General features: G+C 60.5%; 60 protein-coding genes, 2 tRNA genes and 1 pseudogene (2 of these 63 only partly in view). 33 read left to right on the plus strand and 30 right to left on the minus strand.

All coding sequences use genetic code 11. The features are described from left to right. From FPT15_RS16285 to FPT15_RS16300, 4 genes are all read right to left on the minus strand, one after another. Window positions 1–129, minus strand: the 5' end (the start) of a protein-coding gene (locus FPT15_RS16285) for a FecR domain-containing protein (protein WP_145162819.1). Its footprint begins 840 nt before the window's first position; only the first 129 of its 969 coding nucleotides appear in the window; it begins with the start codon at window positions 127–129; the stop codon falls past the left edge of the window. Beyond that, window positions 126–665, minus strand: coding sequence for an RNA polymerase sigma factor (locus tag FPT15_RS16290; RefSeq protein WP_106577053.1), 540 nt, complete (start codon window positions 663–665; stop codon window positions 126–128). Before FPT15_RS16290 ends, FPT15_RS16285 begins: the two co-directional genes overlap by 4 nt. Window positions 666–802: 137 nt before the next feature. Then, on the minus strand, window positions 803–1675 hold the full coding sequence (locus FPT15_RS16295; RefSeq protein WP_145162821.1) for a dihydrodipicolinate synthase family protein: 873 nt from the start codon (window positions 1673–1675) through the stop codon (window positions 803–805). A 27-nt stretch (window positions 1676–1702) separates the two neighbouring features. Continuing rightward, complete coding sequence (locus tag FPT15_RS16300; protein ID WP_145162823.1) at window positions 1703–2485, minus strand: aldolase; 783 nt, start codon at window positions 2483–2485, stop codon at window positions 1703–1705. A 160-nt stretch (window positions 2486–2645) separates the two neighbouring features. On the opposite strand from FPT15_RS16300, the gene FPT15_RS16305 reads away from it, so the two are divergent. Continuing rightward, window positions 2646–3173: a helix-turn-helix domain-containing protein gene (locus FPT15_RS16305; RefSeq protein WP_145162825.1), complete on the plus strand. Its 528-nt coding sequence runs from the start codon at window positions 2646–2648 to the stop codon at window positions 3171–3173. Between the two features lie 60 nt (window positions 3174–3233). Here FPT15_RS16305 and FPT15_RS16310 read toward each other — a convergent pair whose 3' ends face one another. Then, the gene (locus FPT15_RS16310; RefSeq protein ID WP_145162827.1) at window positions 3234–4250 is read right to left on the minus strand and encodes a DUF4917 family protein; all 1017 of its coding nucleotides are present in this window, start codon (window positions 4248–4250) and stop codon (window positions 3234–3236) included. Between the two features lie 123 nt (window positions 4251–4373). Between FPT15_RS16310 and yiaY the strand changes: the two genes are divergently transcribed. The 6 genes from yiaY to FPT15_RS16340 all read left to right on the plus strand — a co-directional run bounded on the left by yiaY (window position 4374) and on the right by FPT15_RS16340 (window position 10941). Further along, window positions 4374–5522 carry an L-threonine dehydrogenase gene (gene yiaY / locus FPT15_RS16315; RefSeq protein WP_145162829.1) on the plus strand — a complete coding sequence of 383 codons (1149 nt, stop codon included), beginning with the start codon at window positions 4374–4376 and terminating at the stop codon, window positions 5520–5522. A gap of 92 nt (window positions 5523–5614) precedes the next feature. Beyond that, a complete protein-coding gene (locus tag FPT15_RS16320; protein WP_145162831.1) occupies window positions 5615–6289 on the plus strand; it encodes an NAD(P)H-binding protein in 675 nt (224 codons plus the stop codon). Continuing rightward, window positions 6289–7200: a LysR family transcriptional regulator gene (locus tag FPT15_RS16325; protein WP_145162833.1), complete on the plus strand. Its 912-nt coding sequence runs from the start codon at window positions 6289–6291 to the stop codon at window positions 7198–7200. Before FPT15_RS16320 ends, FPT15_RS16325 begins: the two co-directional genes overlap by 1 nt. 218 nt (window positions 7201–7418) lie before the next feature. Continuing rightward, on the plus strand, window positions 7419–8612 hold the full coding sequence (locus FPT15_RS16330; RefSeq protein WP_145162835.1) for a CaiB/BaiF CoA-transferase family protein: 1194 nt from the start codon (window positions 7419–7421) through the stop codon (window positions 8610–8612). Beyond that, complete coding sequence (locus tag FPT15_RS16335) at window positions 8609–9550, plus strand: hydroxymethylglutaryl-CoA lyase (RefSeq protein WP_145162837.1); 942 nt, start codon at window positions 8609–8611, stop codon at window positions 9548–9550. Before FPT15_RS16330 ends, FPT15_RS16335 begins: the two co-directional genes overlap by 4 nt. A gap of 59 nt (window positions 9551–9609) precedes the next feature. Then, on the plus strand, window positions 9610–10941 hold the full coding sequence (locus FPT15_RS16340) for an MFS transporter (protein WP_145162839.1): 1332 nt from the start codon (window positions 9610–9612) through the stop codon (window positions 10939–10941). On the opposite strand, the gene FPT15_RS16345 is transcribed toward FPT15_RS16340, so the two are convergent. Then, complete coding sequence (locus tag FPT15_RS16345; RefSeq protein WP_145162841.1) at window positions 10942–11430, minus strand: DMT family transporter; 489 nt, start codon at window positions 11428–11430, stop codon at window positions 10942–10944. A gap of 68 nt (window positions 11431–11498) precedes the next feature. Here FPT15_RS16345 and FPT15_RS16350 point away from each other — a divergent pair, with 68 nt between their 5' ends. From FPT15_RS16350 to FPT15_RS16365, 4 genes are all read left to right on the plus strand, one after another. Then, complete coding sequence (locus FPT15_RS16350) at window positions 11499–12413, plus strand: LysR family transcriptional regulator (protein WP_145162843.1); 915 nt, start codon at window positions 11499–11501, stop codon at window positions 12411–12413. Window positions 12414–12440: 27 nt separating this feature from the next. Beyond that, the gene (fos, locus tag FPT15_RS16355) at window positions 12441–12851 is read left to right on the plus strand and encodes a fosfomycin resistance glutathione transferase (RefSeq protein WP_145162845.1); all 411 of its coding nucleotides are present in this window, start codon (window positions 12441–12443) and stop codon (window positions 12849–12851) included. A gap of 53 nt (window positions 12852–12904) precedes the next feature. Continuing rightward, window positions 12905–13546, plus strand: coding sequence for a LysE family translocator (locus tag FPT15_RS16360; protein ID WP_145162847.1), 642 nt, complete (start codon window positions 12905–12907; stop codon window positions 13544–13546). Window positions 13547–13665: 119 nt separating this feature from the next. After that, on the plus strand, window positions 13666–14193 hold the full coding sequence (locus FPT15_RS16365) for a DUF4142 domain-containing protein (RefSeq protein ID WP_106577041.1): 528 nt from the start codon (window positions 13666–13668) through the stop codon (window positions 14191–14193). 57 nt (window positions 14194–14250) lie between these two features. On the opposite strand, the gene FPT15_RS16370 is transcribed toward FPT15_RS16365, so the two are convergent. From FPT15_RS16370 to FPT15_RS16380, 3 genes are all read right to left on the minus strand, one after another. Further along, complete coding sequence (locus FPT15_RS16370; protein WP_145162849.1) at window positions 14251–14676, minus strand: low affinity iron permease family protein; 426 nt, start codon at window positions 14674–14676, stop codon at window positions 14251–14253. Window positions 14677–14794: 118 nt separating this feature from the next. Further along, entirely contained in the window at window positions 14795–15295 is a 501-nt protein-coding gene (locus FPT15_RS16375) for a methylated-DNA--[protein]-cysteine S-methyltransferase (RefSeq protein ID WP_145162851.1), read from the minus strand. A gap of 248 nt (window positions 15296–15543) precedes the next feature. Then, on the minus strand, window positions 15544–16437 hold the full coding sequence (locus tag FPT15_RS16380; RefSeq protein ID WP_145162853.1) for a LysR family transcriptional regulator: 894 nt from the start codon (window positions 16435–16437) through the stop codon (window positions 15544–15546). A gap of 95 nt (window positions 16438–16532) precedes the next feature. Between FPT15_RS16380 and FPT15_RS16385 the strand changes: the two genes are divergently transcribed. Next, window positions 16533–17696: an MFS transporter gene (locus tag FPT15_RS16385; RefSeq protein WP_145162855.1), complete on the plus strand. Its 1164-nt coding sequence runs from the start codon at window positions 16533–16535 to the stop codon at window positions 17694–17696. After that, window positions 17693–18886, plus strand: a complete 1194-nt coding sequence (locus FPT15_RS16390) for an MFS transporter (protein ID WP_145162857.1) — start codon at window positions 17693–17695, stop codon at window positions 18884–18886. The genes FPT15_RS16385 and FPT15_RS16390 overlap by 4 nt, the downstream gene beginning before the upstream one ends. On the opposite strand, the gene FPT15_RS16395 is transcribed toward FPT15_RS16390, so the two are convergent. The 7 genes from FPT15_RS16395 to FPT15_RS16425 all read right to left on the minus strand — a co-directional run bounded on the left by FPT15_RS16395 (window position 18883) and on the right by FPT15_RS16425 (window position 24006). Beyond that, a complete protein-coding gene (locus FPT15_RS16395) occupies window positions 18883–19188 on the minus strand; it encodes a DUF6482 family protein (protein WP_145162859.1) in 306 nt (101 codons plus the stop codon). The genes FPT15_RS16390 and FPT15_RS16395 overlap by 4 nt on opposite strands. 24 nt (window positions 19189–19212) lie before the next feature. Beyond that, complete coding sequence (locus tag FPT15_RS16400) at window positions 19213–19737, minus strand: DUF3833 domain-containing protein (RefSeq protein ID WP_145162860.1); 525 nt, start codon at window positions 19735–19737, stop codon at window positions 19213–19215. Between the two features lie 195 nt (window positions 19738–19932). Further along, window positions 19933–20006: transfer RNA gene (locus tag FPT15_RS16405), tRNA-Gly, on the minus strand. A gap of 199 nt (window positions 20007–20205) precedes the next feature. Continuing rightward, window positions 20206–21090, minus strand: a complete 885-nt coding sequence (locus FPT15_RS16410; RefSeq protein ID WP_145162862.1) for an alpha/beta fold hydrolase — start codon at window positions 21088–21090, stop codon at window positions 20206–20208. A 304-nt stretch (window positions 21091–21394) separates the two neighbouring features. Continuing rightward, window positions 21395–22087 (minus strand): pseudouridine synthase, encoded by a 693-nt coding sequence (locus FPT15_RS16415; protein ID WP_145162864.1) that lies wholly within the window; start codon window positions 22085–22087, stop codon window positions 21395–21397. After that, a complete protein-coding gene (locus FPT15_RS16420) occupies window positions 22087–22299 on the minus strand; it encodes a cysteine-rich CWC family protein (protein WP_145162866.1) in 213 nt (70 codons plus the stop codon). The genes FPT15_RS16415 and FPT15_RS16420 overlap by 1 nt, the downstream gene beginning before the upstream one ends. Window positions 22300–22383: 84 nt before the next feature. Next, complete coding sequence (locus FPT15_RS16425; protein ID WP_145162868.1) at window positions 22384–24006, minus strand: methyl-accepting chemotaxis protein; 1623 nt, start codon at window positions 24004–24006, stop codon at window positions 22384–22386. Between the two features lie 262 nt (window positions 24007–24268). Between FPT15_RS16425 and FPT15_RS16430 the strand changes: the two genes are divergently transcribed. Together FPT15_RS16430 and FPT15_RS16435 are read left to right on the plus strand one after the other, a co-directional pair. After that, a complete protein-coding gene (locus FPT15_RS16430) occupies window positions 24269–24604 on the plus strand; it encodes a hypothetical protein (RefSeq protein WP_145162870.1) in 336 nt (111 codons plus the stop codon). A 148-nt stretch (window positions 24605–24752) separates the two neighbouring features. After that, complete coding sequence (locus FPT15_RS16435; protein ID WP_256676469.1) at window positions 24753–25193, plus strand: DUF3757 domain-containing protein; 441 nt, start codon at window positions 24753–24755, stop codon at window positions 25191–25193. A gap of 7 nt (window positions 25194–25200) precedes the next feature. Here FPT15_RS16435 and FPT15_RS16440 read toward each other — a convergent pair whose 3' ends face one another. Then, window positions 25201–26313 (minus strand): enoyl-CoA hydratase/isomerase family protein, encoded by a 1113-nt coding sequence (locus FPT15_RS16440; protein WP_145162872.1) that lies wholly within the window; start codon window positions 26311–26313, stop codon window positions 25201–25203. A 136-nt stretch (window positions 26314–26449) separates the two neighbouring features. Between FPT15_RS16440 and ung the strand changes: the two genes are divergently transcribed. After that, window positions 26450–27142 (plus strand): uracil-DNA glycosylase, encoded by a 693-nt coding sequence (gene ung / locus FPT15_RS16445; RefSeq protein ID WP_145162874.1) that lies wholly within the window; start codon window positions 26450–26452, stop codon window positions 27140–27142. A 35-nt stretch (window positions 27143–27177) separates the two neighbouring features. Here the strand turns inward: ung and FPT15_RS16450 are convergent, their stop codons facing one another. Genes FPT15_RS16450 through FPT15_RS16470 form a run of 5 tightly spaced genes read right to left on the minus strand, consistent with a single transcriptional unit; the run spans window position 27178 to window position 32552 of the window. Then, window positions 27178–28215, minus strand: a complete 1038-nt coding sequence (locus FPT15_RS16450) for an AbrB family transcriptional regulator (RefSeq protein ID WP_145162876.1) — start codon at window positions 28213–28215, stop codon at window positions 27178–27180. Beyond that, on the minus strand, window positions 28208–29722 hold the full coding sequence (locus FPT15_RS16455) for a tripartite tricarboxylate transporter permease (protein ID WP_106577026.1): 1515 nt from the start codon (window positions 29720–29722) through the stop codon (window positions 28208–28210). The genes FPT15_RS16450 and FPT15_RS16455 overlap by 8 nt, the downstream gene beginning before the upstream one ends. 1 nt (window position 29723) lies before the next feature. Then, on the minus strand, window positions 29724–30182 hold the full coding sequence (locus FPT15_RS16460) for a tripartite tricarboxylate transporter TctB family protein (RefSeq protein WP_145162878.1): 459 nt from the start codon (window positions 30180–30182) through the stop codon (window positions 29724–29726). A 60-nt stretch (window positions 30183–30242) separates the two neighbouring features. Next, entirely contained in the window at window positions 30243–31226 is a 984-nt protein-coding gene (locus FPT15_RS16465) for a tripartite tricarboxylate transporter substrate binding protein (RefSeq protein WP_145162879.1), read from the minus strand. A 33-nt stretch (window positions 31227–31259) separates the two neighbouring features. Continuing rightward, window positions 31260–32552, minus strand: a complete 1293-nt coding sequence (locus tag FPT15_RS16470; protein WP_145162881.1) for an OprD family porin — start codon at window positions 32550–32552, stop codon at window positions 31260–31262. A gap of 235 nt (window positions 32553–32787) precedes the next feature. On the opposite strand from FPT15_RS16470, the gene FPT15_RS16475 reads away from it, so the two are divergent. Together FPT15_RS16475 and FPT15_RS16480 are read left to right on the plus strand one after the other, a co-directional pair. Next, window positions 32788–33459, plus strand: a complete 672-nt coding sequence (locus FPT15_RS16475; RefSeq protein ID WP_083359659.1) for a response regulator — start codon at window positions 32788–32790, stop codon at window positions 33457–33459. After that, window positions 33452–34837 (plus strand): sensor histidine kinase, encoded by a 1386-nt coding sequence (locus tag FPT15_RS16480; RefSeq protein ID WP_145162883.1) that lies wholly within the window; start codon window positions 33452–33454, stop codon window positions 34835–34837. The genes FPT15_RS16475 and FPT15_RS16480 overlap by 8 nt, the downstream gene beginning before the upstream one ends. Here FPT15_RS16480 and FPT15_RS16485 read toward each other — a convergent pair whose 3' ends face one another. Together FPT15_RS16485 and FPT15_RS16490 are read right to left on the minus strand one after the other, a co-directional pair. Next, on the minus strand, window positions 34838–35659 hold the full coding sequence (locus tag FPT15_RS16485; protein WP_145162885.1) for an HDOD domain-containing protein: 822 nt from the start codon (window positions 35657–35659) through the stop codon (window positions 34838–34840). It lies immediately after the preceding gene. A 36-nt stretch (window positions 35660–35695) separates the two neighbouring features. Further along, complete coding sequence (locus FPT15_RS16490) at window positions 35696–36637, minus strand: folate-binding protein YgfZ (protein WP_145162887.1); 942 nt, start codon at window positions 36635–36637, stop codon at window positions 35696–35698. Between the two features lie 140 nt (window positions 36638–36777). On the opposite strand from FPT15_RS16490, the gene FPT15_RS16495 reads away from it, so the two are divergent. Together FPT15_RS16495 and FPT15_RS16500 are read left to right on the plus strand one after the other, a co-directional pair. Further along, complete coding sequence (locus FPT15_RS16495) at window positions 36778–37032, plus strand: succinate dehydrogenase assembly factor 2 (protein ID WP_014717362.1); 255 nt, start codon at window positions 36778–36780, stop codon at window positions 37030–37032. Further along, the gene (locus FPT15_RS16500; RefSeq protein ID WP_145162889.1) at window positions 37016–37462 is read left to right on the plus strand and encodes a protein YgfX; all 447 of its coding nucleotides are present in this window, start codon (window positions 37016–37018) and stop codon (window positions 37460–37462) included. Before FPT15_RS16495 ends, FPT15_RS16500 begins: the two co-directional genes overlap by 17 nt. Here FPT15_RS16500 and nadB read toward each other — a convergent pair. Next, a complete protein-coding gene (gene nadB, locus FPT15_RS16505; protein WP_145162891.1) occupies window positions 37431–39047 on the minus strand; it encodes an L-aspartate oxidase in 1617 nt (538 codons plus the stop codon). The two genes, FPT15_RS16500 and nadB, sit on opposite strands and share 32 nt — an antisense overlap. A gap of 463 nt (window positions 39048–39510) precedes the next feature. Between nadB and rpoE the strand changes: the two genes are divergently transcribed. From rpoE to FPT15_RS16525, 4 genes are all read left to right on the plus strand, one after another. Continuing rightward, window positions 39511–40092, plus strand: a complete 582-nt coding sequence (rpoE, locus tag FPT15_RS16510; protein WP_003172477.1) for an RNA polymerase sigma factor RpoE — start codon at window positions 39511–39513, stop codon at window positions 40090–40092. A 32-nt stretch (window positions 40093–40124) separates the two neighbouring features. Then, the gene (locus FPT15_RS16515) at window positions 40125–40712 is read left to right on the plus strand and encodes a sigma-E factor negative regulatory protein (protein WP_003172479.1); all 588 of its coding nucleotides are present in this window, start codon (window positions 40125–40127) and stop codon (window positions 40710–40712) included. Window positions 40713–40728: 16 nt separating this feature from the next. Continuing rightward, a complete protein-coding gene (locus FPT15_RS16520) occupies window positions 40729–41691 on the plus strand; it encodes a MucB/RseB C-terminal domain-containing protein (protein ID WP_145162893.1) in 963 nt (320 codons plus the stop codon). A gap of 234 nt (window positions 41692–41925) precedes the next feature. Then, complete coding sequence (locus tag FPT15_RS16525; RefSeq protein ID WP_145162895.1) at window positions 41926–43365, plus strand: DegQ family serine endoprotease; 1440 nt, start codon at window positions 41926–41928, stop codon at window positions 43363–43365. Between the two features lie 55 nt (window positions 43366–43420). Here the strand turns inward: FPT15_RS16525 and FPT15_RS16530 are convergent, their stop codons facing one another. Beyond that, the gene (locus FPT15_RS16530) at window positions 43421–44854 is read right to left on the minus strand and encodes a M48 family metalloprotease (RefSeq protein ID WP_145162897.1); all 1434 of its coding nucleotides are present in this window, start codon (window positions 44852–44854) and stop codon (window positions 43421–43423) included. Between the two features lie 95 nt (window positions 44855–44949). On the opposite strand from FPT15_RS16530, the gene FPT15_RS16535 reads away from it, so the two are divergent. Both FPT15_RS16535 and FPT15_RS16540 read left to right on the plus strand, forming a co-directional pair. After that, complete coding sequence (locus tag FPT15_RS16535) at window positions 44950–45189, plus strand: sulfurtransferase TusA family protein (RefSeq protein WP_010212198.1); 240 nt, start codon at window positions 44950–44952, stop codon at window positions 45187–45189. Window positions 45190–45220: 31 nt separating this feature from the next. Continuing rightward, on the plus strand, window positions 45221–46291 hold the full coding sequence (locus FPT15_RS16540) for an AI-2E family transporter (RefSeq protein WP_145162899.1): 1071 nt from the start codon (window positions 45221–45223) through the stop codon (window positions 46289–46291). Between the two features lie 36 nt (window positions 46292–46327). Here the strand turns inward: FPT15_RS16540 and FPT15_RS16545 are convergent, their stop codons facing one another. Continuing rightward, on the minus strand, window positions 46328–46801 hold the full coding sequence (locus tag FPT15_RS16545; RefSeq protein ID WP_145162901.1) for a peroxiredoxin: 474 nt from the start codon (window positions 46799–46801) through the stop codon (window positions 46328–46330). Between the two features lie 14 nt (window positions 46802–46815). After that, window positions 46816–47376 (minus strand): glycine cleavage system protein R, encoded by a 561-nt coding sequence (locus FPT15_RS16550; RefSeq protein ID WP_003172487.1) that lies wholly within the window; start codon window positions 47374–47376, stop codon window positions 46816–46818. 273 nt (window positions 47377–47649) lie between these two features. On the opposite strand from FPT15_RS16550, the gene dapA reads away from it, so the two are divergent. From dapA to FPT15_RS16575, 5 genes are all read left to right on the plus strand, one after another. Continuing rightward, complete coding sequence (gene dapA, locus FPT15_RS16555) at window positions 47650–48528, plus strand: 4-hydroxy-tetrahydrodipicolinate synthase (protein WP_106577012.1); 879 nt, start codon at window positions 47650–47652, stop codon at window positions 48526–48528. Window positions 48529–48545: 17 nt separating this feature from the next. Beyond that, window positions 48546–49661 carry an outer membrane protein assembly factor BamC gene (bamC, locus tag FPT15_RS16560; protein WP_106577011.1) on the plus strand — a complete coding sequence of 372 codons (1116 nt, stop codon included), beginning with the start codon at window positions 48546–48548 and terminating at the stop codon, window positions 49659–49661. 4 nt (window positions 49662–49665) lie between these two features. Then, window positions 49666–50424: an MBL fold metallo-hydrolase gene (locus FPT15_RS16565; RefSeq protein ID WP_119738968.1), complete on the plus strand. Its 759-nt coding sequence runs from the start codon at window positions 49666–49668 to the stop codon at window positions 50422–50424. 27 nt (window positions 50425–50451) lie between these two features. Further along, complete coding sequence (gene purC / locus FPT15_RS16570; RefSeq protein ID WP_016971341.1) at window positions 50452–51165, plus strand: phosphoribosylaminoimidazolesuccinocarboxamide synthase; 714 nt, start codon at window positions 50452–50454, stop codon at window positions 51163–51165. Window positions 51166–51248: 83 nt separating this feature from the next. After that, window positions 51249–51338, plus strand: a tRNA-Ser gene (locus FPT15_RS16575). A gap of 74 nt (window positions 51339–51412) precedes the next feature. On the opposite strand, the pseudogene FPT15_RS30055 reads toward FPT15_RS16575, so the two are convergent. After that, window positions 51413–51653: pseudogene (locus FPT15_RS30055) on the minus strand (type II toxin-antitoxin system RelE/ParE family toxin); the annotation flags it as partial. A gap of 266 nt (window positions 51654–51919) precedes the next feature. On the opposite strand from FPT15_RS30055, the gene FPT15_RS16585 reads away from it, so the two are divergent. Beyond that, window positions 51920–52405, plus strand: coding sequence for an Hcp family type VI secretion system effector (locus FPT15_RS16585; RefSeq protein ID WP_106577007.1), 486 nt, complete (start codon window positions 51920–51922; stop codon window positions 52403–52405). Next, a complete protein-coding gene (locus FPT15_RS16590) occupies window positions 52402–53133 on the plus strand; it encodes a DUF4225 domain-containing protein (protein WP_372241478.1) in 732 nt (243 codons plus the stop codon). Before FPT15_RS16585 ends, FPT15_RS16590 begins: the two co-directional genes overlap by 4 nt. A 585-nt stretch (window positions 53134–53718) precedes the next feature. Here the strand turns inward: FPT15_RS16590 and FPT15_RS16600 are convergent. Further along, window positions 53719–53869, minus strand: the 3' portion of a protein-coding gene (locus tag FPT15_RS16600) for an MFS transporter (RefSeq protein WP_145162905.1). The gene runs 1076 nt beyond the window's last position; only the last 151 of its 1227 coding nucleotides appear in the window; the start codon falls outside the window, past its right edge — the gene reads right to left on this strand; its stop codon occupies window positions 53719–53721.

A 53869-nucleotide genomic window follows, 5' to 3' on the forward strand; every position in this document is an offset into this window, starting at 1 on the left:
GGCAGCAAATGCCCTGCGGTCGGCGCGCCCCATGTGACTGCGGTTGCGGGCAAACCAGCTGGCGGCTTGGGCATCGATGGAGTCACTCGCTTCGATGTCCAGTGCGTCAAGGTCGCTCAGGCGGTTCATTCTGGCTGCTCCGTGCCGGGTTCGTGTTGAAGGCGTCGCTTGCAATGCAGCAGGGCCAAGGCGATGTGCTTTTCCACCATGCTGGTCGAAATGCCCATGCGCTCGGCGATCTGCGCCTGGCTCAGGCCTTCGAAGCGGTGCAGCATAAGGGCTTCTCGCCTGCGGGGCGAGAGCTCGGCGAGGACTTCTTTCAACTGTTCCAGGCGTTGCAAGCGTTGCGCGGCGGCCATGGGGTCGTTTTGCTCGTCGGTGACCGGCTCGGCGTCCCTTGCGGCCGGGTCTGAGTGGACGGTCTGCCGTACCTTCTGTTTACGCCAGTGATCGCGCAGCAAATTGCGCGCCATCTGGAACAGAAACGCCCGTGGCTGCTCGACCTTGGCGCGGTCGCGGTAGTCCAGCCATTGGGTGAAGACATCCTGGGTCATGTCCGCCGCGTCGCTGGCGTTGTCCGTGCGTTTGCGCAGGAAATACAGAATGTCTGCATAAAACCCGCGAAAGGCATCGGCCGACAACGGGTCGGGCTTGGGACGAGACATGGATATCCTTCTTGACGAAGCACGACGTAGAAAAGCCGCGAATGATATCGAGAACTATTGTCATTTGTCTCTAGGTAACCGAGGCACTCAGTCAAAATGTGGGCGCTGGCAAGCCAGCTCCCACGGGGACCACTGTTCTAGCGCAACAGTGTCTTCAACTGCTCGATCCCCGCTTCACTCAGCGGGAACACCGGCAAGCGTGGATCACCCGCCTCCAACCCGGTCAACCGCAACCCGGCCTTGATCGTCGCCGGCAAACCGCCTTTGAGGATGAATTCCAGCAGCGGCAACTGGCGATAGAACAATTCCCGCGCCAGTGTCAGGTCATTGGCCAGCACCGCGTTATACAACTCCAGGTTGAGCTTCGGGATCAGGTTTGGCGCCGCCGTGCACCAACCCTTGGCGCCTGCCGCAAACGCTTCCAGGGCCAGCGGGTTGCAGCCGTTGTAAAACGGTACGTCACTATGACGATGCAACTGGTGCATGCGCTGAATATCGCCGGTGCTTTCCTTGACCATGGTCACGTTCGCCACCTGCTTGACGATGCGCAGGATCAAGTCCACCGACATGTCCGTGCCGCTGGTGGCCGGGTTGTTGTAGAGCATGATCGGCACGCCGATGCTCTCGCCAATTGCGGCGTAGTGGGCAAGGATTTCCGCTTCGCTGAGCTTCCAGTACGAGGCCGGCAGCACCATCACCACATCGGCGCCATTGGCTTCGGCGTAACGCGCGCGACGCACGGCTTTGGCGGTGGTCAGGTCGGACACGCTGACGACCGTCGGTACGCGTCTGGCGATTTTTGCCAGGCTGTAGGCGCTGACCTCATCCCACTCCGCATCGCTCAAATACGCGCCTTCGCCGGTGCTGCCCAACGGCGCGATGGCGTGCACGCCGTTGTCGATCAACCGGTCGATGGAGCGGCCGAGGGCGTCGAGGTTAATGCGCTGGCCGTCGGCGCTGAACGGGGTGATGGTGTAACCGATGATGCCGTGAAGAGTGGGGTTGGACATAAAGAGTCTCCGCTTGAAAAAGGGCAATCAGTTCAGGCAATCGGCGTGTTGTCGCAGGTTCTGCCGGGCGTAGTAGTTGAACGCGGCGCCGTGGCGCTTGGGCTTGGAGATCCAGTCATGCGCTTCGCGGCCAAGTTCCGGCAGGATCGGTTTGATCGTGCCTGCCGCCATCGCCAGCAGCTGCAACTTGGCCGCACGCTCGATCAACTGCGCGATCACGCAGGCTTCCTCGATACTCGCCCCGGTGGACAGCTGGCCGTGGTGCGAGAGCAAAATCGCACGCTTGTCGCCCAACGCAGCGGTGATGATCTCGCCTTCCTCATTGCCCACCGGCACACCCGGCCAGGCCTCCAAAAATGCGCAGTCTTCGTACAGCGGGCAGAGGTCCATGTGCGACACCTGCAGGGGCACTTCGAGCATCGACAGCGCGGCGATATGCGTGGGGTGCGTATGGATGATGCAGTTCACATCCGGCCGCCCACGGTACACCCAGGTGTGAAAACGGTTGGCCGGGTTGGGAATGCCGTGGCCTTCCAAAACCTCCAGGTCCTCATTGACCAGCAGCAAATTGCTGGCGGTTATCTCGTCAAAACCCAGGCCCAATTGCTGCGTGTAATAGGTGCCAGGCGTTGGCCCGCGGGCGGTGATCTGCCCGGCCAGACCAGAGTCGTGACCGTGCTCGAACAGGATGCGGCACGTGAGCGCCAGCTTTTGCCGGTCGGTCCACGTATTATCCGCCAGGGTGTTTTGCATCTGCATCAGTGCTTGCTTGACCAGTTGGTCTTTGGGGAGTGCTAATGTCTTGGCCATATCGGTGTCCCTTGGGTGGTTCAATGGACGTCGGGTTTGCTGCTCTCCCGCTGCTCGCAAGGTCGTTGGGTGAACGCAAATGACACTAAAGATGCTATATGACACTTTGTGTCATTGGCAAGCGCAGCCTTGGCTTTTCTGCATGGATTAAACGCAGCACATGTCTATCCGTTTGAAATTATTGAGAAAAAAACTTGGCGTGACCCTTGAAGCCCTGGCCGAAAAATCCGGGATGACCAAGAGTTACCTGTCCAAGGTTGAGCGCGGGCTCAACACGCCGTCGATCGCCGCCGCGTTGAAGCTGGCCAAGGCGCTGAACGTGAAGGTCGAAGAGCTGTTCAGCGAAGACAGCGTCAGCCTCGACAGCTACAGCCTGGTGCGCAGCCACGAGCGGCCCGACACCGCGCCAGGTTATGCGGTGCTGGCCCATCAGGTGAGTGAGCGCAGCTTGCTGCCGTTCATCATCTACCCGCCGGCGCAGTTCACTGACAAGACCTTCAAGGAGCATGTTGGGGAGGAGTTTTTGTTCGTGCATGAAGGCCAGGTCGAAGTGGATTTCATGAGCGAACGGGTGATTCTGAATCGGGGTGATGCGCTGCACTTTAATGCGCAAAAACCCCACCGAATTCGCTCGGTGGGCGAGGTGCAGGCGCAGTTGTTGGTGGTGGTGCACAGCTCAGAAGAATGACCGTGTTTCCAGGTTGGAATACAGCCCACTCCCACATTTTGATCTTCTTTGTTCGGGGGATCAGCGCTCGACCGGCACCGAGAGCGCCGAATTACCCAACGGATGGGTGCGCGCCGCAAAAAACTTCAACTCCACACCGCTACCCTCAAACAACTCTGAATAGCGGCGCTTCTGCTGGCGGATAAACCCGTCGCTGCGCCCCGACACCGAAATCGCCAGGGTCGTGATCCTGGCCTGGCAAAGTGCATCCACCAAGTGCTTATCCTGCGGCCCCAGGTCGTGGCCGAAAATGCACAGTGCGCCCGTGTGGGTCAGCAACTGCTCATAACAGAACGACAAGTAGTCCGAACTGCGGATGGTCTTGAGCTTCTCTTCCACATTGCCTTCGCTGACAAACAGCGGCACGTCGTCCAGGGTCTTGATCGTGTTGTTGATGGCAAAACTGCTCAGCAACGTGCTGTTGGTGGACGGCAATTTGCGCGCGGTGCCGTCGAGGTTGCGCACCAGGTGCAGGCCGCCGTGCAGGTACAGAATGCGCGTGGCGTCGGTGCGGGTGTTGCGCAGGTCGAAGCTTGAGTCGGCGCTGCGAAACAGGTCATCGATGCCCGGCGTGTGCAGGATGGCCCAGTAGTTGAGCAGGTCGTAGTTGGTGGTGAAGACGGTGGCGTAGTTGGCCAGTTCCGCGTTGATCGTCGCCAGTGTGGACGGCTGCACCAGGCGCCACGGAATATGCACGGCGTGGATGGTATTGATCAGCGCTTCCTTGATCGCGTAGTAGCGATTACGCGGCGCCGCCGAGCTGACCGCCAGCGCCTTGTTGACCCGGCTGGTGGTTTTCAGTGCGCCCAGCGCTTGCTCGAAGCTGCGGGTTTGCAGGGCGTCGAACACACTCAGCTCGGATTGGCTGAGGGGTTTTTCTTCGACGGTGCGGGCGTTTTCAAACAGCGAGTCGTAGGCAAAGTCTTCCCAAATCACCCGGCTCGCGCCGTTGCCGATCAGAATCCCACTGAAGTCGACAGCGCTGCGCAGCGCGTTCCAGTCTTCAAGGTGGGCGTCAATATCCTGGAAATCCTTCATTGCGGCGGGTCTACTCGAAATCGGCTGGGTGGTGACTTTATCACGAGCTGGCGTTGATCCTGATCAAGATGCCGCGGTCAACTCAGGTGGATCCTGTAGGCATAACGCCTCTGAGGATTTGCCATGAGCAGCACCTTCTTCATTCCCGCCGTCAACATCATGGGCACCGACTGCCTCGACGAAGCCATGGTTGCCATCCGCAATTACGGCTTTCGCAAAGCGCTGATCGTCACCGACACGGGCCTGGCCAAAGCGGGCGTGGCCAGCATGATCGCCGAGAAGCTGGCGATGCAGGACATCGACTCGGTGATCTACGACGGCGCCAAGCCCAACCCCAATGTGGAAAACGTCGAGAAAGGCCTGGCGCTGTTGCAGCACGGCCACTGCGATTTCGTGGTGTCGCTGGGCGGCGGTTCGCCCCATGACTGCGCCAAGGGCATCGCCTTGTGCGCCACCAATGGCGGGCATATCGGCGACTACGAAGGCGTTGATCAATCCAGCAAGCCGCAACTGCCGCTGGTGGCCATCAACACCACCGCCGGTACTGCCAGTGAGATGACGCGCTTTTGCATCATCACCGACGAAACCCGCCACGTGAAAATGGCCATCGTCGACCGCAACGTCACGCCGCTGCTGTCGGTCAACGACCCGACGCTGATGGTCGGCATGCCCAAGGGCCTGACCGCCGCCACCGGCATGGACGCGTTGACCCACGCCATCGAGGCCTATGTGTCGACCGCCGCCACACCGATCACCGACGCCTGCGCGATCAAGGCAATCGAACTGATCAGCGCTAACCTGCGCCTGGCGGTACGCGACGGCAGCGACAAGGTCGCGCGGGAAAACATGGCCTACGCGCAATTCCTCGCCGGGATGGCGTTCAACAATGCGTCCCTGGGGTTTGTGCACGCCATGGCCCACCAACTTGGCGGCCTTTACGACCTGCCCCATGGCGTATGCAACGCGGTGTTGCTGCCCCATGTGCAAAGCTTCAACGCCAGCGTCTGCGCCAAGCGCTTGAGCGACGTGGCGCGCGCCTTGGGTGCCGACATCAAGGGGATCACGCCCGAAGAGGGCGCCCAGGCCGCCATCGCCGCCATCCGTGCGTTGGCCCAGGAGGTTGAGATCCCGGCCGGCTTGCGCGAGCTGGGGGCCAAGCTGCAAGACATTCCGCTGCTGGCCACCAATGCGTTGAAGGACGCCTGTGGGTTGACCAACCCGCGGCGCGCCGATCAGCGCCAGATCGAGGAGATTTTCCGCAGCGCGTTCTAAAGAGGGCGGTCGCACGCGGCAAGCGATAAGCTACAGGCTCAACTGCATTCAACTTGAGCACGAAGCTTGCGGCTTGCCGCTGAGGTCCCCCCATGAGAGTTCTGTTATTCGGCGCCACCGGCATGGTCGGCCAAGGCGTGCTGCGCGAGTGCCTGCTGGCCGCAGATGTGCAGGAAGTCGTCGCCGTTGGCCGCACGCCCTTGACCCAGGAACACGGCAAGCTGCATCAGGTGCTGCACAGCGACATGCTGGATTTCCAGCCGCTGGAAAACTTGCTGCAGGGGTTTGATGCGTGCTTCTTCTGCCTCGGCGTTTCGTCGGCGGGCATGAATGAAACCAGGTACACCCACCTCACCTATGACCTGACCCTGGTCGCGGCCAGCACCCTGGCGCGGCTCAATCCGCAGATGACCTTTATCTACGTGTCCGGCGCCGGCACCGACAGCTCCGAAGCGGGCAAGTCGATGTGGGCGCGGGTCAAGGGCAAAACCGAAAACGCCTTGCTGCGCTTGCCGTTCAAGGCGGTGTACCTGTTTCGGCCGGGGGTGATCCAGCCGCTGCATGGCGTGCGCTCGAAAACGCCGTTGTACCAATCCTTTTATTCCGTGCTCGGGCCGCTGCTCACGTTTGTGCGTCGGCTCAAACCCGCCTGGGTAGTGAGCACCGAGACCGTCGGCCAGGCCATGTTGGCGGCCGTGCGCCATGGCGCGCCAAACGCGGTGGTGGAGCAGGCCGAGATCAATCGCCTGGCCGCCGAGCGCAGCTGATGTTGCACAAGAGCCTGGTGCGTCGCCTGGACCTGATCACCTTGCAGCTGTTCGTTGCGGTGTTTGAAGAGGGCACATTGACTCGCGCGGCAGCCCGTGAAGCCATCGCGGTGTCGGCCGCGAGCAAGCGGCTGATGGAGCTGGAACAGGTGCTGGGCGTCAGCCTGTTTGTGCGCCGGGCCAAGGGCATGGACCTGACGGCGGCGGGCGAAACCCTGTTGCACCATGCGCGGCAGATGCTGTTCAACGTCGAAAAAATGGGCCTGGAACTGGGCGAGCACAGCCACGGCGTGCGCGGTTATGTGCGCATGCTGGCCAATCTGTCGGCGATCATTCAGTTTCTGCCGGAAGACTTGCGGGACTTTTGCGCGCTGCACCCCGAGGTGAAAACCGACCTGGAAGAACGCCCCAGCAATGGCGTGGTACAGGGCGTGCTGGACGGCGTGGCCGACCTTGGGATCTGTTCCAGTGACGCTGACACCAAAGGCCTGCCCAGCGTGACCTATCGCCACGACAAACTGGTGGTGCTGATGCCGGCGGCGCATCCGTTGGCCGCACGCGAAACCCTGGCGTTCGCCGAAACACTCGACAGTGATTACGTTGGCCTGCATGCCGCCAGCTCGATCAATATGCGCACCCACGCGGCCGCGCGCGAGGCCGGCAAGATGCTGCGCCTGCGCATCCACGTGCCAGGGTTTGATGCGATGTGCCGGATGGTTCAGGCGAACATGGGCATCGGGATCCTGCCGCAAAAAGCTTACGAGCTGTTCGGCCGCGCGTTGGGGTTGCACGCGGTGCCGCTCACGGATGCCTGGTCGGATCGCAGTTTGATTGTGGTGATACGTGACCAGGCGCAGCTGTCGCCGGTGAGTCGCCTGTTGTTTGAATACCTGCGCGGTACGCAAGCGTAATTCAGACACGCACGGCCTCACCGCGAGCGAGCCCGGCTTCCACAGGGAAACCCGCTCATCTGTGGGAGCCGGGCTTGCCCGCGAGAGCGATCTGATGGGCGCCGACAGGGCGTAACCGTTCGCAATCCACGAACGCTGCTTGCCAACTGACGGTTGGATTTCTCCCACGGCTGTCCTCTAGCCTTGGCCACACATTCCAAGAATAAGAGGCACACCCCATGACGGCTCCATTGAGCGGTATCAAGGTGATTGAGATCGGCACCCTGATTGCCGCGCCGTTCGCCGCCCGGCTGATGGCCGAGTTTGGCGCCGAGGTGATCAAGATCGAAGCCCTGGGCCAGGGCGATCCGCTTCGTAAATGGCGAAAGCTGCACGAAGGCACTTCGCTGTGGTGGTACCTGCAATCGCGCAACAAGAAGTCCCTGGCGTTGGACCTCAAGTCCCCGGAAGGCCTGGGTTTGATCAAGCAATTGCTCGGCGACGCCGACGTGCTGATCGAAAACCTGCGCCCCGGTGGCCTGGAAAAACTCGGCCTGGGCTGGGACGTGTTGCACGCCCTCAACCCCAAGCTGACCCTGGTGCGCATCTCTGGCTATGGCCAGACCGGCCCCTACCGCGACCGCCCGGGCTTCGGTGCCATCGGCGAGGCCATGGGCGGCATCCGCTACACCACCGGCAATCCGGACTCGCCACCGGCGCGGGTGGGCGTGAGCCTGGGCGATTCCCTCGCGTCACTGCACGGCGTGATCGGCGCGCTGATGTCGCTGCTGCGGGTCAAGACCGGGCAGGGCGACGGGCAGATTGTCGATGTGTCGCTGGCCGAAAGCGTGTTCAACCTGATGGAAAGCCTGGTGCCTGAATACGACATGCTCGGCCATGTGCGCGAGCGCAGCGGCGGCGCCTTGCCCGGCATCGCGCCGTCCAATACCTACCTGACCGCCGACGGTGCCTATGTGGTGATCGCCGGTAACAGTGACCCGATCTACAAGCGTTTGATGACCACCATCGGCCGCGCCGACCTGGCCGACGCGCCGGAGTTTGCCCATAACGATGGCCGCGCGGCGAAAAGTGGCTTGCTCGACGCGGCGATCACCCACTGGACCAGCAGCTTGCCCATCGACCAGGTGCTCAGCGCCCTGGAGGCTGCCGAGGTGCCGGCCGGGCGCATCTATTCGGTGGCCGATATCGTCAGCGACCCGCATTACCAGGCGCGCGACATGCTGCTCAATGCCGAACTGCCTGGCGGCGTGTCGGTAAAAATGCCCGGCATCGTGCCCAAGCTGTCCGAAACCCCCGGCGCGGTGAACTGGCAAGGCCCGACACTGGGCCAGCACACCGACGACATCCTCGGCAGCCTCGGCCTGACCGATACCGATATCCAACGCCTGAAAACCTCGGGAGTGGTGCAATGATCACCGAATATTGCGACCCGCTGATCGTGCAGGAAGTGTCCCCGCGCGATGGCCTGCAGATCGAGCCGACCTGGGTCGAGACCGCCGACAAAATCGCGTTGATCGACCAGCTGTCGCTGGCCGGGTTTTCGCGGATCGAAGCCGGTTCATTTGTCTCGCCCAAGGCCATTCCGGCGTTGCGTGATGGCGAGCAGGTGTTCCAGGGCATCGCGCGCAAGCCCGGGGTGATTTATGTGGCGTTGATCCCCAACCTCAAGGGCGCCCAGCGCGCCATCGAGTCCCGGGCCGATGAGTTGAACCTGGTGATGTCCGTCAGCCAGACCCACAACCTGGCGAATATGCGCATGCGTTGCGAGGCGTCGTTGGCGGCTTTTAAAGACATCGTCAGCTTTGCCGCCGACTACCCGGTACGCCTCAACGGCAGCATCGCCACCACCTTCGGTTGCCCGTTCGAAGGCAAGATTGATGAAGACCGCGTGCTGCAAATCGTCGATGCCTATCGCGCGTTGGGCATCCAGGGCATCACCCTGGCCGACACCACCGGCATGGCCAACCCGCGCCAAGTTGAGCGCCTGGTCAAACGTGTATTGCAGCATGTGCCAGCCAGCGATCTGACCCTGCATTTTCACAACACCCGTGGCCTGGGCTTGTGCAATGTGCTGGCGGCCTACGAAGCGGGCGCGCGCCGATTTGATGCGGCCTTGGGCGGCCTTGGCGGCTGCCCGTTCGCGCCGGGGGCGTCGGGCAATATCTGCACCGAAGACCTGGTCAACCTGTGCGAAGAGGTTGGGATTGCTACCGGGATCGACCTGCCGCACCTGCTGCACATGTCCCGCCGACTGCCGGCGCTGCTTGGCCATGAGCTGCCCGGCCAGGTGGCCAAGGCCGGGCGCAATTGCGACCTGCATCCGCCGCCCGCTTACATCGCCACGCTGTAACACCGCACCAGACAACAAAAACAATCGGGCGCCGTTGAGCAGCCCGCTGGAGAGAAAGCATGAGCACTAATACGTTAGAGGCCGGCGCGCGCCCGGCCGCTGAGATCGATGCCGAAAAAGCCCTGGTCAGCAAGGTCGCCTGGCGCCTGATGCCGCTGATCATGGTGTGCTACCTGTTCGCGTTTTTTGACCGCATCAACATCAGCTTCGCCAAGTTCCAACTGCAAACCGACCTGAGCCTGAGCGACACCGCTTATGGCCTGGGTGCCGGGCTGTTTGTGGTCGGCTATGTGATCTTCGAAGTGCCGAGCAACATGATGCTGTACAAGGTCGGCGCGCGGCGCTGGATCGCGCGGATCATGATGTCGTGGGGCCTGGCCACGGCGGCCATGGTGTTTGTCACCGCCGAGTGGCAGTTCTACGGCCTGCGTTTCATCATCGGCGCCATGGAGGCTGGCTTCGCGCCGGGCGTGCTGTATTACCTGACCTTGTGGTTCCCGCAGCACTTTCGTGGGCGCATCACCTCGCTGCTGTTTCTGGCTTCGGCCTTTGCGGGGTTGGTCGGCGCGCCGTTCTCGGGGCTGGTGTTGGAACATCTGGACGGCGTGTTGCAGATGCGCGGCTGGCACTGGTTGTTTCTGCTCGGCGGCTTGCCCTGCATCGGCCTGGGGTTTCTGGTGCTGACGTTGCTCAAAGACCGTATTGAAGACGCGCAGTGGCTGACGCCTGCAGAGAAGACCTTGCTGTCGAGCAAAATCGCCAGGCATGAGCCGAATCAGCACGGGGGTTCGCTGCTGTCGGCGATCCGCATTCCAGGCTTCTTGATGCTCGGTTTTATCTACTTCCTGATCCAGGTCGCGTCCTACGGGCTCAACTTCTGGGCACCGCAGTTGATCCGCAGCGCCGGCACCCAGAGCCCGGTGATGATCGGCCTGCTCACCGCGATTCCCTATGTGTGCGGCGCGATCAGCATGGTGGTGATCGGGCGGCTGTCGGACGCCACCGGCGAGCGGCGCAAGTTTGTCTGTGGCCTGGTGGTGTTGGGGGCGATAGGTTTTTTCAGCGCCGGGATTTTTGCCGACCACACCACGTTCCTGATCATCGCCCTGGGCATGCTGGGCGCGGGCATCATCGCCTCGATCCCGACCTTCTGGACCTTGCCGCCCAAACTGCTGGCGGGCGCGGGAGCCGGTGCGGCCGGCGGCATCGCGGTGATCAACACCCTCGGTCAGTTCGGCGGCATCGTCAGCCCGGTGATGGTGGGGCGGATCAAGGACCTCACCGGCAGCACCACCCCGGCGCTGTATGTGATCGGCATGTGCGCCCTGTTGGCCGCGGCATTGTTGTTGTGGGGCTTGCCACACAAGCTGCGTACGCTCGACAAGGCCTGATCAGCCTGTCGCTGCCAACGTTCGGGCAGGCGTGCTGCTGAACTGAATCAACACCACGCCGCCAATCAACAACAGCGCCCCCAACACGCGGGGCGTTGTCAGTTGGCGCTCCACCAGGCCGAACAGCCCGAAGTGATCGAGCAACAGTGAGGCGAGAATCTGTCCGGCCATGGCCAAGGCAATGAACCCCGACGCGCCGAGCTTGGGCAACAGCATCAGCGCCAGGGAAATAAAGCACACGCCAAATGCCCCACCGGCCCACATCCACAACGGCGCTTGAGTGATGAACGCCAGGCTCGGCAGCGGTAAACGCAGCGCCAGAATGACCGGCAGCAGCACTATAATACTCACCAACAGTGACGCCAGCGTGGCCCACAACGGGTGACCGAGCCCGCGTCCGAGGTTGGCGTTGATTGCGCTTTGAAACGGCACCACCGCCCCGGCGATCACCGCCAGCGCCAGCAAACCCAGCCAATGCAACGTCGTCATTTCGAATCTCCCAGAGGTTTTGCTGGACTCTAGGCTATTCGTTGTGCAAATTTAAATTCCAAATTCTTATGCTGAGCATGCAGCCGATGAATGATCTGCGTCGCGTCGACCTCAACTTGCTGGTGATTCTGGAAGCCTTGCTCAGCGAGCAACACGTCACCCGCGCCGCCGAGCGTCTGCACTTGAGCCAGCCGGCAGTCAGCCATGCATTGGCGCGTTTGCGGGATCTGCTGGGTGACCCCTTGCTCGTGCGCCAGGGCGGAACATTGGTGCCGACCGCGCGAGCCCTGGAGTTGGCGACGCCGTTGGCTGAAGCCCTGGCCCAGGTGCAAGCACTGCTGGCGCCGAACCGGTTTGACCCGGCGTCGGCCAAGCGCAGGTTTCGCGTGGCGATGTCGGACTACAGCGCGGCGATTTTCCTGCCGGCGCTGGTCCGCGTTCTGCGCCGTGAAGCCCCTGGCATCGACCTGCAAATCGTCCAGGCCAGCCGTGAAGGCATGGTAGACGCCGTGCTCAACGGCGACATCGACCTGGCCGCCGGGGTATTCCCCGATATGCCCGCCGAACTGCGCACCACGCCTTTGTTTGAGGAGCATTACAGCTGCCTGGTCGACCGCAACAGCCTGCCGCCCAGTGGCGTGCTTGACCTGCCCACCTATTTGTCGCGCCCGCACGTGCTGTTGGAAATGCGCGGCAGCGGCACGCCGGAAATCGAGCGGGCGTTGACGGCGATTCGTGAACGGCGCCATGTGGCAATCAGCCTGCCGCATTGGGGCGTGGCGCCGCAGCTGATCCAGGGCACCGACCTGATTCTGACGGTGTCATCCAGGGGCTTGCTCACTATCGATCAACAGCATCTGCTGGCCGTGCCGCCACCGTTTCATATCCCCTCGTTTGCCGTTGAACTGGCGTGGCATGCACGGCGGGGCGGCGATTCGGGGTTGCAGTGGCTGATTGGGCAGGTGCAAGGTGTGCTGTCCTAAGGCTATAGATCACAGGAAAAAACTCTCATGTTCTCAGGCTTCAACCACCTGACCCTTGCCGTGACAGACTTGAACCGCAGCGTCAGCTTCTACCATGAGCTGCTGCAGCTTAAGCTCGACGCCACCTGGGACCAGGGCGCGTACCTCTCATTGCCCGGTTTGTGGCTGTGCCTGTCGCTCGATCCTTCACGTTCAACCACACCTGCGGCGGATTACACCCATTACGCGTTCACCGCCGCCGCCCATGAGTTCGCCGCGCTGGTGGCGCGCTTGCGAGACGCCAAGGTGCAAGAGTGGCGCGACAACCGCAGTGAAGGTGCCTCGTTCTACTTTCTCGACCCCGATGGGCACAAGCTCGAGGCGCATGTCGGCGACTTGGCTTCGCGCCTTCACGCCTGCCGCGCCAAGCCTTATGCAGGCATGCAGTTTTACCCGTAGCGCCAGAACGTGCAGAATCGCTGCACCTTCAATCGCCTGTCAGAGTCGCGTCCATGACCCCCTCCTTGCTGCTCGCCGTTCTTGCTTCGGGTTTTATCTATGGGATTACGCCTGGGCCGGGCGTCCTCGCGGTATTTGGTATCGGCGCGTCTCGTGGTCGTCGCGCCGGGGCGGGTTTTCTGTGCGGGCACTTGCTGGGTGATGTGGTGTGGTGCAGTACGGCACTGGTCGCCATTGTGGGCGCGCGGGAAGTCGGCAGCAGTGCCTTTGATGTGCTGGGCGTGCTCAGCGGTGGGTACTTGTTCTGGCTTGGCTGGCGGGCGATTCGCACCCAGCGCCGCAGCAGCGATGCGCCTCAGGGCGCGGCGCGCCATCCGTTCTGGCACGGCATTCTGTTCGGCTTGACCAACCCCAAGGCTTACCCGGTGGCGGTTGCAACCTTTACGGCGCTGCTGTCCAGCCGTGCCGAGTTGCTGACATGGGCAATGCTGCCGTCGTTGATCTTGCTGAGTTTCATCGGCGGCCTGCTGGCTTACGCGATTCTGATCGGCGTGGTGGGCGCCCAGCGCGTGCGCACGGTGTACCAGCGGCATGAAATCCTGATCACCAGGCTGTGTGGCGTGATGTTTATCGGCTTCGCCATTAACGCCCTGGCGCACGCGTTGCCAGGGCTGTTCGCCAGCAAACCGGCTTGAGGCGACGACGACCGTTCGTCGCGCTGGCGAGTTTTTTCTAAACCTTTGCCGCCCTGAAAATTCGAATTCAGGGCGGGGCGTATTTCCCCGCCCCTATTTTTGCCCTGGAGGAACCTATCATGAGCCGCATGGCTATCCGGTTACGCACCGCCAGTTTCGCGATGCTGCTGGGCCTCGGCGCCAGCAATGCTTTCGCCCAGTCGCCTGCTGAATTCATCGAGCAGGCTTCGGCCAAAGGGATGGCCGATATCGAAACCAGTCGCATGGCCCACGCCAGGACGTCGTCCCAGGAAATCAAGGACTACACCATCGAGGTCATCAACGAACGCACCCTGGCCAACCAGCATTTGGCGGCCATCGCCAAGAAGCTCGACTTGCCTGTGGCCCCGCGCGAGAAGATCGTCGACAAGGCCGAAACCCTGATGCCTGAACTCAAGGACGGCGACTCCTTCGACGCCGCCTACACCGCGCAGCAGGTCAAGGAAAACGAAGACGCCATCGCCCTGTTCAAGAAAGAAGGCGCGGCGTCGGATGTGCCAGAGATAAAAGCGCTGGTGGACGAGACGCTGCCCAAGCTCGAAGAGCGTCTGCAAAAAGCCCGTGCCCTGGCCTCGACTTACGGTAAAGGTCATCAAGGCGACGGTTGATTGCGTCACCTGAAATGAAAAACGGCGGTTGGATGATTTCCAACCGCCGTTTTTTTTTCAGGCTTGATTCAAGTCGGTTTTGTTGGGGTGCGCATCGTCGACCCTTTCACCACAACTGGAGCTCAAGCTGACCGTGCCGGTGTCACCGATGCTGCGGTATTGCTTGCGCAGTTGTTCCAGTTCTTTGCGGTCCAGGCCATCCAGGCTCAACACGGCGTTCTGGGCGTCCTTGGAGACGCGCAGCAGTTCGTCGATCTTGATATGCAGGATGTCGTTGTCGCGGTTTTGTGTGTTCTGGATCAGGAAGACCATCAGGAAGGTGATGATGGTGGTCGAGGTGTTGATGATCAGCTGCCAGGTGTCGTTGTAGTGGAAATAGGGTCCGCTCAGGCTCCACAGGAAAATCAACGCGACGGCCGCATAGAACGTCCGGGCGCTGCCTGCCCAGCGGGACAGGGATTGAGAGACTGCGGAGAATTTCATGACCGTTTTTCCTTCCTTAAGGGGTGGGTGATGAAATTATGGACCGCAGCGGTTCTTTGAAATTTCTTTTTACAAAAGCGCCGGTGAACAAAGTTGTACGTTTTTGTCGCGGTTCGCCTCACAAGCCCAGTTCTGCCTGGCGTCCACCTTCCAGCGCGAGCAAATATTGTTTGGCGCCAAGCCCTCCGGCGAACCCGGTCAGCCCACCGGAGGCGCCTATTACCCGATGGCAGGGCGCAACGATCGAGATGGGGTTACGCCCGTTGGCGGCGCCCACCGCGCGCACGGCCTTGGGGTTGCCGATTTGCTCGGCGATCTGGCTGTAGCTGCGGGTTTCGCCAAACGGGATGGTCAGCAGCGCCTGCCAGACCTGCTGTTGAAAAGGCGTGCCGTTGAAGTCCAGTTCCAGCTCGAACTGGCTGCGTGCGCCGGCGAAATACTCGCGCAACTGGCGCGCGGTTTCCATAAGCACCGGGCTGTCGTTGGCCTCGCGCAACTCGCCCAGGCGTACGCGGTTGGCGCGTTCTTGTTCCCAGAGGATCGCGTTGAGCTTGCCGTCGCGGGCCACCAGGGTGAGCTGGCCGACGGGGGAGGGCATGAGCGTGTATTCGTAGGGCATGAGCGGGCTCCTCGAAGGGCGGGTGTTAAAAGCCAGGACGCTACTGTAATGCCATCTGCCTGTTTGGAAACCGCGTTTCTTGCGATCAAATTCCTCTAGGGGCTGGCCGTTCCATTGGCGCCCGTTGGGCCAATGGAAATCCCCGTTACCGAGAGATGAACATGCCGTCTGACGACGGTCGATGGTCGGTGTTGAATGAGCGCCTCGGCGTGTTGTTGCATCGAGGTCTTACGGTGTTTTCCAAGGCATTACCGGCTGTGTAACACCTGCGCAAGGATGGCGAGAAATGCATCAGCCAATACATTTTTCCTTTGCGCGGGCGTCAATACCAACAATTGCGCGCACGCATCCGCCTCCACCAGCGGCCGATACGTCACGCCCTTGTTCATCAGGCTTTGGGTGCAGGCGGGCACCAACGCGACGCCTTGTGCGGCGGCCACCAAGGCAATGATCGAGGTGATCTGCCGCCCGGTTGGCCCCGCGCGCAAAGGCTGGGCGTGGCGGCGGTAAAGGTGCTCGATGGATTGGTTCAGACCCGACCCGTAGTCGGCCGGGAACAGAATCAGCGGATACGCACTGAGTTGCGTCAAGCTGACCTGCGCCAGCTTGGCCAGCGGACTGTCGCTGGACACCGCGGCCACCAGCCGCTCTTCGCCCAACGACAACGCGTGAACGTCTGCTGTCTGCGGCAACAGCCGACTCAATCCGATATCCAGCCGGCCGTCTGCCACTTGCGCGCCGAGGCTGCCCGAGGCGCACTCCACCAAGGTCAACTGCACATCGGGCAAGCGCTGGGCGAAGGCCTGGATCGCTTGGCTGAACAGGTCCGACAAGGCGATCGAGCTGACATACCCGAGCGCCAATTGGCCTGCAGTGCCCGCTGCCAGTTTGCCGGCGATGACCCGTGCCAATTCAACCTGCTCCAACACGCCGCGCGCGTAGGGCAAGAACGAACGACCCTGGGCGGTGAGAGAAACCGTGCGGCTGGTGCGATCAAACAGCTTGAACCCCAGCTCTGTCTCCAGCGCTGAAATCTGTCGGGTCAGCGGCGGTTGGGCCAGGTGCAGGCGCAGTGCTGCGCGGCCGAAGTGCAATTCTTCGGCGACCGTCAGAAAGTAACGCAGCTTGCGTAGGTCGAGCATCCTGATCCTTGGGTATTGATCGGTTCGAAATCGGTATTGGTTTAAGACCCGACGGCCATTCTATAAAGGCGTTACAAAATAAAACGAGAGGTTTCATGAAACCGCGCCTGCATTGTGCCCGTCTTGCCCTGTTCCTGTGTGGCTGCGCGGCGTTTCTGAACCTCTACGCCACCCAGAGCATCCTCGCGACCTTTGCGGCGCAGTTTCATATCAGCGCCAAGGAAGCGGGCTGGAGCATCACGGTCACCACCCTGGCGGTGGCGATCACCGCGCCCTTTGTCAGCCGGCTGACCGGGCGCTTCGAACAGCGCACGGTCATCGCCGTGGCCGCGCTGCTGCTGGCCGTTCCTGCGCTGATGACCGCCTACGCCAGCAGTTTTGCCGACGTGCTGGTGTGGCGGTTTGTGCAGGGCATGTTGATTCCGGTGGTGTTTGCCACCAGCGTGGCTTACATCGGCGACCGTTGGCGTGGCGCGACGGTGACCGAGGTCACTAGCCTGTACGTGGCGGGCACCGTACTGGGCGGGTTCGCCGGGCGTTTCGTCACCGGTGTGATGACGCAATACGTGGGCTGGCGCGAAGCGTTCGAACTGCTGGCGGTGTTGAGCCTGATGGTCGGTGGGTTTATTCAGTTTCTGTTGCCCGCCAGTCGACCGCGCGGCGAACGGCCTGGAGCGGTTTCTTCAGGTGTTTTTCGCCGACCTTTGCTGTCGGCATACGGCGTAGGTTTTTGCGTGTTGTTCTCCCAGGTTGCGGCATTTACTTACGCAGGTTTGCACCTTGGCCTGCCACCGTTCAACCTCGGGCCTGCGGCGCTGGGCACGCTTTACATGGTGTTTTTGCTGGCGTTGATCGTGATTCCCATCGCCGGGCGCCTCAGCAAAGCCAGACCTCACGCCGAACTGCTGGCGGTCGCCGCCGCGCTCGGTGTCGGTGGTTCGGCGCTGACCCTGGCGCCTTCGCTGTGGTGCATTGTGGTGGGCCTGGCGCTCAGTTCCACCGGCGTGTTCCTGGCCCAGGCCGCCGCCAATGCTTTCATCAGTGCCACCGCCGGTGAGAGCAAGTCTGGCGCCGTGGGGGTTTACCTGACGTGCTATTACCTGGGCGGCAGTTGCGGTGCCATCGTCCCGGCATTGATCTGGGAACGCTGGGGCTGGGCCGGCTGTGTGGCGCTGATTATCGGTTTTCAACTGCTGACCCTGCTGATCGCCCTGACGGGCTGGAAGCTCCTCAAACCTGAGCCGGTTCCGACACCATGAATGACACTGTTGCCGTGCCTGTGCGCGAAACCTCCAGCCGGCGCCGCGCGTTGATCGCCGGTTGCAGCGCTCACGCCGTACACGATGGTCTCACCGACGTTATCTACGTGTTGCTGCCGATCTGGCAGGCGCAGTTTGCCTTGTCCTACGCCCAGATCGGCCTGTTACGTGGCGCCTACTCCGCAATGATGGCCGTGTTCCAACTGATAGCCAGCCGCGCCGCCCGACGCTGGGGCCGTTTGCCGTTGCTGGTGGGTGGCACTGCGCTTGCGGGTGTCGCTTATTTATTGGTGGGGCAAGCCACATCGCTGAGCTTGTTGCTGTTGGCGTTGCTGCTGGGCGGTTTGGGCGCCAGCACCCAACACCCCTTGGCCTCCTCGATGATCACCGACGCTTATGAGGACGGTGGTGGCGTCAAGCAGGCGCTGTCCCAGTACAACTTCAGCGGCGATATCGGCAAAACCCTGATTCCTGGGGTGGTGGGCCTGCTGCTTACCGTCGTCAGCTGGCGCGCCAGCGCCACCCTGCTGGGGCTGCTCGGTCTGGCGGCAGCGGGATTGCTGTGGTGGCTGGTGCCGGCTCAAGTTCGCGAGTCCGGTGCCACCGAAAAAGCCCGGCCGCCCGGTGGCACGGGCTCGGTCGCAGGCCTGCGTGCGCTGATCCTCACCGGTACGCTCGACAGCGCCGTGCGCATGGGCTTTCTCACGTTTCTGCCGTTTCTGCTGCAAGCCAAAGGCGCTGGCACGGCGGGCATTGGGCTGGCGCTGACGATGCTGTTCATTGGCGGTGCGTTCGGCAAATTGCTTTGCGGCTACCTGGGGGCGCGCATTGGCATGATGAAAACCGTCTGGTTGACCGAAACCAGCACCGCGCTGTTGATCGTCACAGCCGTGTACCTGCCGCTGAGTGGCTTGATGGTGATGTTGCCGCTGCTAGGCTTGGCGCTGAACGGCACGTCTTCTGTGCTCTACGGCGCCGTCCCGGACCTGGCGAGCGCGGGCAAACGCGAACAGGCCTTTGCGGTGTTCTACACCGGCACCATTGGCGGCGGAGCGCTGGCGCCGGCGGTGTTCGGCGGGGTCGGCGATGCGCTCGGTGTGCCGGTGGCGGTGATGGTGCTGGCGGTGATGTTGCTGGTGACCTTGCCGTTGGCGTGGGTGGTGCAGCGTGGGATACGTGATGGGGTTTAAACGGGCGAGGCCAGCGTAAACGGTATACGCAACGCGCCGATCGGCCCTTCGCGGACACCGCACATTTCATCGTGCACGCTGTGCTGCACCAGCACACACGGAAACGGCGGAACCCGCTGCAACAGGTCGCGCAAGTGCGTGGTGGAGCCGATGCGCATGGGCTTGGCGTCATCGTCCACCAGTGTCATTTCGACATGATCCAACCTGACCCGCGCGATGTAGAAGCCACCCTCCAGCGACAGCAGCTCCAACTCCCGTATCTCGCCTTTCTCGGCCAATTCAGTGAGCATTTTCAGGTTCATGGTTAACCCTCGCGGTGGGTTGTTTCATTGGCGGCGAAAGAACAGCGTGACCTGGCCCCATTCGACGCCGAGCTTGGTCATGCTGGAGCGGTTGATCAGCGTGTCTTCGTCCATCAAGTACATCCAGTCATCAAAACTGACCTCGTAGACCGAACCGTCCACGGGCAGGTTGAGACGGTAGCGCCAACGCAGTGCATTCCCCGCCACTTCGCCAATCGCCTCGCCGACCACGTCACCCGCTCGACCGCGCCAGCGCCCCGGGCCATCCGGGGTCAGCGTCCATACGCGCTGCTGACGCGTGCCATCGCTGTACAGAAAGCGCTCGTCGAGAATCAGCGCGTTGCCCTCGCGCCGGCTGGCGATATTGACCTCAAAGCGCTTGGCCACTTCGCCCGAACGCTTCTGGAAAATCCCCCAGGCCTTGACGGGCTTGCTGAAGAAACGCTCCAGGTCCAATGGCAGTTTCTGGTCGGCGTAGTGGGCGACCTCGACGTTGCCGCAACTGCTCAAACTCAACGCCAGCAACAATGAAATCAGCAGACGTGTCATTGCCGGGCTCCGTGATCGTAATCGTGCGCGGCAAAGCGCCAGCGCCTGGTATTGATACTTGTACAAAAATATTGATTTGTACAGGTTTTCGCGCGGCAGGTGACGAATGCACAGATCGCGCCCATAAAAAAACCGGCCACAAGGACCGGTTTTTTAGGCACCTGCGTCGTAACTGACGTAGGCGCGAAATGTGAGTGGAGCGGGTAGAGGGAATCGAACCCTCGTCGGAAGCTTGGGAAGCTACTGTTCTACCATTAAACTATACCCGCTCAGAGCGGCTGACTTTGTACCAGATGTTCATCGGGATTTGAAGTTTTTCTTCGAAAAATGTGTGGGTTGCGTCGCTCAAGCTCATGCGGAAGCTGGCTTGCCCGCGATACATCACCTGGGTGTGACTGACACACAGGTGCCTGCATCGCGGGCAAGCCCGGCTCCCGCCTAAGCGAGCGTTTATGCAGTGCTTTCATTTCAAATCGCAAAGGCATGCTGTGTCTGGCCCTGGTGGTAGCGCAAACGACTGACCTGTCGCTGCGGTTTCAAAAAGCCCACCACCGCGTCCCGGCTGTCCCGACACGCCGCCTTGTGCTCCATATCCAGAAAATGCCCGGTCGCCTGAACAGTGCTGAAGCTGCTCTTGGCCACATGCTGGCCAAACAGCTTGGCATCCTCGGCACTGGTGTACTCGTCCCATTCGCCGTTCAAAAACAGCACTGGTATGTCGATTTGCCGCGCTGCCTTGAGGTAGCACAGGCGGTCGCTGTTGAGCACGTGGCTGATGTGAAAATGCATCTGCCCGTATTCGTGCTCGGCCAGGCTGCTCACGTGTTTGTAGTTGAAGCGCTTGAACAGCGACGGCAGGTGTTTGCCGATAGTGCTGTTGACCAGGTGGCCGACGCGGTCGCGGTCGAGGTTGCCAAGGTAGTCCACACCGCGTTCAAGGTAATCGCGCATCGGCGCGTTGATCACCGGGGAAAACGAACTGATCACGGCCTTTTCCACGCGGCGCGGGCGCGCAGCGAGGGCGACCAGGGTGGCAGCGCCGCCCCAGGAAAATGACAGCACGTGCTCGGCGGCGAAGTGGTCGATGAGTTCCAGCAGAATCTGGCCTTCGACTTCTTTGGTCAGCATCTGCTCGTGGCGGTTGTGGATTTTGGAGCGGCCAGCGTAGGGCTGGTCGTACAAAACCACGTTGAACTGCGGGTACAGGCTTTTCACGGTTTGGGCGAAGGACGCCGTGGTGGCCATGGAGCCGTTGACCAGGATGATGGTCTTTTCAGCAGCATCCGCGCGATAGAACTCCGTGTAAACCCGATACTGACCCTGTATATCCAACACAGCGATTTCTGGCCTCATGTCGTAAGACTCCTGGCAAGCGGGTAGGGCGCGCAGATCACTCTGCACGAGCTTTATGACAGGTAGGCATACGCCTGGAAGAGGAGCACCCATGTCGGTCCGATGACGGCTGGCCGACGGCTGTTGTTAGGGCGGGCTGTTTGCCTGAGGGGCCCGTAGATCAAGCGCGGGCGGGGCAAGGTGTTTCTTGGAGGTTATAGGCGACTCGCCAGTCATAATTTGGCTGACGTCTTGATTCAAGCACCACAGACGCCAGGTCGCAAGCCAACAAGCTGGTTTATTGCCAGCACCGGCCGAACGGTCATCAGACCGCGAGGATTTCGTTTTCAGTCAGTGCCCGATATTCGCCCGGCGCCAGTGAGTCATCCAGCACCAATGGCCCCATCCGTTCACGGTGCAGGCCGATGACCTTGTTATCAAAGTGCCCGAACATGCGCTTGACCTGGTGATAGCGGCCTTCAATGATGCTCAGCCGCGCAGTCGTTGGCCCCAACAGTGCCAGCTCGGCGGGCTGCGTGGTGAGGTCTTCAAATGCGAAATACACACCGGCTGCGAAAGTTGCCGCGTATGCCGGGGTGATGGCCTGTTCGGTTTCCACGCGATAAACCTTGGGCAGCTTGGTCTGCGGTTGGGTCAGGCGCCGCGACCATTGGCCGTCGTTGGTGATCAGCATCAGCCCGGTGGTGTTGAAATCCAGACGACCGGCAATGTGCAGCTCGCCTTTGTCCGGCTCATCGAGTAAGTCCAGCACGGTCGGGTGCTGCGGGTCCGCTGTGGCGCTGACACACCCCTTGGGCTTGTGCAGCATGAAGTAGCGCGCCGGCTTGCCGGCTTGCAGCACGTCATTGTCGACACACACGCGGCTGAACTCACGCACCTCATGGTGCGGATCGCTGACCGCCACGCCATCGACAGTCACCCGTCGCTCAACCAGCAGCAAGCGCACTTGCTGGCGATTGAAGCGCGGCAGGTTACTGAGGAAACGATCAACCCGCATTACGTCGGCTCGACTCCGCGCAACTGCGCATCGACGTGGGCACATCGGGGGCACAGGCAGGCCTTGTTGCGCAACGCGTCGGGCAGGGCTTGCAGTACTGCCGGGTCGATGGTGACGCTGTAACACCAGCAGGCCTGGTCGACCGTACGTGGGTCAGCCAGGGCGCAGCCGTTGCGGGCGCCGCAGGCGGGGCAGAGTGATGGCGTGGTCATGGGCAGGTTCGGGCTGGATCGGACAAGTTTGCGGAGAGTCTCGGTGTGCGTTGTACGATACAGGGCCGACCCTGCCCAGGCTACTCAGAGCTGGAACTTGCTGACCAATACTTTAAACGAAGTGGCCAGGCGCGACAGGTCCTGGCTGGAGGCGTTGGTCTGATGGGCGCCGGCGGCCGTCTGGGTGGACAGGTCCTGGATGTTCAGCAGATTGCGGTCGACTTCGCGCGCCACCTGGGCCTGCTCCTCGGAGGCGGAGGCAATCACCAGGTTGCGTTCATTGATCTTCGCCACACTGGCGGTGATCCGTTGCAGCGCCTCGCCGGCATTCTGCGCCAGGGCCTGGGTGTCGGTGGCCCAGCTCAGGCTCTTGTTCATCGCTGCGACCGCATCGTCGGCACCGGTCTGCACTTCACCAATCATCTTCTCGATATCCACCGTGGACGTCTGCGTACGGTGGGCCAGCGCCCGCACTTCATCGGCGACCACTGCAAAACCACGCCCTTGCTCGCCCGCACGGGCGGCTTCAATGGCCGCGTTGAGGGCCAGCAGGTTGGTCTGGTCGGCGATGCCACGGATCACATCGATGACCTTGCCGATCTCTCGCACTTGGCTGGCGAGGTCTGCAACCGATTGGGTGGAGTCGTTGATCTCGACCACCATCGAACTCATGCCGGACACTGCCTGTTCCACTTGTTGGCGGCCATCTTCGGCCTCGGAGGTGGCCTGGCGCGAGGCTTCAGAGGTCGAGACCGCGTTGCTGGCCACCTCGTCCACGGCTGCGGTCATCTGGTTGACGGCGGTGGCCGCTTGTTGGATCTCATCATTCTGGCGGGTCAGGCCACGGCTGCTTTCATCGGTGACCGCGCTCAGTTCTTCGGCTGCCGACGCGAGCTGATCGGAGGCGTTGGCGATTTCCAACAGGGTGCTTTTCAGGCCGCCCTGCATATCCGACAGCGCCATCAGCAATTGTCCGGCTTCGTCGGTGCGTTCGGTGACGATGGCCTGGGTCAGGTCACCCTTGGCAATGCGCTGTGCGCTTTCGACCGCCTGAGCGATGGGCCGGGTGATCAGGCGGGTGATCAACATGCCAACGATGATGGCAATGAGGAAGGCCAGCACTATGCCGCTGATCATCCACGTCAACGCGCTGTTGCGCAGCTCCTCGGCAGCGATCGCGCCTTCTTTGATCTGGCGGTTATTGGACTCGATCATCACGCGGATCAGCTCGCGCGCCTGGCGGAAGAGTTCATTGTTGGTGGTGTTGAGCAGGGTGCGGGCCTGATCGCCCTGGCCACTGTCGATCAGCGCCATGATGCGTTCGGAACTGCTGATGTAGGAGGGCCACATCTGGTCGAGTTTATCTCCGGCCGCCCGTTCGTCATCTTCCAGTGGGGTTGCGCGATAGGTGGCGTAGGACGCCTGGCTGCGCTTGAGTTCCTGGGCGATGTCCTGGCGCACACGGTCACGATCCTGGGGGGAAACGTCGCCTTTGCTGGCATCCATCAAGCGGTACAGGCCGCGGTTATGGGCGACCAGGCCGTTGAGGGTGGCGGCCGTGTTGCTCACGGACACCAGGTTATTGGAGAACGTCAGCTCCAGTGCCGAAGAGAGGCGAACCACCCCTTTGATTCCCAGCAGGCCGACCCCTAGGGTGACCAGCGCACACAAGAGAAAGGAGAGCAGCAGTTTGGTTGAGATTTTCATGAGTCGAGTCCGGACGGGGTGGCGATGAGTGCATGCTAGGGCCTCCCTGGCGCCATGCGATGTCATAGTGACATTATGGTAATCAACAAAGTTGCGATCCAGATTAATTTACTGAATCGATACAGCCTGAGTAGATGTATCAAACCGTTACGAAAACGCACCAGATTCCGTTTTTGATGTCAGATGTTTCGTCATTCAGTGAAAGCTGAATGCCGCCCTCCCGCGTCGCTGGAGGTGCTCTTCCGCGGTCCAGGAGGCCGCCATGTATCGACGACTGCTGCTCAGCGCTTTATTCGGTCTGACCCTTTCCGGCTGTGTGCCTTATTACGATGGAGGTGCTACTTACTATCGCTCCGAGGTCTACACCGCGCCGGCACCGGCCTATTACTACGGTGGCCCTGCCTACTATCAATATGGGCGCAGCTACTATGCGCCGCCGCCACGTTACTATTCGGCGCCGCGCTATTACCAACCGGCCCCGCGTTATTACCCACGGCCCGCTTACCGGCCTTATCCAGGCCAGGGCTGGAACAATCGGTGGGGCAATGGCGGGCCGGGCCATGGTGGTGGACGCGGCGGCGGTGGCGGCCATCGTTGACAGGTAATGCCCCAAGCGGCGCCCCAGGCGCCGCTTTTTTATGCATGCCGTTCGTCGGCACTGTCATTTCTAACAGCTATCGCAAGCGTTTGATCTGCATTCCACTGCTGGGGACGCCGTTGTGCGTCTCTGAGGAGGCGGTGGGTTTATGGAATGCTCTCTGATCAAACGTGTGTGCTGGTTCTTATTGTTAGTGGGTGGCATCGCGCAAGCGAATGCGGAACAGGGCTGTCCCTACCCTTCATCGGTCAAATACGTGAGCGGCTATTTTCAAGCGTCGGATAAACAGTCTCATTGGCGAAGCCCGAAGGTCGACGCCGATGACTTCGCTGATCGGTTTATCGGTGCGCTCTTCACCCCCGGCCAGGGCAAGGATCGCGAGAACGGCTACCTGGACCGCTGCGTTTATCGGATGGGCAGCGGGCGAAGCCTGGCGTTGCGGTATGACATGCCGGGGGCCCTCAGCACGATGTCGCTGACGAAGTCCCTGCATTGGGAACTCGCCACCGATCCACTCGAACAAGATGTCTACATTTGTCAGGACAGCCAGCCGGACAATTGTGCATTTACGGTCGGGCGCCAGAATTGATTGACTGTCAGTAGTCGGACAAGTCCGCCAGCGGGTGCCTGCCTTCCCACACCTTGGTGAAGTGCGCCTGCACCACAGCCTCCGGCACCGTGTTGATCTCGGGCCAATGCCAATGGGGTTGTTGATCCTTGTCGATCAACCGTGCGCGTACGCCTTCGGCAAATTCCGGGTGACGGCAGCAATTGAGGCTCATGGTGTATTCCATCTGGAAGACCTCGGCCAATGACAAGTGCCGGGCGCGCTCGACCTGTTCCCACACCAGATGCGCAGTCAGCGGGCAGCCTTCGGCCAGCGTCTTGCCGGCACGGCTGAACAGCGGGTCGGCGTGGTCGCGCAACAGGTTCAGGGCGCGCCAGGCACAGCGCACATCGCCCACATCCAACCATTCATCGATCTGTGCGCGGCGGGGCAGCCACTGCGCCTGCGGTTGTTGGCTGACGGCTTCCTGGGCCAGTGCCTTGAGCAGGCTGTTGAGCTGCATTGCGGTCTGTTCCTGCCAGTTCAGTTGCAGCAAGCCTTCGATCAGTTCGTCTTGCTGGTCATCGCGCAGGAAGCGGTCGGCCAGGCCCAGGTCCACGGCATCGCGGCCGTTCATATGCGCGCCGGTGAGGCCCAGGAATAACCCCAGCTTGCCGGGCAAGCGTGACAGGAACCAGCTTGCGCCCACATCCGGGTACAGGCCGATGCTGATTTCGGGCATCGCCAAACGGCTGCTGGGGGTGACGATGCGTATTGCAGCGCTCTGCAGCAGGCCCATGCCGCCGCCCAGCACATAGCCGTGGCCCCAGCAGATCAGCGGTTTCGGGTACGTGTGCAGGCGATAGTCGAGGCGATATTCCGCCGCAAAAAAATCGGCGGCCAGTGCCGGCACAACGCCGGGTCGTTCACGGCAGGCCTGGGCCAGGCTGCGTACTTCACCGCCGGCGCAAAAGGCCTTTGGCCCGTTGCCGCGCAGCAGTACGCAGACGATATTCGGGTCTTTGGCCCAGGCATCCAGACGTTCGGCCAGGGCCAGGATCATCGGCAAGGAAAGCGCGTTGAGCGACTTTTCAGCGTCCAGGCTGGCGATGCCAAGGCGGGCGCCGTCGCTGCCGGTCAGCTCTTCGAAGTGCAGGTTCATCGTGACCTCAATCGAGAAAGTGAAGGATCAGTATGATCGGTCCAACGGAAAGTGCCGGTGGTGTGTCAGATCAATTGACAAGCGGGGCCTGCTTTCCTAGGGTTCGCCCATTCTTTTTCTACGCGACGAACACACCATGACCGAAGGCGACCGTATCAAACTCGAACCCAGCTGGAAACACGCCCTGCGGGATGAGTTCGAGCAGCCCTACATGGCCCAACTGCGCGAGTTCCTGCGCCAGGAACACGCTGCTGGCAAAGAGATTTACCCGCCAGGCCCGCTGATTTTCAATGCGCTCAATTCAACGCCTTTGGACAAGGTCAAAGTGGTGATTCTGGGCCAGGACCCGTACCACGGGCCCGGTCAGGCCCACGGGTTGTGCTTCTCGGTGCAGCCGGGCGTGCCGACGCCGCCCTCTCTGGTCAATATTTACAAAGAACTCAAGCGCGACTTGAACATCGATATTCCCAACCACGGTTGCCTGCAAAGCTGGGCGGATCAAGGCGTGCTGATGCTCAACACCACCATGACCGTTGAGCGCGCCAATGCCAACGCCCATGCGGGCAAGGGCTGGCAGTTCTTCACGGATCGGATTATCGAAGTGGTCAGTGAACATCAGCCGCACCTGGTGTTCCTGCTGTGGGGCGCCCATGCGCAAAGCAAGCAGAAGCTGGTGGACGCGACCAAGCACCTGGTACTGACGTCGGTGCACCCGTCACCGTTGTCGGCCTATCGCGGGTTTCTGGGCTGCGGGCATTTCAGCCGTGCCAATAAATTTCTTGAGCAGAATGGCGAGACGCCGATTGAGTGGCGGTTGCCGCCGGCTTAAAGCCTGCCGCAATCCATTTTGATTTGCGTCAGGGTTTAGGATTTTTCTGGCTGGCGGTTCCAGTACCGGAACAACGGCTCTGCCAGAAACAGCACGAACAACAAACGCATCACCTGCATCGCCGTTACCAATGGCACCGACAGCTGCAGGGTTTCGGCGGTGAGGCTCATTTCGGCGATGCCGCCGGGCATCATGCCCAGGGTGAGTGAGCGCAAATCCAGCTGTGTCAGCGCGCTCAAGCCCACGGCCGCCAGTGTTGCAAGCGCCATGGTCAAGGCCGTGCCGATCAAGGTGCGGCCCATGAACGACGGCGCCCGGCGAAAGAACTGACGGTTGAAATGGCAACCCAAGCCGCTGCCGATCAACCATTGGCCGATCTGGCTGCCGCCGTCGGGCAGGCCGTAGTGCAAATCCCACACAACGCTGGCAGTTGCGCTGACCAACAAGGGCCCAAACAGCCACGGGTTCGGCTGACGTAAACGCTGCCAGCCCCAGGCGACCAGGGCTCCTATCGCAAACAGCAGCGCCAGCCAGCTCCAACTCACCGGCGCCGGATGAAACTGCGGCGCGCCGCCTTCCAGCCAATACTTGAAGATCGCCGGCACGCAGAGCACCACGACCAGCACCCGCAGACTCTGGCCCGCCGCGACACGGCTGAGCACCGCGCCATTGCGTGCGCCGAGGTTGACCATCTCACCGGAACCGCCCGGCATGCTGGAGAAGAACGCGGTGGCGCGGTCTTCACCGCTGCGGCGCATCAACCACACGCCGATAATGCTCGACAGGCTGGTGATCAGTGCGCCGAAGAAGATCAGGCCGAAGTGGCTCATGACTTGCTCGATCACCACCGGGGTGAAGTGCAGCCCGATGCCGATGCCCACTACCCATTGGCCGCATTTGCGCCCGCCGGGAATCTCCGCCAACTGCCACGGCGTGAGGCAGCGCACCAGGATAATCGCCAGCAACGAGCCGACCACATAAGGCAAAGGCCAGCCGACGAGGCTGGCCAGGTAACCGCCGGCCAGGCCGACCAGCGGTGTTGCCCACCATTGCTTAAAGGTGACCTCAGACATCGGCCAGGGCGCGACGCTGCAGGGCACGTTTGCGATAGATGCGCACCAGCGGGAAGGCCAGCATCAGCGCGGTCAGCACCCACACACCAAAGGTGATCGGGCTGGACCAGAGGATGTCCAGCGCGCCGTTGGAAATCGACAGCGCGCGGCGCAGGTTCTGCTCCATCAGGCCGCCGAGGATGAAACCCAGCAGCACGGGCGACAACGGGAAGTCCAGCTTGCGCAGGATGTAGCCGAAGATGCCGATGCCGACCATCAGAAACAGGTCGAAGGTAGTGGCGTGAACCGCATACACACCGATTGCGGTGATGATGGCGATCACCGGCACCAGCGCCCAGTTCGGCACGGCGAGGATGCGCGTGAAGATGCGGATCATCGGGATGTTGAGGATCACCAGCATGATGTTGGCGATAAACAACGACGCGATCAGGCCCCAGACGATGTCCGGTTGCTGTTGGAACAGCAGCGGGCCCGGGGTGATGTTGTACAGCGACAACGCGCCGATCATCACAGCGGTGGTGCCCGAACCGGGTACGCCCAAGGTCAGCATCGGCACCAGCGCGCCGCAGGCGGAAGCGCCGATGGCGGTTTCCGGAGCGGCGAGGCCGCGCATGTCGCCCTGGCCGAATTTACCGCTGGCACCGGCCAGGCGTTTTTCGGTCATGTAGGCAACGGCCGAGGCGAGTGTCGCGCCGGCACCCGGCAAGACGCCCATGATGAAACCCAGCAAGCCGCAACGGATGTTAACCACGAAGACTGCAGACGCTTCCTTCAGGTTGAACATCATGCGTCCGGTGGCTTTTACCGCTTCCTGGCCGCGGTGGGTTTTTTCCAGCAGCAACAGGATCTCGCTGATGGAGAACAAACCCAGGACCAATACGACAAACTGAATGCCGTCGGTGAGGTGGATGTTGTCGCCGGTAAAACGGTACACGCCGCTGTTGGCGTCGATGCCGACGGCTGAGAGGAACAGGCCGATCAGCGCCGCCACGAACGTCTTCAGTGGTTTGTCTCCGGCCATGCCGCCGAGGCAGACAATTGCGAACACCATCAGTACGAAATATTCCGCCGGGCCGAAGGCAATCGCCCATTTGGCCAGCAGCGGCGCAAACAGCACCATGCCGCAGGTGGCAATGAACGCACCGATGAACGAACTCCACGCCGACAACGACAGTGCCACACCGGCCAGGCCTTTGCGGGCCATCGGGTAGCCGTCGAGGGTGGTCATTACGGTGGACGCTTCGCCGGGAATGTTCAGCAGGATCGAGCTGATACGGCCGCCGTATTCGCAACCCAGGTAGACGGCAGCGAGCAGGATCAACGCCGACTCCGGCGGCAGCCCCAGGGCGAACGCAATGGGGATCAACAGCGCCACGCCGTTGATCGGGCCCAGGCCCGGCAGCAGGCCGACCACGGTGCCGATCAAGGTGCCGCACAGGGCAGTCACCAGGTTGTAAGGGGTCAGTGCAACGCCGAAGCCCTGGCCCAAGTAGCTGAACGTATCCATATCAGTTCTCCAGAACTTCAAGCAGGCCGAGGGGCAGCGGTACATCCATGGCTTTGTCGAACAGCAGGTAAAGACCGATTGCCATCAAGGTGACGATCACCACGCTGGGTAACCAGCGGCCGCCATACAGGCGCGCCATCGGGATGCCGGTCAGCATGCTGCTGAGGATGAAGCCCAGGGGCTCGAACGTGCCGGCAAACACGATCAACAGCGCCACGCAGATGCCGATCTTGATCAGCGTGTCGCGGTCCAGGGCCGGTTCTTCTTCGGTGTGCTTGGTGGGCTGTGGGCGAAACAGCATGTAGATCAGGCCCAGGCTCATCAGCCCGAGCATCAGCAGCGGGTAGGCGCGAGGCCCGACCGGCTCGTAGGAAAACGCCGCCTGATACGGCCACGCCATCAGCGCGAGGCCGGCGCAGACCAGCAGCATGACTGAGGCGAAAATGCGTTGTAAGAGCATGTGAAACTCCTGGGCCGCGCCGCCCGTCGAGGAGGGCGCGGCCGTGCAAAAGAGGGGCGATTACTGGATCAGGCCGAACTCTTTGGCCAGCACTTTGTAGTCAGCCACCTGTTTCTTCACGTAGGTGTCCAGCTCCGGGCCGGTCATGGCGAACGGGAACAGCTCGCGCTGGTCACGCAGTTTGGCGAACTCTTCGGAGGCCAGCAGTTTGTCGAACGCGTCTTTCCACCAGGCGTAGTCGGCATCGCTGACTTTTGGCCCGAGGTAGAAGCCGCGTACCACCGGCCAGACGATGTCGTAGCCTTGCTCTTTGGCGGTCGGAATATTCTTCATTTCCGGCTCGTCCAGGCGCTTTTCGGCAAACACGGCGAGCAGGCGCATGTCGCCGCTGAGGATGTGCGGCATGGAGTCGGAGATGTCGGTACTGCCCACCTGGATATGACCGCCGAGCAGTGCGGTGGCAATTTCACCGCCGCCTTCGAGTGCCACATAACGCAGGTCGCGCGGGTTGATACCGGCAGCCTTGGCGATCAATGCGGTTTGCATCCAGTCCTGGCTGCCGACGGTGCCGCCAGAACCGATGACGACGCTGCCCGGATCTTTCTTCAGGGCTTTGACCAGATCGTCGAGGTTTTTGTAGGGCGAATCGGCTTTCACCGCGATGGCGCCGTAGCTGGTGCCGACGGCGGCGAGCCAGCGCACGGCGTTTTCATCAAAGCGACCGAACTTGCCTTGGGCCAGGTTCAGCAGCGAACCGCTGGACCACGCTACCAGCGTGCCAGCGTCCGCCGGGCGTTGAGCGACCACCGCGTTATAGGCCACCGCGCCCACGCCACCTGGCATGTAGGTGACGCGCATCGGCTTGCTCAGCAACTTTTCGTTGACCAGCGCGCTTTGCGCCAGTTTGCAGGTCAGGTCAAAGCCACCGCCGGGCGAGGCCGGGGCGATGCACTCCGGGCGCTTGGGTTCGTCGGCGGCCAACAGTTGGCCGGCGAACAGCATGCAGCCGGCGGCGAGGGCCAATTTACGCAGTGAATAGGTCATGTTTATCTCCGTCTTTGTTGTTATGAGTTGCGACTACCAAAGCGCAATGCTGTAGCTCACCAGCACGCGCACTTCGTCGGCATCACGTGCCGAATAGTTGGAGCGGTAGGTGGCGTTACGCAGGCGCAGGGCGACATCCTTGAGCGTGCCGCTTTGCACCACGTAGCGGATCTCGCTGTTGCGCTCCCACTCCTTGCCGGTCTCGCCGTTGCGAAGCCTGATGTTGTCACCCGACAGGTAACGGCTCATGAAACTCAGGCCGGGAATGCCCAGCTTGGCGAAGTCATAGTCGTAGCGCGCCTGCCAGGAGCGCTCTTGTGCGCCGGCAAAGTCGTTGATCTGCACGAAGTTGACCAGGTACGGGTCGCTGCCATCCACGTAGGGAAAGGCGCTGTCGCCGGACATGTGCTGGTAGCCGGCGCTGAGCTTATGGCCATTGAGGGCATAGCTGAACAGGCCGTTGAGCGATGTGTTGTCGATGTTGCCGCCGCGGGCGCTGCCGGTGTCATCACTGATGGCCAGGCGCAGGTCGGCGCCGAAAGTGCCGGGGCCCATTGGGCGTGAGGCCACAAGGCCCAGGAAGTGCTGGCGGTACACGTCGTCGAGCTGGGCGAAGTGGTAGCTGCCGGTGATCTTGTCGGCAAACGTGTAGTCCACGCCGCCGAAGTTGAAGTGCTTGCCAGTGGCGCCGCTGACGAAGCGGCTGTTTTTGTTGTTGAGGGCGATGTCTTCGTAGCTGGTGTCGTCACGGTCCTTGGCCTTGTCCAGACGGCCGCCGGTGAACACCAGGTTCTTGAATTCTTTGGAGGTCAGCAGGCCGCCGTTGAAGGTCTGCGGCAGGATGCGTCCGTCGTTGGGCTTGAGGATCGGCAGTTCGGGGATCAGCGCGCCGACTTTCAGTTCGGTGGCGGAGATCTTCACTTTGCCGGTCAGGCCCAGCTTGGAGTATTCGTTGGCGGCGCGGCCATCGTCGTGGGTCGGCAACAGGCCGGTGCCGGTGCGGTCGGGGCTGGAGTCGAGCTTGACGCCAAGCATGCCCAGCGCATCCACGCCAAACCCGACAGTGCCATCGGTGTAGCCCGATTGCAGGTTGAGCATGAACCCCTGGGCCCATTCGTCACGCTTGGATTGCTGGGCACTGGTACCGTCGCGAAAGTCGCGGTTGAAGTACATATTGCGGGTTTCGAGGGTGGCGCTGCTGTCTTCGAAGAAGGCAGCCTGGCTCAGTGGCGAAAAGCCGGCAAGGGCGGTGGCACTGGCAAGGGCGGTGTGGGCAAGGCGAGAAAAACGAACAGGCGGGCAAGCCTGTGGCTGTGTCGACAGCATCGTTGTGTACTCCGTTATTGTTCTTATTTTTGCGAAAACGCTTCGAGGCGTTTTTCTGGCACTACGGATCAGGTAGCTCGGCGGGCATGACCCACCGTGGCTGGATGCTAAAGGGCGAAGCTTTCACTAACCTTTCAGTTGCCTTTCAATGTTTTCGGGCTTCACAGGGCAGGCGGCGCCTGTAAACTGCCCCGCAAAGCGTGGCGTCGACCATGCCCGAATGAGGTGAAAATCCATGCGTGTCCTCCTGGTTGAAGACCATTTGCAACTCGCCGAAAGTGTCGCCCAGGCGCTCAAGAGCACGGGTTTGACTGTCGACGTGTTGCACGATGGCGTGGCCGCGGACCTGGCCTTGAACAGCGAGGAATATGCGGTGGTGATCCTCGACGTGGGGCTGCCGCGCATGGACGGTTTTGAAGTGTTGGCGCGTCTGCGCGCGCGTGGGAAAAATCTGCCTGTGTTGATGCTGACGGCGCGCAGTGATGTAAAAGACCGCGTACACGGCCTGAACCTGGGCGCCGATGACTACCTTGCCAAGCCATTTGAGTTGACCGAGCTGGAAGCGCGGGTCAAAGCGCTGTTGCGCCGCAGCGTCTTGGGGGGTGAGCGCCAGCAAGCGTGCGGCGTGCTGGTCTACGATCTGGATACCCGGCGTTTCACCGTGGGTGGCGAACTGCTGACGTTGACTTCCCGCGAGCAAGCGGTGCTGGAAGCGCTGATCGCACGCCCTGGTCGGGTAATGAGCAAGGAGCAATTGGCGTCGCAGGTGTTCGGCCTGGATGAAGAGGCCAGCCCCGACGCCATCGAAATCTACGTGCACCGCCTGCGCAAGAAGCTCGACGGCCAGCCTATCGCCATCGTGACTTTCCGTGGCCTTGGCTACCTGCTGGAAGCCCGCGATGCATAAGCCCAGCAGCCTGCGCTGGCGCCTGCTGTGGAACCTGGCGCTGTTGCTGGTGGTGTTGATGCTTGCCAGCGGCATGAGCGCCTACTGGAATGGGCGCGAAGCCGCCGACACCGCTTACGACCGCACCTTGCTGGCGTCAGCGCGCACTATCGCCGCCGGCTTGACCCAGGTGGATGGCACCCTGAGCGCGAATGTGCCTTATGTGGCGCTGGACACCTTTGCCTACGACAGCGCCGGGCGTATTTACTATCAGGTCAATGACATTGATCGCAAGCTGATCTCCGGTTACGAAAACCTCCCCGGCCCGCCGCCGGGCACGCCGCGCACGGACGACTACCCGGCGCTGGCGCGGTTTTACAACGCCACCTACCAGGGCCAGCACGTACGCGTGGTGAGTTTGCTCAAGGCTGTCTCCGAACCGAACATGAATGGCATGGCCGAAATTCGCGTTGCAGAAACCGATGAAGCGCGCGAAAGCATGGCCCGTAGCCTGCTGGCCGACACCTTGCTGCGCCTTGGGATGTTGGCCGTGGGCGCATTGCTGCTGGTGTGGTTTGCCGTCAGCGCGGCGCTGCGTCCGCTGGAGCGCTTGCGCACTGCCGTGGAGGAGCGTCAGCCCGACGACTTGCGGCCATTGCCGTTGGTGGAAGTGCAGCATGAGTTCGGTCCCCTGGTGCGCTCCCTCAATCACTTCACCGAGCGCCTGCGCGGCCAGTTCGAGCGCCAGGCGCAGTTTATCGCCGACGCCGCCCACGAATTGCGCACCCCGCTGGCGGCACTGAAGGCGCGTTTGGAACTCGGCCTGCGCAGCGACGCCCCGGCGACGTGGCGCAGCACCCTGGAAACCGCCGCCCAAGGCACCGACCGCCTCACCCATTTGGCCAACCAACTGCTGTCGCTGGCACGCATTGAAAACGGCGCGCGGGCGATTGCCGAAGGCGGGGCGCAATTGCTCGACCTCAGCCAACTGGCGCGGGAATTGGGCATGGCCATGGCGCCGCTGGCGCATGCGCGCGGCGTTGCGCTGGCGTTGGAGGCGGATGAGCCGGTGTGGCTGCGGGGTGAGCCGACCTTGTTGAACGAGTTGCTGAGCAACCTGGTCGATAACGCCCTGGCTCACACACCGTCCGGAGGCAACGTGATTTTGCGGGTCACGGCGCCCGCGATCCTGGAGGTGGAAGATGATGGCCCGGGCATCCCGCTGGATGAGCGGGACCGGGTATTCGAGCGTTTCTACCGCCGCAGCCAACAGGGCATGGGCTCAGGTTTGGGGCTGGCGATTGTCGGTGAGATCTGCCGTGCACACTTGGCGCAGATCAGTCTGCATGACGGCGAGTTGGCGGGGTTGAAGGTGCGCGTGAGTTTTATCGCGGGTTGATCAGTAAAACATCGAGCGCGCTTCTTCCAGCTCGGCACGCAGGGCATTGCTGTAGGGGTCGACGCGCAGCTTCTGGATCGCCGGCAGGCTGGCAACCGATACATTCGCCAGCGGATGATCGGTGCCCCGGTGGCAATACAGCACGGCGACTTGCACCAGGTCGATGTAGTCCAGGCTCGCGGAGTCGCGTTCCAGGTCCAGGTATTGCCCTGGCAGCTTCGCGAGCATCTCCGGAAAATCCCAGTCACCCAGCAGTTTGTCGCCCAACAGCGGGTGAATGCTCTCTATCACATGGTTGAGGCTGACCGGGTCGGAGAGCAGTTCGTAACGGTCTTCGGCATAGGCGAGGATCGGCAGCACGCCAATCTGATGCACCAGACCGCCGAGCGCTGCCTGGTCAGGTTTCAGCTGGCTGTGGCTGCGGCACAAGGCATAGCTCACGCCTGCTACTTCCAGGCTGCGGCGCCACACTTCGCGCATTTTCAAATCGACGACTTCGGAGCGGGCGTGGAAGATCTGCTCCATCACCAGGCCAATGGCCAGGTTGCTGCTGTAGTTGGTGCCCAGCCGGGTGATGGCGGTATGCAGGTCGGTGACTTCCTGGGTCGCGCGCATCAGCGGGCTGTTGACCACTTTGATCAGGCGTGCCGACAGGGCGGTGTCGCGAGCGATCACTTTGCTCAAGTGGCTGATGCTGATTTCCGGGTCTTCGGCGGCCTGACGTATGTTCAGGGCCACTTCCGGTAATGTCGGCAGAACCAGGTCATCGTTGTCGATGGCCGTCACTAAAGCCTGTTGGACTTTTTCCGCCAGCTTGTTCATTCATGTTCTCTAGGGTGCTGCAAAAAAGTGCGGCGCTTAACGCTGGATCTCTTTATCACGATCCAGTTGGTAAGGCAGATCGAGCAACTGCAAGCCCGGGCCTTCCAGGGTGCCTAAGTGCACATCGCCACTGTCGGCAGCTTCGGCCTGCAGCACGGCCAGAAGTTCCACGCATTGGTCAGCTTTTGCTGCAATCACCACCTCACCGATAGCACTGTTGTGGCTGGGCGCGAACAACGGGGTGCCTGGCTCGGGCAATTCGGTTGCATCAAGGCTCAGGCGATACAGGCGACGCTTGAGTTTGCCCAGGTATTGCATGCGCGCGACGATTTCCTGGCCGGTGTAGCAGCCTTTCTTGAAGCTGACGCCGCCGACGGCCTGCAGGTTGAGCATTTGCGGGATAAACAGTTCACGGGTCTGGGGCATGACCTGGCCGATGCCGGCGCGGATCTGGCCCAACAGCCATTGATTCAAGTCAGCAGGTTGCAGCTGTGTGGCCAGCTGAGCGCGCACGGCTTCGGCGTGTTCGACGGGCACCCAGAGTTCGCTGCGGCCAGGTGAGACACGAATGGCAATCAATGTGTCGCTGCGCGTTACGCTGTCGGTTTCGGCAGGCAGCTCAAGGCTAAGGGAGGCGAGGGCCTGATCCGCATTCGACAGGCCGAAACGCACCCAGGCGGCGCTTTCGTCGGTGAGTTTGGATTTGGAGAACACCGCGTATTTTTTCAAATCTGCCAGTTGCGGTTCGAGCAGTTCGCTGGCCATGGCCAGGAGCACGCCGTCGCCTTGCAGCAGGATGCGAAAGCTCGACTGCATGCGGCCTTTTTGCGTGCAGCGAGCGCCGAGGCTCGCCTGGGTGTCACTCAGGTAATTGAGGTTGCAGGTCAGTTGCCCTTGCAGGAACTTGGCAGCGTCGGCGCCGCGGACGGCAAGAACGCCTTCGTGTGACAAGGGGCAAAAAAAAGCGGAGTCAGCCATGGGTCATCGCAGGTCAAAAAGTCATGGGTGCATCATAGAGGGGCGTCCGGCAAATGGATAGTTTCCGTATGGTGCGACCAAAGCCGACTGGTCCGGTGCTGTCGGGCCTGTATACTTGCGCTCTATTTGAGGAGCGCTCCATGGTCGAAGATGTAGAAATCAATCGCCTCTACTGGCACAGCCGTCGCGGCATGCTGGAGTTGGATGTGTTGCTGGTGCCTTTCACCAAAGAGGTGTACGCGACGCTCAATCAGGTGGACCGCGACCTCTACGTCAGGCTGCTGACTTGCGAAGATCAGGACATGTTCGGCTGGTTCATGGAGCGCGCCGAATCTGAAGATCCGGAGCTGCAGCGCATGGTTCGGATGATTCTGGATCGTGTCCAGCCCAAGTAATCACTTCGAATGCCGCTGGCAGGCCTCACGGCTATTGCTGGCGGCCTATCTGCTTGCCCAGCTGTTCGCGTTGGGCGCCTTGCTGCTTGGGGATCTACCGTTCTACGGCCTCGGCATTCTGTTGTGTCTGGCCCACGCCGTGTGGGTTTTGCCGCGTCATATCCTGTTGAACCACCGTTCGTCGATTCGTGGCCTGCGCCGCGACGAAGACGGCTGGCAGCTATTTTGTGATGAGCGCGGCTGGCACCCTGTGCAACTGCGTCCCGACAGCCTGGCATTACCGTTGATCGTGGTGCTGCGCTATCGGGTGCAGGGAGAATGGCGGGTGCGTTCGATCTGCGTGCCCAGGGACGCGCAGGCCGCCGACGTGCATCGGCGCCTGCGGGTTCGCTTGAAGTTCAGCCGCCGTAGGTGGCTGGCGCCAGAATAGTGTCACGGGCCTCGGGCAGCATCTGCGGGTAGTCGAGGGTGTAGTGCAGGCCGCGGCTCTCCTTGCGCTCCATGGCAGAGCGGATCATCAGTTCCGCCACCTGCGCCAGGTTGCGCAATTCGATCAGGTCACGGCTGACTTTATAGTTGCTGTAGAACTCGTCGATCTCGTCCAACAGCAACCGCACGCGGTGTTGAGCGCGTTGCAGGCGCTTGTTGGTGCGCACGATCCCCACGTAGTCCCACATGAAGCGGCGCAGCTCATCCCAGTTGTGGGCGATGATGACGTCTTCGTCCGAGTCGGTGACCTGGCTGGCGTCCCAGCGGGGCAGGGCGGCGGGTACCGGGATGCGGGGCAGTTGTTCGAGGATGTCGGCGGCGGCGGAGCGGGCGTAGACGAAGCATTCGAGCAGCGAGTTGCTGGCCATGCGGTTGGCGCCGTGCAGGCCGGTGAAGCTGGTTTCGCCGATTGCATACAGGCCAGGCACGTCGGTGCGGCCGTGTTGGTCCACCATCACACCGCCGCAGGTGTAGTGCGCGGCCGGCACTACCGGGATCGGGCCTTTGGTGATGTCGATGTTGAACGCCAGGCAGCGCTCGTAGACGGTGGGGAAATGGGTCTTGATGAAGGCTTCGGGCTTGTGGCTGATGTCCAGGTAGACGCAGTCGATGCCCAGGCGCTTCATTTCGTGGTCGATGGCGCGGGCGACAATATCCCGCGGCGCGAGCTCAGCGCGAGGGTCGAAGCGTTGCATGAAGCGCTCGCCATTTGGCAGTTTCAGGTGCGCACCTTCACCGCGAAGGGCTTCGGTGATCAGGAAGCTCTTGGCCTGCGGGTGATACAGGCAGGTGGGGTGGAACTGGTTGAACTCCAGATTCGCGACGCGGCAGCCCGAACGCCACGCCATGGCAATGCCATCGCCGCAGGCACCGTCGGGGTTGCTGGTATAGAGATAAACCTTGGCCGCGCCGCCCGAGGCGAGAATGGTGAAGCGCGCGCCGTAGGTGTCGACTTCGCCGCTGGCGCGGTTGAGCACGTAGGCGCCGAGGCAGCGTTCGCCTGCCAGGCCCAGGCGCTTTTCGGTGATCAGGTCGACGGCTACCCGTTGTTCCAACAGCTCGATGTTGGGGCGTTGGCGGGCCTGGTCGAGGAGGGTTCTGAAAATGGCGGCGCCGGTGGCGTCAGCCGCATGGATGATGCGGCGGTGGCTGTGACCGCCTTCGCGGGTCAGGTGGAATTCAAATCCGCCGTCGTCGCTGCCGGCATGCTCGTCGCGGGTGAACGGCACGCCCTGGTCGATCAGCCATTGGATGGCTTCGCGGCTGTGCTCGACGGTGAAGCGTACGGCGTCTTCGTTGCACAGGCCGCCGCCAGCGTTAAGAGTGTCTTCGACGTGGGATTGCACGGTGTCAGTGTCGTCCAGAACTGCTGCGACGCCGCCCTGGGCCCAGAATGTCGAGCCGTTGGCCAGATCGCCTTTGCTCAGCACCGCAATGCGCAAGTGGCTGGGGAGCGTCAGCGCCAGGCTCAAGCCGGCCGCGCCACTACCGATCACCAGGACATCGTGTTGAAACTGTTGGCTCATTAGCAGGATTCCGCAAAAAGCGATCCAAAGGGGTGGCGCGAACAGGACGCCTGGATCGGCGAATCAAAGGGTCACACGGGCCACTAGTATATAGAGGGGGGGAGCGGCACAATAGCCGGGCATTCGTGGCAATGTGAGATTACGGTGCGCAGCTTGGGTAAAATCGGCTGGTTATTGAGACGGGAACTTTTTGCATAAGCCCTGACTCAATAGCAGGTTGCCCGAAAGCTGGGAAAACGTTGAGTTTATTGGCCCGTCGGGAGCATTGGACGCGTCAGAAAACCGGCGACAAGATTATTCGCGCAGCCGGCGATGCCCGTGCTGCGTTTTTCGTGTGTGCCAAATCAGTGCGCGCCGGAAACTTGCTTGGAGGGGGAGAACTTTTGCGAAAAGTCCGAGTCTATGTTTGCAAGCCTGATCGTTTAGTTATGCAAGCCTCCTCCAAGTACAACGAGGAGTGTTCATGCTAACCCAGGAAGAGGATCAGCAGCTGGTCGAGCGCGTTCAACGCGGCGACAAGCGAGCATTTGATCTGCTAGTGCTGAAATACCAGCACAAAATTCTCGGGTTGATCGTGCGTTTTGTGCACGACACCCATGAAGCGCAGGACGTTGCACAGGAAGCCTTTATCAAGGCATACCGTGCACTTGGCAACTTCCGCGGTGATAGTGCGTTTTATACGTGGCTATACCGCATCGCCATTAACACGGCGAAGAACTATCTGGTGTCTCGCGGCCGCCGCCCACCAGACAGTGATGTAAGTTCAGAAGATGCAGAATTTTATGATGGTGATCACGGCCTCAAAGATCTCGAGTCGCCGGAGCGTGCATTGCTGCGCGACGAGATCGAAGGCACCGTTCATCGCACAATTCAGCAACTTCCAGAAGATTTACGTACGGCGTTAACTTTACGTGAATTCGATGGTCTGAGTTACGAAGACATTGCGAGCGTCATGCAGTGTCCGGTGGGGACTGTGAGGTCACGGATTTTCCGGGCCCGGGAAGCCATCGATAAAGCCTTGCAACCGTTGTTGCAGGAAAACTAAAGACAGCGGCGACAGCCAAGAGAGGAACCGCCATGAGTCGTGATGCCCTGCAGGAATCGCTGTCCGCAGTGATGGATAACGAAGCGGATGAACTGGAACTTCGTCGAGTGCTCAATGCATTTGATGATGCCGAAACCCGTGATACCTGGTCTCGTTACCAAGTCGCTCGGGCGGTGATGCACAAGGATCTTCTAATCCCTCGTCTGGATATTGCTGCGGCCGTTTCTGCTGCGCTGGCTGATGAAGCCGTTCCGGCAAAAGCTGCTCGTGGTCCATGGCGTAGCCTGGGTCGTTTGGCAGTAGCTGCTTCGGTAACTGTTGCCGTGCTGGCCGGTGTTCGCCTGTACAACCAGGACGAAATAGCCGGTGCCGAACTGGCCCAACAGACTCAGCAACCGGTCATGGCCGGTCCGCAAGTCAAAGGTCCAGCAGTGCTGGCCGGCTATAAGGAAAGCTCCGATACCACCGGCCCTATGGCTAACGGTGTACTTCAAGGGCAATCCGGCTGGCAGGATCAGCGTCTTCCAGGCTACCTGCGCCAACACGCACAGGAATCGGCTTTGAAAGGCACTGAAAGCGCTCTGCCATACGCTCGTGCAGCAAGTCTGGAAAACCGCTAAACCGTTAAGGAGCCCTATGCGCGCCATACCGCTCCTTACGCTTTTGCTCAGTGGTTGTTTTGCACTATCCGCCCATGCCGACGAAGCCCAAGACTGGCTGACTCGACTTGGGCGTGCAGAGCAGCAGCAAAGCTTCGAAGGTACGTTCGTCTACGAGCGCAACGGCAGTTTCTCTACCCACGATATCTGGCACCGTATTCAAGACGGGCATGTCCGTGAGCGACTCTTGCAACTCGACGGATCAGCTCAGGAATTGGTGCGGGTAGACGGTCGAACCCAATGCGTCAGTGGCGCTCTGGTTGCCGGCCTGGGTAATTCGCCCGAAGCGCCATCGCGCGCCCTTGATCCGCAAAAACTCACTCAACTCTACGAATTGGCCGTCATTGGCAAATCTCGCGTAGCCGGTCGAAATGCGGTGATTATCTCGATCACGCCGCGCGATCAGTATCGGTATGGTTTCGAGTTGCACCTTGATCGTCAAACTGCGTTGCCGCTCAAATCCTTGTTACTTAATGAACAGGGACAATTGTTGGAGCGTTTCCAGTTCACTCGACTGAACACGTCGGTCGCGCTCTCTGACCGAGACTTGCAGCCCAGCGGTGATTGCGCACCTATCGCGCTTGCCAATAGCAAGGCGCCTGAAATCCCCGCCACCCATGCGTGGCACTTGGATTGGCTGCCTCCGGGGTTTCAGCTCACCAGCAGTACTGCACGCAAAGATACCCAGACCAAGTCCACCGTCGATAGCCTGATGTACGACGATGGGCTGGCACGTTTTTCGGTGTTTCTTGAGTCGACCGATGGCGCCAGCGTGAGCGAAACCCGTACTCAGCTGGGCCCGACCGTTGCCGTATCGCGCCGCTTGAACACGGTAGAGGGGGAAGTGATGGTGACTGTTGTGGGCGAAATCCCCATCGGCACTGCCGAACGCATCGCGCTGTCGGTGCGCGGTGAAAAAACCGCTGCTGCAAAGCCGTGAGTCATTAATCCTATGTTCATCCTGACCTTTCAATGTGAGCCTGTGCTTGGTTGGAGGCTGGAAGCATGAAACTTCAGGATCAGTATTTTCACTTGCAAAAAATCCCCATGTTTTTTATAGGTCAGGGCTTGTCGGCCCTGGCCTTGTTTTGTTCGCGGAACAAAGATGTCGGTCGCACTTTTCGGCGTTTCTTGAACCCTGTCGCTCAACCCTGCTCGTCGTAACGGGAGCTGTATGTCGATACCACGTTTGAAGTCTTACCTATCCATAGTCGCCACGGTGCTGGTGCTGGGTCAGGCCGTGTCCGCGCAAGCGGCCGAATTGCCTGACTTCACCCAACTGGTGGAGCAGGCCTCGCCTGCCGTGGTGAACATCAGTACCACGCAAAAGCTGCCGGATCGCAAAGTGTCGAACCAGCAGATGCCCGATCTGGAAGGCCTGCCGCCAATGCTGCGCGAGTTCTTCGAGCGTGGCATGCCGCAACAGCGTTCCCCCCGTGGCGGCGGCGGTGGCCAGCGTGAGGCACAGTCCTTGGGCTCGGGCTTCATCATCTCGCCTGACGGCTACATCCTCACCAACAACCACGTGATTGCCGACGCCGACGAGATTCTTGTGCGCCTGGCTGATCGCAGTGAGTTGAAAGCCAAGCTGATCGGCACCGACCCACGTTCCGACGTGGCCTTGCTGAAAATCGACGGCAAAGATTTGCCGGTACTCAAACTGGGTAAATCCCAGGACCTGAAAGCCGGCCAGTGGGTAGTAGCGATCGGTTCACCGTTCGGCTTTGACCATACCGTCACCCAGGGCATCGTCAGTGCCATTGGTCGCAGCCTGCCAAATGAAAACTACGTGCCATTCATCCAGACCGACGTGCCGATCAACCCGGGTAACTCCGGCGGTCCGCTGTTCAACCTGGCGGGCGAAGTGGTCGGGATCAACTCGCAGATTTATACCCGCTCCGGTGGCTTCATGGGGGTGTCCTTTGCTATTCCGATTGACGTGGCCATGGACGTTTCCAACCAGCTCAAGAGCGGTGGCAAGGTCAGCCGTGGCTGGTTGGGCGTAGTGATCCAGGAAGTGAACAAGGACCTGGCTGAGTCGTTCGGTCTCGATAAGCCGGCCGGTGCCCTGGTCGCCCAGATCCAGGACGACGGCCCGGCTGCCAAAGGTGGCCTGCAAGTCGGTGACGTGATCCTGAGCATGAATGGCCAACCGATCATCATGTCGGCAGACCTGCCGCACTTGGTCGGTGCACTCAAGGCCGGCAGCAAAGCCAAGCTGGAAGTGATTCGTGATGGCAAGCGCCAGACCGTTGAGCTGACCGTTGGTGCGATCCCGGAAGAGGGCGCCACCCTGGACGCTCTGGGCAACGCCAAACCGGGTGCCGAGCGCAGCAGCAATCGCCTGGGCATTGCCGTGGCTGAGCTGACTGATGAGCAGAAGAAAAGCTTCGACCTTAAAAGCGGCGTAGTGATCAAGGAAGTGCAGGACGGCCCTGCCTCTCTGATTGGCCTGCAGCCAGGTGACGTGATCACTCACCTGAACAATCAGGCCATCGACTCCACCAAGCAGTTCACCGACATCGCCAAGGCGCTGCCGAAGAACCGTTCGGTGTCGATGCGTGTCTTGCGTCAAGGGCGTGCGAGCTTCATTACCTTCAAGCTGGCCGAGTAACTTCCAGGCCAATAAAAAGCCCCGCGAAAGCGGGGCTTTTTTGTGGGCGATGTATTTAGCTCATCATCCCTTTTACCAAGCGTTCCTGCTCGATCAGCTCACGCTGGCGCGCGTCGATACGAGACGACAGCGGGAAGTTGTTGCCGGCCCGGCGCTTGGCAAAATCCAGTTGCTGAATGGCCTGCTGGAAGTCGCCTACCAATGCAAAGTACTCGGCGCGGGCTTGATGCAAGCCAATGATGTTGCCGGACAGGCCGCGTGTCTCGGCGACCTGGTACCAGACGTCGGGGTCATCGGAACGGGATTTGAGCAACGCATCCAACGCTTTCTCCGCATCGGCGGTTCGGTTCTGCTTAAGCAACAAGTCCACGCGCACCTGGTTGAGCGGGTAGTTGCCGGGGTACTGGGTGAGCATCCGGTCAGTGCGTTGCTGGGCATCCGGCAAGCGGTTGTTGGTGATGTCCAGCTCGATTTGCGCCAGGTTGTACGTGATGTCGTTGGGCGCCTTGGCCAGCAGCGGTGCCAGGGTTTCCCGCGCTTCCTTGAGTTGAGTGCCCTTGATCTGGGCGATGGCCAGGCCATAGCGCGCCACATCGTTTTTAGGGTTCTCGTCCAACTGCGCCTGAAAGCGTTTGGCCGCAAGGCCGGGCGTGTCCTCGTATTGCAACTGCACGCGCGCGCGAATCAGTTGATAGCGCAGGCTGTCTTCCTTGCCGCCGGGTTTGGCTTGCTCGGCGCGGTTACGAGTGTCGGCGATCCGTGATTCGGTAACCGGGTGAGTCAGCAGGAACTCCGGTGGCTTGGCGTCGAAGCGATATTGACGCATCAGCCGTTCGAACATGGTCGGCATGGAGCGCGGGTCGTAACCGGCTTTTTCCAGGTTAAGAATGCCGATACGGTCAGCCTCTTGTTCGTTCTGACGGGAGAACCGACGTTGCTCCTGGATGGCTGCCGCCTGGCTGCCGGCAATCGCGGCAATGCCGGCATCACCCGCGCCCGCTGCTGCAGCGATGATGCCGCCGAGCAAAGCGGCCATCATCGGGATCTGCATGCGCGACTGCGCTTCCACACCGCGGGCGAAGTGGCGCTGGGACAAGTGAGCCAATTCGTGGGCGAGTACCGAAGCATATTCGCCTTCGGTTTGCGCGTTGAGGAACAAACCGCCGTTGACCCCGACAATCCCACCGGGGGCGGCAAAGGCGTTGAGTTGTGGGCTGTTGATCAGGATGAACTCCAGGCGCCGGTCATTGACCTGACTGGTCTCCACCAGCTTGTACACACTGGTTTCCACGTAATCCTTGAGTTGTGGGTCATTGAGTTGCGAGACCTGGCCGCGCAGGTAGGCAAGCCAAGCACGGCCCAACTGGTATTCCTGTTGTGGCGAGACAATGGCAGAACTGGCGTCGCCAAGTGACGGCAGGTCGTCAGCGAAGCCCGGAGAGGCCAGCAGGCAGGCCAGCGTCAGCAGGGTAGGGCGCAAAAAAGTCATGCACAGAGCCTTTCGACAAAGAGCTTACTGTAGCCGGACACTGAGCTTCGGACCAGATATTCTAAGCACCCCAAACGCGTGCCCGGAGTAAAACCATGACCGACGCTGTAGCCTTTGATGCCGAACTCGATGCCAGCGGCCTCAATTGCCCGTTGCCGTTGCTTAAGGCCAAGCTGGAACTCAATCGATTGGCCAGCGGCGCAGTGCTCAAGGTGATCGCCACGGACGCAGGCTCCCAGCGTGATTTCCGCACGTTTGCCAAGTTGGCTGGCCACACCCTGTTGCATGAAGAAGACGCCGCCGGTGTATACCGCTATTGGTTGCGCAAGGCCTGAACCGTTTGCCCCTACCGCCCGAGGTTGATTGATGTTCAAAGTGTTACGAGACTGGATTCAGCGCTACTTCTCCGATGAAGAAGCCGTGGTGCTGGCGGTCCTGCTGTTCCTGGCCTTTACCGCCGTACTCACCTTGGGCGGCATGTTGGCACCGGTGCTGGCCGGGATGGTGTTGGCGTACCTGATGCAAGGCCTGGTCACCACGCTGGAGCGTATGCGTTTGCCGGGCGGGGTCGCGGTAGGGTTGGTGTTTGCGTTGTTCATGGGGTTGTTGGTGGTGTTCATCGTGGTGGTGCTGCCCTTGCTGTGGCATCAGATGATCACGTTATTCAACGAGTTGCCGGGCATGCTCGCCAAGTGGCAATCGCTGTTGCTGCTGTTGCCGGAACGCTATCCGCACCTGGTGTCGGACGAGCAGGTGCTGCAGGCCATCGAAGTGGCGCGCGGCGAGATCGGAAAGTTCGGGCAATGGGCGCTGACCTTTTCCCTGTCGAGCCTGCCGTTGCTGGTCAACATCATGATCTATCTGGTGCTGGTGCCGATCCTGGTGTTCTTCTTTCTCAAGGACCGCGCGATGATCGGCCGCTGGGTAAGCGGTTACCTGCCGCGTGAGCGGGCGCTGATTACCCGGGTGGCGGAAGAAATGAACCGGCAGATTGCCAATTACATCCGCGGCAAGGTCATTGAGATCGTCATCTGCGGGGGCGTCACCTACATCGCTTTCGTCGCGCTCGGCCTGAACTACGCGGCATTGCTGGCGTTGCTGGTGGGTGTGTCGGTGGTGGTGCCCTACGTCGGCGCGGTGGTGGTAACGGTGCCGGTGATGTTGATCGCGCTGTTCCAGTGGGGTTGGAGTGATCAGTTCATCTACCTGATGGCGGTGTACGGCATTATCCAGACCCTGGACGGAAACGTACTGGTGCCGTTGCTGTTCTCGGAGGCTGTCAACCTGCACCCGGTTGCGATCATCTGCGCGGTGTTGTTGTTTGGCGGGCTGTGGGGGTTTTGGGGCGTGTTCTTTGCGATTCCCCTGGCGACACTGTTCAAGGCCGTACTGGATGCGTGGCCGCGGCAAGAACCGGCGGTGGCGCCTTTGTTGTAACGATGGGGGCGAATACCCGGTGTTCGCCCCAACGATTCAAGCCTTGCTCAGCGCCTGCGCCGCCGCCAAAACGGCGTCCACATGCCCTGGCACTTTCACGCCACGCCATTCCTGACGCAGCACGCCGTCCTTGTCGATCAAGAAGGTGCTGCGATCAACGCCCAGGTATTCCTTGCCGTAAAGCTTCTTCAGTTTGATCACATCAAACAACTGGCAAACCGCCTCGTCCTTGTCGCTGATCAGCTCGAAGGGAAATTCCTGCTTGGCCTTGAAGTTTTCGTGGGACTTCACGCTGTCGCGCGACACGCCAAACACCTCGGTGTTGGCGGCCTTGAACGCTGCGTACTGGTCCCGAAAGCCCTGGCCTTCGGTGGTGCAGCCCGGCGTGCTGTCTTTCGGATAGAAGTAGATCACCACTTGCTTGCCCTTGAGGGCTGCGAGGCTGAAAGTCTGGCCGCTGGTGGCCTGGGCTTCGAAATCGGCCACGGGTTTATCGATGACTACCGGCATGGATAGATACTTCCTTACATTGGGTTCTGTGGGCGCCATGGCTCGATCAAGGCGTCGAGGTTCAGGGCATCGGCGAAATCCAGGAACTGGTCACGCAACCAACTGATCTGCACGCCCGCCGGCAAGGTCACGGTAAACGTGGCGTTGAGCATGGTGCCGCCGGTCTGTGGCGCCTGATAGGTGTCGCAGGTCAGGTTCTCGAGCTCGACGTTGTGGTCGATAAAGAACTGGCACAGTTCGTTGACGATGTCCGAACGGTAAGCCGAGCTGACGTATGCCACATAAGGCAGAGCCTGCGGGCGGTTTTCCAGTGCGGCGCTGCGCACTACGTTGACGGTGAAATCATGCTTCTTGGCCAGGCCCGGCAGGCCGGTTTCCAGACGCGCCAGGGCGTCCCAGGTGCCGGAAATCTGCAGCACCAGCGCGCTGCACTCGCCATGGCGCGTGAGGCGGGAGGTTACGACGGCGCAGCGGTTTTCATGGCTGGCGCGGCACAGGACGTTGGTCAGCTCCATGGGGTTGGCGCCGAGGGCACTGATAACAAGGAATTGTTCGCGAACTGTGGGGGTGGACATGCAGCCTTCCTAAAACGATGAGCGGTCGATACGGTCAGGGCTGTATCGATCAAAGGATGAAGGGTAGCGAAAACCGCCGCCAAGGGATAGGAGGTGGCGTTTTCATTGCGTGATCGGTCTGATTTCAGCGTGCTTCAAGGCACGCTTTGAGCCAATGATGGCATTGCCCATCGTTTAGTTGCCCCAGAACGCATCCTCAGGCGGTACTTCGCTTGTACAAGCATCTTGGCGCCAGTACCATTACGGCTCTCTTTTTCCGGCAGGAGCGGTTGCATGATTGCGGGCAGTATGGTGGCACTGGTCACACCCATGGATGCACAAGGTCATCTCGACTGGGATAGCCTGGGCAAACTGGTGGACTTCCACCTGCAAGAGGGCACCAACGCCATTGTGGCGGTCGGCACCACAGGTGAGTCGGCCACACTGGATGTGGAAGAACACATTCAGGTGATCGAATTCGTGGTCAAGCGCGTCGCGGGCCGTATCGCCGTGATCGCCGGTACGGGCGCCAACTCGACGCGTGAAGCGATCGAGCTGACCAAAAACGCCAAAAAAGCCGGCGCCGATGCCTGCCTGCTGGTGACCCCGTACTACAACAAGCCGACCCAGGAAGGCCTGTACCAGCACTTTCGCACCATTGCCGAAGCCGTTGATATCCCGCAGATCCTCTACAACGTACCCGGCCGCACTGCCTGCGACATGAAGGCCGAGACCGTGATCCGCCTGTCCACCGTGCCGAACATCATTGGTATCAAAGAAGCCACCGGTGACCTGCAGCGCGCCAAGGACATCCTGGCCGGCGTAAGCAGCGACTTCCTTGTGTATTCCGGTGACGACGCTACGGCTGTCGAGCTGATCCTGCTGGGGGGCAAAGGCAACATCTCGGTGACCGCCAACGTCGCCCCGCGCGCCATGAGCGAATTGTGCGCCGCCGCCATCGCCGGTGATGCCGTGACCGCCCGCGCGATCCACGAGAAGCTGATGCCGCTCAACAAGACACTGTTTATTGAATCCAACCCTATTCCCGTGAAATGGGCGCTGTTTGAGATGGGCTTGATGCCGGACGGTATCCGTCTGCCGCTCACCCGGCTCAGCGAAGCCTGTCACGAACCGCTGCGACAGGCCCTGCGCCAGTCCGGCGTCCTGGTTTAATTGAGGAAGCACTACGCATGAAGCGATTGGCCGGACTTTCCGCACTTGCCTTGATTATCTCCAGCACCAGTGGCTGCGGTTGGATTTGGGGCCCGGATGGTTACTTCCGTGACCGCGGCAGCGATTACCTGGAAGCACAAGCAACCAAACCGATGCAACTGCCGCCGGACGTCAATGTCGCCAAGCGCCTTGACCCGTTGCTGCCTATCCCGCGAAACGTTGCCGACGACACCACCAAGGGTGAATACGTGGTGCCACGTCCACAGCCGATCTCGGCCGTGGCTGACGCCAGCGACTACAGCCTGCAGAAGAGCGGCGACAACCGCTGGATTATCGCGCAGCGCCCACCTGCCGAAGTCTGGCCGGTGGCTGTGCAGTTCTTCCAGGACAACGGTTTTCGCATTGACCAGCAACGCCCGCAGACCGGTGAATTCACCACTGCCTGGCAGCGCAGCAGCGAACTGTCCGCCAACATGGCCCAGCGCCTGCAGGCCGGCGGTGTAGCCGCCGACAGCGAAGCCCGTGTGCGTGTGCGCATCGAGCCGGGCGTGCAGCGCAACACCAGTGAAGTCTACGTGGTCAGCGCCGAGCGTCCTGCCGGCAGCACCGCCGCTGTCGATTTCACCCCACGTTCGGTCAACATGGGCGTGGACGCCGCGCTGGTCGACGAGATGCTGGCCAGCATGAGCCGTATCTCCGAGAAGGGCGGTTCGGTGTCGCTTCTCGCTGCGCGTGATTACGACACGCCTAACCGCGTCAGCCTCACCGAGGACGGCAGCGGCAACGTGGTGCTGAACCTGGGTGAAGACCTCGACCGCGCCTGGGCCAGTGTCGGCCGCGCGTTGGAGAAAGGCCCATGGCGCGTTGAAGACATCAACCGTAGCTTGGGTCTGTACTACATCAACGTGGCTGAAAAAGCCGAGAAGAAAGACGACGAGCCAGGTTTCTTCGGCAAACTGTTCGGCAGCAAGCCGACCAAGGAAGAAGTCGAAACCCGCGCCGAGCGCTACCAGATTCGTTTGAGCAAAGTGGGCGAAAGCGTGCAAGTCACCGTCGAGAAAAACATCAACACCGTTGCGCCGGCTGAAACAGCGCGCAAAGTGTTGGGCGTGATTCAGGACAACCTGGGCTGATCCAATGCGTTTTGCCGTTCTCGGCAGCGGTAGCCAAGGGAACGGCACGCTGGTCGCCCACGACGACACGTACGTGCTGGTGGATTGTGGTTTCTCGTTAAAAGAAACCGAGCGGCGCCTGCTGCGCCTGGGGGTTCACCCCGCGCAGCTGAGCGCGATTCTAGTGACCCACGAACATGCCGACCACGTGCATGGCGTGGGTTTGCTGTCTCGGCGCTACAATCTTCCGGTGTACCTGAGTCGCGGCACACAGCGCGGGATGCGCAAACCCATAGAACCTGCAGGTTTCCTGGCCGGTGGCGAACAGCTGCAGATTGGTGCGTTGAGCATCGATGTGATTGCCGTTGCGCATGACGCCCAAGAGCCTACGCAGTACGTATTCAGCGACGGGGAGCGACGTTTTGGCGTGCTCACCGACCTGGGTTCCTACTGTTCCAAGGTGCTGGACGGATACCGCAACCTCGATGCATTGATGATCGAGTCCAACCACTGTCGAGACTTGCTGGCGCGCGGTCATTATCCGTACTTCCTCAAGCAGCGGGTGGGCGGCGAGCTGGGACATTTGAATAACCACCAGGCGGCGTACCTGGTGTATGAGTTGGGCTGGCAAGACCTGCAGCACTTGGTCCTGGCCCACCTGAGCAGCAAGAACAACCTGCCGCAGCTGGCCCGGCAATGTTTTGTCGACACCCTCGGGTGCGACCCGGACTGGCTGCAACTGGCCGATCAAGATTCAGGGCTCGACTGGCGACACATCGCCTAGCCCACCATTTAGCAAGCGGAGCCCATCATGGAAAAACGTGAAGAACTCTACCGCGGCAAAGCCAAGTCGGTGTACAAGACCGACGACGCCAACCGCCTGATCCTGCTGTTTCGCAACGACACCTCGGCGTTCGACGGCAAGCGCATCGAACAGCTTGACCGCAAAGGCATGGTGAACAACAAGTTCAACGCCTTCATCATGCAGAAACTTGAAGCGGCCGGCATTCCGACCCAATTCGACAAGCTGCTGGGCGACAACGAATGCCTGGTCAAGAAGCTCGACATGATTCCGGTTGAATGCGTCGTGCGTAACTACGCCGCCGGCAGCCTGGTCAAGCGTCTGGGCGTGGAAGAGGGCCTCAAGCTCAACCCTTACACGTTTGAGCTGTTCCTGAAGGACGACGCCAAGGGCGACCCGTTCATCAACGAATCCCACGTCGTGGCATTCGGTTGGGGCACCGCTGAGCAACTGGCACGCATGAAAGAACTGTCGCTGAAGGTCAACGAGGTGTTGAGCAAACTGTTCGACGACGCTGGCCTGCTGCTGGTGGACTTCAAGCTGGAATTCGGCGTATTCCACGACGGCTCCATCGTCCTGGGCGACGAATTCAGCCCGGACGGCTGCCGCCTGTGGGACAAAGACACCAAGAAGAAGATGGATAAAGACCGCTTCCGCCAGGGCCTCGGTGATGTCATCGAAGCTTACGAAGAAGTCGCCAATCGTCTCGGCGTACCGCTTTAATCGACGCAAGCATCTGATAGCACGGAAAAAAATCGCTTTTGGGGTTTGCTTCCGCGAAACACACTGTTATGATGCGCGCCGTTGGAGAGATGCCAGAGTGGCCGAATGGGACGGATTCGAAATCCGTTGTACCTTCACCGGTACCTAGGGTTCGAATCCCTATCTCTCCGCCATTACATAGAAAAAGCCCCGTAGCTGAATAAGCTACGGGGCTTTTTTGCGTTGGCTGACAAATCGGCCGCAGGCTCAATCGCTCAGTTGCTTTCCGGTAAACCTGATCACGATCTGGTTTATCAACGGCCGCTCCAGCGACGGTGATTTTCTGATCAGCCACCTGAAAAATTAGCCTGGCTGCTGCGTCGCTTGAGCTGTAGCCATCAGGCATCCCATGTAGGCGATTAGCGTCAATCCGGAGATCTTCAGTATTTACGCGTGAGCAACTGACGAACGGTATCGCCAAGTTTTTGCCAGTCCTTCAATGGCTTGATCTTCCTCGGTCATCAGAACACCCGAGGACAACTGCCACCCAATCCTGTTTGAGGGTAGAGATTAGTAACTTCTTCGTAGCGTGTAGTTACATCGTGAAAAGGCTAATCCCCGACCTACCGATGCGATCAACGCCATTTATGACGACGACAGTGCGCTGAAATCAGAAGTCTCAGATTTTTCTGAGAACCGGACGCGTCCTACACGTGCAGCCTTGATCGCTGTAATAGTCTACTCAGCCGATTGATTGAGTACGAGAAGGTTACCCATGGCGAACACTGGTTATATGTCGATCACCGGTAAGGTTCAAGGATTGATTTCAGCGGGTTGTTCAAGTCAGGAATCGATAGGTAATAAGTGTCAGCCGGGCCATTTAGATGAAATCATGGTGCTCTCATACAGCCATAACATGGCCAATATTGGCAACGTGAACAAGCCGACGCATCGCCCAATTGTGCTCACAAAAAATGTTGATAAATCGTCACCCTTACTCGCTCAAGCGCTTTCAAGTAGAGAGGAAATTGAATGTACGATTAACTTTTATCGAATATCTTCTTTTGGGCAGCAGCAAAAGTTTTACTCAATCTCCATTGAAGGCGGTGTTATCACAGACCTGACGCTGGATATGCCGCATGTCATTTTACAAAACGATGCCGAACCACAGGAACATTTAGCGATTCGTTATCGGAGCATCACGTGGGCTCACCACCTTGCTGGCACAACAGGCTATAGCGCTTGGGGAGGCGATGAGTGAAACCCTTGACGGACAGAGTGGATGGCGACAGGTTCGGTAGTTGCGATTTTTGGCAGGTCAGTCGTGCTGGGAGCATTCTGGCTAACCAGGCGTGTACCGTAAGCGCACGGCATATCAAAGATGGAGTTCTGCGACTGCAGTTCAACCGTGAGGTAGCGTTTTTCGCGAGAAGCATCGTCCGCGATGTGGAGCAGGGTAAAAAGTCCTCAGTGCAGGGTATGAGGGAGCTGGAAAGCGAACAAAAAAGCCTGCTTGAGCAAGCACGGGATGTCGCACAAAAAGGTGTCGGGGTGATTGCCGGTGCACTGCAGTTCGCGACAGGGGCAGGCATTTGCTACGTGTCCTTCGGCACGCTATGCCTAGTCGCTGGAGCACCGCTGATCGCGCACGGAGCCAACAACGTCTATGAGGGGGGACGAAATTTGTGGGAGGGCCGCTCGGACACTCAAGGGCCGTTACGCAAGGGATACCATGAAGTTGCCAAAGCAATGGGCGGTGGTGAGTTTGAAGGAAATATGGCGTACGGAGGCGCAGATTTATTGATGTCAGCATATGGAGCAGGTCGATTGGTATTGAAGCCTGACTCCTGGCGTCTGTTTCGTTATGTTCGAACCGATTACCAGCGTGGATACGTCGACGCAAGTAAAGCCGCCTTGGTACTCGATGCTGCAGCTGATATAAGCACCATAAATGTCTTATATAAAGAGTATAAAGAAAATGGGCGCTGACCAGATTCTTATCACTACCATTTATTTTTTTATTTCTCTTTTAGGATTTTTATTTTGGCGTTCAATCAGTAAGCATTATTCTGGTGATAACTTTACTGTTAAGTCGTTTTGGATATGCCTTGTTGGTGTTTTACTGTGGGGGGCAACTCAGTCTAGTGTGGCGCGCCACGGCTCGTTATTATTTTTTTCTTCACCCTTGGAATTTCTGGAGCATAACGATTTGGTTCGATGGATTGCTTTCATTAGTTGGCTTCTTCAGGGGATATGTATTCCTAGCAAAACAATGCGCAACCCTTAGCTTGCATGCGTTCTGATCCAGCTTGTCTGAGCGACTGAGAAGGATTCGAGCCTATTGCCCGCAGCTATTCGCATCGAAACAACCCTTGCCAACAAGACCCGGACAACATCCACTCACCGGTGATCATGCACCTCGCTTAATTGAACGAGAACACCCAGGCGCTAGTGGAAGCTGTGTTGGAGCGCAATTCCCCGACAGGTACACCCACCCAATAATCCGCTACCTCAGAAACTAAAAAAGCCTGCTGAGCTCAACGCCCAGCAGGCTTTTCCGTCATTACTCCATGGTCAGCCGGGCTGGGCCACCAAGCTGTTGCTCACATTGCGCCCCAGTACCAACACCGTCACAAACCCACAGCCGACCAACGCCGTCGCCAAACTCAACAACACCGCGCTACCCATCTGATCGACGATCCGCCCGCCAAAGAATGAACCCAAG

It is taken from the genome of Pseudomonas sp. RGB (genome assembly GCF_007713445.1).
GTDB lineage: Bacteria > Pseudomonadota > Gammaproteobacteria > Pseudomonadales > Pseudomonadaceae > Aquipseudomonas.

Excerpts from the sequence above, each read along its gene's own strand:
- FPT15_RS16290 (WP_106577053.1), bottom strand. The coding sequence starts at position 665 with ATGTCTCGTCCCAAGCCCGACCCGTTGTCGGCCGATGCCTTTCGCGGG.
- FPT15_RS16295 (WP_145162821.1), bottom strand. The coding sequence starts at position 1,675 with ATGTCCAACCCCACTCTTCACGGCATCATCGGTTACACCATCACCCCG.
- FPT15_RS16300 (WP_145162823.1), bottom strand. The coding sequence starts at position 2,485 with ATGGCCAAGACATTAGCACTCCCCAAAGACCAACTGGTCAAGCAAGCA.
- FPT15_RS16305 (WP_145162825.1), top strand. The coding sequence starts at position 2,646 with ATGTCTATCCGTTTGAAATTATTGAGAAAAAAACTTGGCGTGACCCTT.
- FPT15_RS16310 (WP_145162827.1), bottom strand. The coding sequence starts at position 4,250 with ATGAAGGATTTCCAGGATATTGACGCCCACCTTGAAGACTGGAACGCG.
- yiaY (WP_145162829.1), top strand. The coding sequence starts at position 4,374 with ATGAGCAGCACCTTCTTCATTCCCGCCGTCAACATCATGGGCACCGAC.
- FPT15_RS16320 (WP_145162831.1), top strand. The coding sequence starts at position 5,615 with ATGAGAGTTCTGTTATTCGGCGCCACCGGCATGGTCGGCCAAGGCGTG.
- FPT15_RS16325 (WP_145162833.1), top strand. The coding sequence starts at position 6,289 with ATGTTGCACAAGAGCCTGGTGCGTCGCCTGGACCTGATCACCTTGCAG.
- FPT15_RS16330 (WP_145162835.1), top strand. The coding sequence starts at position 7,419 with ATGACGGCTCCATTGAGCGGTATCAAGGTGATTGAGATCGGCACCCTG.
- FPT15_RS16335 (WP_145162837.1), top strand. The coding sequence starts at position 8,609 with ATGATCACCGAATATTGCGACCCGCTGATCGTGCAGGAAGTGTCCCCG.
- FPT15_RS16340 (WP_145162839.1), top strand. The coding sequence starts at position 9,610 with ATGAGCACTAATACGTTAGAGGCCGGCGCGCGCCCGGCCGCTGAGATC.
- FPT15_RS16345 (WP_145162841.1), bottom strand. The coding sequence starts at position 11,430 with ATGACGACGTTGCATTGGCTGGGTTTGCTGGCGCTGGCGGTGATCGCC.
- FPT15_RS16350 (WP_145162843.1), top strand. The coding sequence starts at position 11,499 with ATGCTGAGCATGCAGCCGATGAATGATCTGCGTCGCGTCGACCTCAAC.
- fos (WP_145162845.1), top strand. The coding sequence starts at position 12,441 with ATGTTCTCAGGCTTCAACCACCTGACCCTTGCCGTGACAGACTTGAAC.
- FPT15_RS16360 (WP_145162847.1), top strand. The coding sequence starts at position 12,905 with ATGACCCCCTCCTTGCTGCTCGCCGTTCTTGCTTCGGGTTTTATCTAT.
- FPT15_RS16365 (WP_106577041.1), top strand. The coding sequence starts at position 13,666 with ATGAGCCGCATGGCTATCCGGTTACGCACCGCCAGTTTCGCGATGCTG.
- FPT15_RS16370 (WP_145162849.1), bottom strand. The coding sequence starts at position 14,676 with ATGAAATTCTCCGCAGTCTCTCAATCCCTGTCCCGCTGGGCAGGCAGC.
- FPT15_RS16375 (WP_145162851.1), bottom strand. The coding sequence starts at position 15,295 with ATGCCCTACGAATACACGCTCATGCCCTCCCCCGTCGGCCAGCTCACC.
- FPT15_RS16380 (WP_145162853.1), bottom strand. The coding sequence starts at position 16,437 with ATGCTCGACCTACGCAAGCTGCGTTACTTTCTGACGGTCGCCGAAGAA.
- FPT15_RS16385 (WP_145162855.1), top strand. The coding sequence starts at position 16,533 with ATGAAACCGCGCCTGCATTGTGCCCGTCTTGCCCTGTTCCTGTGTGGC.
- FPT15_RS16390 (WP_145162857.1), top strand. The coding sequence starts at position 17,693 with ATGAATGACACTGTTGCCGTGCCTGTGCGCGAAACCTCCAGCCGGCGC.
- FPT15_RS16395 (WP_145162859.1), bottom strand. The coding sequence starts at position 19,188 with ATGAACCTGAAAATGCTCACTGAATTGGCCGAGAAAGGCGAGATACGG.
- FPT15_RS16400 (WP_145162860.1), bottom strand. The coding sequence starts at position 19,737 with ATGACACGTCTGCTGATTTCATTGTTGCTGGCGTTGAGTTTGAGCAGT.
- FPT15_RS16410 (WP_145162862.1), bottom strand. The coding sequence starts at position 21,090 with ATGAGGCCAGAAATCGCTGTGTTGGATATACAGGGTCAGTATCGGGTT.
- FPT15_RS16415 (WP_145162864.1), bottom strand. The coding sequence starts at position 22,087 with ATGCGGGTTGATCGTTTCCTCAGTAACCTGCCGCGCTTCAATCGCCAG.
- FPT15_RS16420 (WP_145162866.1), bottom strand. The coding sequence starts at position 22,299 with ATGACCACGCCATCACTCTGCCCCGCCTGCGGCGCCCGCAACGGCTGC.
- FPT15_RS16425 (WP_145162868.1), bottom strand. The coding sequence starts at position 24,006 with ATGAAAATCTCAACCAAACTGCTGCTCTCCTTTCTCTTGTGTGCGCTG.
- FPT15_RS16430 (WP_145162870.1), top strand. The coding sequence starts at position 24,269 with ATGTATCGACGACTGCTGCTCAGCGCTTTATTCGGTCTGACCCTTTCC.
- FPT15_RS16435 (WP_256676469.1), top strand. The coding sequence starts at position 24,753 with ATGGAATGCTCTCTGATCAAACGTGTGTGCTGGTTCTTATTGTTAGTG.
- FPT15_RS16440 (WP_145162872.1), bottom strand. The coding sequence starts at position 26,313 with ATGAACCTGCACTTCGAAGAGCTGACCGGCAGCGACGGCGCCCGCCTT.
- ung (WP_145162874.1), top strand. The coding sequence starts at position 26,450 with ATGACCGAAGGCGACCGTATCAAACTCGAACCCAGCTGGAAACACGCC.
- FPT15_RS16450 (WP_145162876.1), bottom strand. The coding sequence starts at position 28,215 with ATGTCTGAGGTCACCTTTAAGCAATGGTGGGCAACACCGCTGGTCGGC.
- FPT15_RS16455 (WP_106577026.1), bottom strand. The coding sequence starts at position 29,722 with ATGGATACGTTCAGCTACTTGGGCCAGGGCTTCGGCGTTGCACTGACC.
- FPT15_RS16460 (WP_145162878.1), bottom strand. The coding sequence starts at position 30,182 with ATGCTCTTACAACGCATTTTCGCCTCAGTCATGCTGCTGGTCTGCGCC.
- FPT15_RS16465 (WP_145162879.1), bottom strand. The coding sequence starts at position 31,226 with ATGACCTATTCACTGCGTAAATTGGCCCTCGCCGCCGGCTGCATGCTG.
- FPT15_RS16470 (WP_145162881.1), bottom strand. The coding sequence starts at position 32,552 with ATGCTGTCGACACAGCCACAGGCTTGCCCGCCTGTTCGTTTTTCTCGC.
- FPT15_RS16475 (WP_083359659.1), top strand. The coding sequence starts at position 32,788 with ATGCGTGTCCTCCTGGTTGAAGACCATTTGCAACTCGCCGAAAGTGTC.
- FPT15_RS16480 (WP_145162883.1), top strand. The coding sequence starts at position 33,452 with ATGCATAAGCCCAGCAGCCTGCGCTGGCGCCTGCTGTGGAACCTGGCG.
- FPT15_RS16485 (WP_145162885.1), bottom strand. The coding sequence starts at position 35,659 with ATGAACAAGCTGGCGGAAAAAGTCCAACAGGCTTTAGTGACGGCCATC.
- FPT15_RS16490 (WP_145162887.1), bottom strand. The coding sequence starts at position 36,637 with ATGGCTGACTCCGCTTTTTTTTGCCCCTTGTCACACGAAGGCGTTCTT.
- FPT15_RS16495 (WP_014717362.1), top strand. The coding sequence starts at position 36,778 with ATGGTCGAAGATGTAGAAATCAATCGCCTCTACTGGCACAGCCGTCGC.
- nadB (WP_145162891.1), bottom strand. The coding sequence starts at position 39,047 with ATGAGCCAACAGTTTCAACACGATGTCCTGGTGATCGGTAGTGGCGCG.
- rpoE (WP_003172477.1), top strand. The coding sequence starts at position 39,511 with ATGCTAACCCAGGAAGAGGATCAGCAGCTGGTCGAGCGCGTTCAACGC.
- FPT15_RS16515 (WP_003172479.1), top strand. The coding sequence starts at position 40,125 with ATGAGTCGTGATGCCCTGCAGGAATCGCTGTCCGCAGTGATGGATAAC.
- FPT15_RS16520 (WP_145162893.1), top strand. The coding sequence starts at position 40,729 with ATGCGCGCCATACCGCTCCTTACGCTTTTGCTCAGTGGTTGTTTTGCA.
- FPT15_RS16525 (WP_145162895.1), top strand. The coding sequence starts at position 41,926 with ATGTCGATACCACGTTTGAAGTCTTACCTATCCATAGTCGCCACGGTG.
- FPT15_RS16530 (WP_145162897.1), bottom strand. The coding sequence starts at position 44,854 with ATGACTTTTTTGCGCCCTACCCTGCTGACGCTGGCCTGCCTGCTGGCC.
- FPT15_RS16535 (WP_010212198.1), top strand. The coding sequence starts at position 44,950 with ATGACCGACGCTGTAGCCTTTGATGCCGAACTCGATGCCAGCGGCCTC.
- FPT15_RS16540 (WP_145162899.1), top strand. The coding sequence starts at position 45,221 with ATGTTCAAAGTGTTACGAGACTGGATTCAGCGCTACTTCTCCGATGAA.
- FPT15_RS16545 (WP_145162901.1), bottom strand. The coding sequence starts at position 46,801 with ATGCCGGTAGTCATCGATAAACCCGTGGCCGATTTCGAAGCCCAGGCC.
- FPT15_RS16550 (WP_003172487.1), bottom strand. The coding sequence starts at position 47,376 with ATGTCCACCCCCACAGTTCGCGAACAATTCCTTGTTATCAGTGCCCTC.
- dapA (WP_106577012.1), top strand. The coding sequence starts at position 47,650 with ATGATTGCGGGCAGTATGGTGGCACTGGTCACACCCATGGATGCACAA.
- bamC (WP_106577011.1), top strand. The coding sequence starts at position 48,546 with ATGAAGCGATTGGCCGGACTTTCCGCACTTGCCTTGATTATCTCCAGC.
- FPT15_RS16565 (WP_119738968.1), top strand. The coding sequence starts at position 49,666 with ATGCGTTTTGCCGTTCTCGGCAGCGGTAGCCAAGGGAACGGCACGCTG.
- purC (WP_016971341.1), top strand. The coding sequence starts at position 50,452 with ATGGAAAAACGTGAAGAACTCTACCGCGGCAAAGCCAAGTCGGTGTAC.
- FPT15_RS16585 (WP_106577007.1), top strand. The coding sequence starts at position 51,920 with ATGGCGAACACTGGTTATATGTCGATCACCGGTAAGGTTCAAGGATTG.